At 40.6% G+C, this 48320-nt stretch carries 40 protein-coding genes and 1 pseudogene; 24 read left to right on the top strand and 17 right to left on the bottom strand.

What is annotated here, in order from left to right:
- Positions 1–222: helix-turn-helix domain-containing protein (locus FCR06_RS27610; protein ID WP_223280325.1), on the bottom strand; the 222-nt coding region annotated here is incomplete at its 3' end.
- Positions 223–466: 244 nt separating this feature from the next.
- On the bottom strand, positions 467–1633 hold the full coding sequence (locus FCR06_RS27605; RefSeq protein ID WP_138505477.1) for a cysteine desulfurase family protein: 1167 nt from the start codon (positions 1631–1633) through the stop codon (positions 467–469).
- A 296-nt stretch (positions 1634–1929) separates the two neighbouring features.
- Here FCR06_RS27605 and FCR06_RS27600 point away from each other — a divergent pair, with 296 nt between their 5' ends.
- Together FCR06_RS27600 and FCR06_RS27595 are read left to right on the top strand one after the other, a co-directional pair.
- Positions 1930–3354, top strand: coding sequence for a phospholipase D-like domain-containing protein (locus tag FCR06_RS27600; protein WP_138505475.1), 1425 nt, complete (start codon positions 1930–1932; stop codon positions 3352–3354).
- A 150-nt stretch (positions 3355–3504) separates the two neighbouring features.
- Positions 3505–3627 (top strand): histidine kinase dimerization/phospho-acceptor domain-containing protein, encoded by a 123-nt coding sequence (locus FCR06_RS27595; RefSeq protein ID WP_223280324.1) that lies wholly within the window; start codon positions 3505–3507, stop codon positions 3625–3627.
- Positions 3628–3876: 249 nt separating this feature from the next.
- On the opposite strand, the gene FCR06_RS27590 is transcribed toward FCR06_RS27595, so the two are convergent.
- Together FCR06_RS27590 and FCR06_RS27585 are read right to left on the bottom strand one after the other, a co-directional pair.
- On the bottom strand, positions 3877–4599 hold the full coding sequence (locus FCR06_RS27590) for a pentapeptide repeat-containing protein (RefSeq protein WP_138505473.1): 723 nt from the start codon (positions 4597–4599) through the stop codon (positions 3877–3879).
- Positions 4600–4740: 141 nt separating this feature from the next.
- Entirely contained in the window at positions 4741–5235 is a 495-nt protein-coding gene (locus FCR06_RS27585) for a hypothetical protein (RefSeq protein WP_138505471.1), read from the bottom strand.
- 1098 nt (positions 5236–6333) lie between these two features.
- Here FCR06_RS27585 and aroF point away from each other — a divergent pair.
- The 3 genes from aroF to FCR06_RS27565 all read left to right on the top strand — a co-directional run bounded on the left by aroF (position 6334) and on the right by FCR06_RS27565 (position 8863).
- Entirely contained in the window at positions 6334–7206 is an 873-nt protein-coding gene (gene aroF, locus FCR06_RS27575) for a 3-deoxy-7-phosphoheptulonate synthase (RefSeq protein WP_138505467.1), read from the top strand.
- Positions 7207–7433: 227 nt separating this feature from the next.
- A complete protein-coding gene (locus FCR06_RS27570; RefSeq protein WP_223280323.1) occupies positions 7434–8006 on the top strand; it encodes a hypothetical protein in 573 nt (190 codons plus the stop codon).
- A gap of 281 nt (positions 8007–8287) precedes the next feature.
- The gene (locus FCR06_RS27565) at positions 8288–8863 is read left to right on the top strand and encodes a hypothetical protein (protein WP_138505465.1); all 576 of its coding nucleotides are present in this window, start codon (positions 8288–8290) and stop codon (positions 8861–8863) included.
- A 121-nt stretch (positions 8864–8984) separates the two neighbouring features.
- Here the strand turns inward: FCR06_RS27565 and FCR06_RS27560 are convergent, their stop codons facing one another.
- The gene (locus tag FCR06_RS27560) at positions 8985–9917 is read right to left on the bottom strand and encodes a phosphoribulokinase (protein WP_138505463.1); all 933 of its coding nucleotides are present in this window, start codon (positions 9915–9917) and stop codon (positions 8985–8987) included.
- A 205-nt stretch (positions 9918–10122) separates the two neighbouring features.
- Positions 10123–10557, bottom strand: a complete 435-nt coding sequence (locus FCR06_RS27555; RefSeq protein ID WP_138505461.1) for a CoA-binding protein — start codon at positions 10555–10557, stop codon at positions 10123–10125.
- Positions 10558–10658: 101 nt separating this feature from the next.
- Between FCR06_RS27555 and FCR06_RS27550 the strand changes: the two genes are divergently transcribed.
- Together FCR06_RS27550 and FCR06_RS27545 are read left to right on the top strand one after the other, a co-directional pair.
- Positions 10659–11321, top strand: coding sequence for a class I SAM-dependent methyltransferase (locus FCR06_RS27550; protein ID WP_138505459.1), 663 nt, complete (start codon positions 10659–10661; stop codon positions 11319–11321).
- Positions 11322–12103: 782 nt separating this feature from the next.
- The gene (locus FCR06_RS27545) at positions 12104–12442 is read left to right on the top strand and encodes a hypothetical protein (protein WP_138505457.1); all 339 of its coding nucleotides are present in this window, start codon (positions 12104–12106) and stop codon (positions 12440–12442) included.
- Between the two features lie 148 nt (positions 12443–12590).
- Here the strand turns inward: FCR06_RS27545 and FCR06_RS27540 are convergent, their stop codons facing one another.
- A complete protein-coding gene (locus FCR06_RS27540) occupies positions 12591–13712 on the bottom strand; it encodes an amidohydrolase family protein (RefSeq protein ID WP_138505455.1) in 1122 nt (373 codons plus the stop codon).
- A gap of 241 nt (positions 13713–13953) precedes the next feature.
- Here FCR06_RS27540 and FCR06_RS33085 point away from each other — a divergent pair, with 241 nt between their 5' ends.
- A complete protein-coding gene (locus tag FCR06_RS33085; RefSeq protein WP_189523602.1) occupies positions 13954–14109 on the top strand; it encodes a hypothetical protein in 156 nt (51 codons plus the stop codon).
- A gap of 78 nt (positions 14110–14187) precedes the next feature.
- Here the strand turns inward: FCR06_RS33085 and FCR06_RS27535 are convergent, their stop codons facing one another.
- Both FCR06_RS27535 and FCR06_RS27530 read right to left on the bottom strand, forming a co-directional pair.
- The gene (locus FCR06_RS27535) at positions 14188–15534 is read right to left on the bottom strand and encodes a glutamine synthetase family protein (RefSeq protein ID WP_138505453.1); all 1347 of its coding nucleotides are present in this window, start codon (positions 15532–15534) and stop codon (positions 14188–14190) included.
- Between the two features lie 287 nt (positions 15535–15821).
- A complete protein-coding gene (locus FCR06_RS27530; RefSeq protein ID WP_138505451.1) occupies positions 15822–16277 on the bottom strand; it encodes a DUF4385 domain-containing protein in 456 nt (151 codons plus the stop codon).
- A gap of 151 nt (positions 16278–16428) precedes the next feature.
- Between FCR06_RS27530 and FCR06_RS27525 the strand changes: the two genes are divergently transcribed.
- Complete coding sequence (locus tag FCR06_RS27525) at positions 16429–16896, top strand: VOC family protein (RefSeq protein WP_138505449.1); 468 nt, start codon at positions 16429–16431, stop codon at positions 16894–16896.
- Positions 16897–16939: 43 nt separating this feature from the next.
- Positions 16940–17227 carry a hypothetical protein gene (locus tag FCR06_RS27520; protein ID WP_138505448.1) on the top strand — a complete coding sequence of 96 codons (288 nt, stop codon included), beginning with the start codon at positions 16940–16942 and terminating at the stop codon, positions 17225–17227.
- A 62-nt stretch (positions 17228–17289) separates the two neighbouring features.
- On the opposite strand, the gene FCR06_RS27515 is transcribed toward FCR06_RS27520, so the two are convergent.
- Both FCR06_RS27515 and FCR06_RS27510 read right to left on the bottom strand, forming a co-directional pair.
- On the bottom strand, positions 17290–17970 hold the full coding sequence (locus FCR06_RS27515) for a Uma2 family endonuclease (RefSeq protein ID WP_138505446.1): 681 nt from the start codon (positions 17968–17970) through the stop codon (positions 17290–17292).
- Positions 17971–18034: 64 nt separating this feature from the next.
- The gene (locus FCR06_RS27510; RefSeq protein ID WP_411268028.1) at positions 18035–18748 is read right to left on the bottom strand and encodes a class I SAM-dependent methyltransferase; all 714 of its coding nucleotides are present in this window, start codon (positions 18746–18748) and stop codon (positions 18035–18037) included.
- 45 nt (positions 18749–18793) lie between these two features.
- Here FCR06_RS27510 and FCR06_RS27505 point away from each other — a divergent pair, with 45 nt between their 5' ends.
- Positions 18794–19609 carry a class I SAM-dependent methyltransferase gene (locus FCR06_RS27505; protein WP_138505441.1) on the top strand — a complete coding sequence of 272 codons (816 nt, stop codon included), beginning with the start codon at positions 18794–18796 and terminating at the stop codon, positions 19607–19609.
- Positions 19610–19786: 177 nt separating this feature from the next.
- A complete protein-coding gene (locus tag FCR06_RS27500) occupies positions 19787–22048 on the top strand; it encodes a cation:proton antiporter (RefSeq protein ID WP_138505439.1) in 2262 nt (753 codons plus the stop codon).
- Positions 22049–22061: 13 nt separating this feature from the next.
- Here the strand turns inward: FCR06_RS27500 and FCR06_RS27495 are convergent, their stop codons facing one another.
- From FCR06_RS27495 to FCR06_RS27485, 3 genes are all read right to left on the bottom strand, one after another.
- On the bottom strand, positions 22062–23630 hold the full coding sequence (locus FCR06_RS27495; protein WP_138505437.1) for a metallophosphoesterase family protein: 1569 nt from the start codon (positions 23628–23630) through the stop codon (positions 22062–22064).
- Positions 23631–23793: 163 nt separating this feature from the next.
- Complete coding sequence (locus tag FCR06_RS27490; RefSeq protein ID WP_138505435.1) at positions 23794–24219, bottom strand: type II toxin-antitoxin system VapC family toxin; 426 nt, start codon at positions 24217–24219, stop codon at positions 23794–23796.
- A 7-nt stretch (positions 24220–24226) separates the two neighbouring features.
- Positions 24227–24442 carry a hypothetical protein gene (locus FCR06_RS27485; RefSeq protein WP_138505433.1) on the bottom strand — a complete coding sequence of 72 codons (216 nt, stop codon included), beginning with the start codon at positions 24440–24442 and terminating at the stop codon, positions 24227–24229.
- 580 nt (positions 24443–25022) lie between these two features.
- Between FCR06_RS27485 and hflX the strand changes: the two genes are divergently transcribed.
- The 4 genes from hflX (at position 25023) to gshB (ending at position 31884) form a co-directional block, all read left to right on the top strand.
- A complete protein-coding gene (gene hflX / locus FCR06_RS27480; protein WP_138505431.1) occupies positions 25023–26768 on the top strand; it encodes a GTPase HflX in 1746 nt (581 codons plus the stop codon).
- A 705-nt stretch (positions 26769–27473) separates the two neighbouring features.
- Positions 27474–29825: a bluetail domain-containing putative surface protein gene (locus FCR06_RS33080; protein ID WP_138505429.1), complete on the top strand. Its 2352-nt coding sequence runs from the start codon at positions 27474–27476 to the stop codon at positions 29823–29825.
- 298 nt (positions 29826–30123) lie between these two features.
- Positions 30124–30396, top strand: a complete 273-nt coding sequence (gene grxC / locus FCR06_RS27470; protein WP_138505427.1) for a glutaredoxin 3 — start codon at positions 30124–30126, stop codon at positions 30394–30396.
- 459 nt (positions 30397–30855) lie between these two features.
- Positions 30856–31884, top strand: a complete 1029-nt coding sequence (gene gshB, locus FCR06_RS27465) for a glutathione synthase (RefSeq protein ID WP_138505426.1) — start codon at positions 30856–30858, stop codon at positions 31882–31884.
- 314 nt (positions 31885–32198) lie between these two features.
- Here gshB and ftsZ read toward each other — a convergent pair whose 3' ends face one another.
- Together ftsZ and FCR06_RS27455 are read right to left on the bottom strand one after the other, a co-directional pair.
- Entirely contained in the window at positions 32199–33509 is a 1311-nt protein-coding gene (gene ftsZ, locus FCR06_RS27460; protein ID WP_138505423.1) for a cell division protein FtsZ, read from the bottom strand.
- A 1131-nt stretch (positions 33510–34640) separates the two neighbouring features.
- On the bottom strand, positions 34641–35495 hold the full coding sequence (locus FCR06_RS27455) for a cell division protein FtsQ/DivIB (RefSeq protein WP_138505421.1): 855 nt from the start codon (positions 35493–35495) through the stop codon (positions 34641–34643).
- Between the two features lie 774 nt (positions 35496–36269).
- On the opposite strand from FCR06_RS27455, the gene FCR06_RS27450 reads away from it, so the two are divergent.
- Both FCR06_RS27450 and FCR06_RS27445 read left to right on the top strand, forming a co-directional pair.
- Positions 36270–37601: a P-loop NTPase fold protein gene (locus FCR06_RS27450; RefSeq protein ID WP_138505418.1), complete on the top strand. Its 1332-nt coding sequence runs from the start codon at positions 36270–36272 to the stop codon at positions 37599–37601.
- Positions 37602–37758: 157 nt separating this feature from the next.
- On the top strand, positions 37759–42765 hold the full coding sequence (locus tag FCR06_RS27445) for a hypothetical protein (RefSeq protein WP_138505416.1): 5007 nt from the start codon (positions 37759–37761) through the stop codon (positions 42763–42765).
- 71 nt (positions 42766–42836) lie between these two features.
- Here the strand turns inward: FCR06_RS27445 and FCR06_RS27440 are convergent, their stop codons facing one another.
- On the bottom strand, positions 42837–43181 hold the full coding sequence (locus tag FCR06_RS27440; RefSeq protein WP_138505414.1) for a hypothetical protein: 345 nt from the start codon (positions 43179–43181) through the stop codon (positions 42837–42839).
- Between the two features lie 460 nt (positions 43182–43641).
- Here FCR06_RS27440 and FCR06_RS27435 point away from each other — a divergent pair, with 460 nt between their 5' ends.
- From FCR06_RS27435 to FCR06_RS27410, 6 genes and pseudogenes are all read left to right on the top strand, one after another.
- A complete protein-coding gene (locus FCR06_RS27435) occupies positions 43642–44475 on the top strand; it encodes a photosystem II manganese-stabilizing polypeptide (RefSeq protein WP_138505412.1) in 834 nt (277 codons plus the stop codon).
- Between the two features lie 702 nt (positions 44476–45177).
- Positions 45178–45954 (top strand): RNA polymerase sigma factor SigF, encoded by a 777-nt coding sequence (locus FCR06_RS27430; RefSeq protein ID WP_138505410.1) that lies wholly within the window; start codon positions 45178–45180, stop codon positions 45952–45954.
- A gap of 164 nt (positions 45955–46118) precedes the next feature.
- A complete protein-coding gene (locus tag FCR06_RS27425) occupies positions 46119–46976 on the top strand; it encodes a hypothetical protein (RefSeq protein WP_138505408.1) in 858 nt (285 codons plus the stop codon).
- 19 nt (positions 46977–46995) lie between these two features.
- Complete coding sequence (locus tag FCR06_RS27420) at positions 46996–47247, top strand: hypothetical protein (protein WP_138505406.1); 252 nt, start codon at positions 46996–46998, stop codon at positions 47245–47247.
- 197 nt (positions 47248–47444) lie between these two features.
- The gene (locus FCR06_RS27415) at positions 47445–48002 is read left to right on the top strand and encodes an IS630 family transposase (RefSeq protein ID WP_138505404.1); all 558 of its coding nucleotides are present in this window, start codon (positions 47445–47447) and stop codon (positions 48000–48002) included.
- Between the two features lie 78 nt (positions 48003–48080).
- Positions 48081–48320, top strand: a pseudogene (locus tag FCR06_RS27410) (IS701 family transposase); the annotation flags it as partial.

The raw sequence follows: 48320 nt of genomic DNA, 5'->3' as shown, positions 1-48320 counted from the left end.
CTGCTCAACTACTGGTAAATTGCTAGTCCTGATTTTAGCGATCGCGCCACCTCCATGAGGCAAAGGTGTCACTTGTCCTGTATCTCGATAGCGACGAATTAACCTTTTAATGAAGGATAAGCTCACTTTAAAGCGTTTAGCCAGTTGGCGTTGTGACCCTTGTTGGGCTTCATAAGCATCTATCACACGTTGGCGTAAATCAGTTGAGTAAGGAGCAGGCATAACTATGAGTATTTTTGCTGCCTCTCCAGTTTACTAAATTTGTGGTCTATTCAATTGAAAAACGCTGTAATTTTCATTACGAACGTTGTCAGCAGGAAAAGTAAGGGAAGCGATCAGGGAGATTTCCTTCTACATTTTCTTAGAAATGATAAATCTTCCAAAACTGGATGCTCCCCATTTGATTTTGCTACCCTTCACATGTACGGTATTTATTTAAAACTCAAATAGGATTTCTATAGATTGTTTAATATATAGCCAATAAATTTGGCGTCACCCTTTCTAAGACTTGCTTCAATACCATTACTGTCCAATCTATATCGGCTTCGGTGGTATCACGCCCCAGTGTAATGCGAATTCCGCCCAAGGCAGCTTTTTCGGAATAGCCCATTGCTAACAATATCGGGCTGGGGCTAAGTTTTCCACTATGACAAGCAGCACCAGCACTAATACCGATGCCTGCAAGATTGAGGTGTCGTACTAAGGTTTTACCGCTAAGTTTTTCGCCATCAGCATTTTTTAAACACATACTCACATGGTGAGGTAAGCGATGGTACGGATGTCCTGTGGGAATTAAACCAGGAATTTCAGCTAGTTGGGCAAAGGCGCGATCGCGTAATTGAATCAAGCGTGGTGTTTCTATAGGCAATTCTTGCGCTGCTAACTCAGCGGCTACACCAAACCCAGCAATTATCGGTACTGCTTGTGTACCAGAACGCAATCCCATTTCTTGTCCACCACCCGCGAGTAAATGCATCAATTCCACGCCAGGACGTACATACAGCGCCCCTACTCCTTGGGGTCCATATATTTTATGGCTGGATAGACTAAGTAAGTCTACAGAGAGTTCTTGTACATCTATGGGTAAACGTCCCGCAGCTTGCACCGCATCTGTATGGAATAAAGCACCATGCGATCGCGCAATCTTTCCTAGTTCTGCAATTGGTTGTACTGTCCCGACTTCACTTTGACCATAAATCACGGAAACCAAAACTGTATTATCTTGCAATGCCGCTTTTAAATCTAGAGGGTTGACTCTACCTTTGACATCTACAGCTAGGCGGGTAACTTCCCAACCCCATATTTCTAGCAATCGTACTGTTTCGGAAATTGCGGAATGCTCGATGCTGGAGATAATTAAATGTTGAGGAACAGTATATAATCTAGCCACACCCATAATTGCCAGATTATTTGCCTCAGTACCGCCAGAGGTAAAAACAATCGATTCAGCAGTGGCGGCGTTAATTAATTCAGCAACTTGGACTCTGGCTTGTTCCACAACCATTGCAGCCCGTTGTCCCCATTCGTGTAAGCTGGAAGGATTGCCCCACTGTTGAGTGAGGACTGTTTGCATAACCGCGATCGCTTCTTTTCGAGTGGGAGTAGTGGCGCTGTAATCTAGATAAATTTGCATATAACTGGTAATGATGAGAACACAAGCTGGGAGTAGACTGCTGATGTTTTTAGCATATACAGTTTAAGTGGACACCGACTAAATCTCAGTAATTCTGTATTCTAAGCGGGTTTTTGTTTTGGGTGGGAAAGCTATAGCTGATTTCAAGTTGATGAAGTACACAATCTAAGTCTGCTAGCCAAGTATAAAACCTGTTTGACTTCTGACTCCTGCTGTATTTTTCTACTTCATCTCAAAACCAAAAATTTTGGGAATGATAAATATGTCTACTCTTAATCCACTTTTAACAGATTACAGTGCAACTTTTATCTAGACAAAGGTATTTTTTATATATCTTTTTACTTATCTTTCCCCTTACTGCCTGTCAACGAGTCCAATCATCTAATCAGCGTCTAGCAGCTTTACCACAAGATCCTTTAGTTCAAGTATATTTTAATCATTCTCAGTCTGGGGAATACAAAGAACCATACCGTCAGCAAACTCGTTTGGGAGATGACTTAGAAAAACAAATTGTTGATACTATTACCCAAGCTAAATCTACAGTAGATGTGGCTGTACAAGAATTACGTTTACCTAAAGTCGCCCAAGCATTGGTTGATAGACAAAAAGCTGGAGTAAAAGTCAGGTTAATTTTAGAAAATACTTATAGCCGACCTTGGAGTAGTTTTACACCTAATGAAATAAGTAAGTTAGCTCAAAGAGAACGCCAACGCTATCAAGAATTTCGCCAATTTCTTGATGTTAACCAAGATAATCAAGTAACTTCCGCAGAAATAAATCAAAGAGATGCTTTAATAATTTTGCAAAATGCCAAAATTCAGAGGTTAGATGATCGAGCTGATGGTTCATCTGGTAGTAGTTTGATGCATCATAAGTTTGTAATTGTAGATAATCGCATTGTAATTATTACTTCGGCGAATTTTACTTTAAGTGATACTTCTGGTGATTATACAAATTCTAGCAGTTTAGGAAATGCTAATAATTTATTGCAAATTGACAGCCCAGAATTAGCATCTTTATTTACAGAAGAGTTTAACATTATGTGGGGCGACGGCCCAGGAGGTAAGCCAGATAGTCGATTTGGTCTACAAAAACCGCTGCGTTTACCTAAAAAAATTAGATTAAATCAAACCACAATTACTGTGCAGTTTTCGCCTACTTCTCCAACTCAACCTTGGAATAATAGTAGTAATGGTTTAATTGGCAAAACTTTAGATTCAGCAACAGAATCTATTGATTTGGCTTTATTCGTATTTTCTGAACAGCGTCTTGCTAATATTTTAGAAAATCGACATCAACAACATGTCCAAATTCGTGCTTTAATTGAGCCACAATTTGCTTATCGTTCTTATAGTGAGGCCTTAGATATGATGGGAGTTGCTCTCAGTAATAAATGTAAATATGAAGCTGATAATCATCCTTGGCAAAACCCAATTACGACTGTAGGCGTACCTGTATTAGCGAAAGGTGATTTATTACACCATAAATTTGCTGTTATTGATAACAAAACAGTAATTACAGGTTCTCATAATTGGTCTGATGCTGCCAATAATGGGAACGACGAGACACTTTTAGTAATTGAAAGTCCAATGGTTGCTGCTCATTATGTGCGAGAATTTGCTCGTCTATATGCCAAAGTTAAACCTGGCTTACCAGTAAACCTTCAACAAAAAATTAAACTCCAACAAACACAATGTTCCCACATAAAAACTTCTTCGTAAACTGAATTATTTGTAAAAAAACTAAGGTTGATATCCAGAACTTATTTAATAAGTAGAGCATCTTGTTAATGAAGTTTAGTTTGTATTAAAAGTTTGAGAACCAAAAATTTTCCGAAATTTCTCAGATGAACTTAATTTAATTATGATTGCTTGGATATACATTCTAAGTTTACCAACAACTTATCTCACGAATTACGTACACCTTTGAGCATGGTTTATCCATATCTGCAAAGATGCTGGCAACGTAGTCAGAACTTGACAGATACTCAATAACAAGCTCTGAAAATGGCTGTCTTGCAAGCAGAGTGTATGACTTGACTTTTGCAAACCTTATTAAATTTGGCATGGGCAAATAATAGTATATATTAGACCATCGCCTCAAGCTTATGGGCGCTGTATGATCGCAGCGCCACGTAACCGTACTTGAGATGTTCGCTTATATCCCCCGCATGGATGACGGAGGCTTTACGCGTCACAATTCGTAAAAAATTTAACTAACCCCGCGTTTTTGCATCCCCCCTATCACTGATGAATGGCACCATCAGGCATGATTGCCCCAGCTAGGTTAGCACCAATTAGTTTAACTAGAAGGCGCTCGCCAGAGCGAATCCGCGCTCCAGTTAAGTCAGCTCCTCGCAAATCGGCTCCACTAAGATCCGCACCAATTAAATTAGCAGCACGCAAATTTGCTTCCCTAAGATCCGCTAAAAGTAGGTTTGCACGAAACAAATTTGCTTCAGATAAATTCGCCCCTCTGAGGTTGACTTTGTGCATAAAAGTATCGCTGAGATTAGCACCGCTCAAGTTGGCATAACTAAGATTTCTGCCAGATAAATCTTTATTACTCAAATTTGCCCGACTATAGTCTTTACCACTCAAGTCTGGGTTCTGCTTTGATGGTGGATGACTTGATGGTGGATGACTTGATTGTGGATGACTTGATTGTGGATAACTTGATTGTGGATAACTTGATGGTGGATGACTTGTTTGAGATGGTGTTTGGTGGTGAGATGGGGGTGAGTGATGTGTGCTTTGATGTTTAGTTTTTAGAGAGCGCAATTTTTCCCGAGCTTCATTTATCGCTTTGAGCTTGTCCTGTGCTTTTTGCTGTAAACGGAGATTTTCCTTAGGAATGCGATCAGGATGCCAAACGAACACTAAATCCTTATAAGCCTGGTTCACTTCCTCAAGTGTTGCTCCAGGCTCTAATTCCAAAATTCTATAGTACCGCTCCAGATCGCTCATACGTCATTTCGGTGGACAATCAACTTAATTATGAGTGATACAGCGGTCTCTCGGCTGCATCTTTTATTATTTGCGACTGGAGATTAGGGATTAGGGGCTGGGATTGGTTATTTCTCCCCATCTCCTCACCTCCCTATCTCCTCATCTCCCCATCTCCCGATTTCTCCATCGAGCGATCGCTCTTAAATACGCTCCAAGTGGAATTTGATAAACTTCAATAAAAATCCAAACAATAATTGATAAATGTGACAAAAAAGTTAATATTGTCCAAATATATGGCATCCAGGTAATCGGTTCGTTGATATTAGGTGGAAAATAATAAGCTACTACGCCAATCAGAGTAGTAGGAAGGACTACAAAAGCAGCAGCAGCTAGTCCATAACCCCAACCTAATTCCACACCTTCTAACTGGGCTTCTGTCCAACTAAACCCATTCCACCGCCAAACTAAGGGTGGTTGCCTAGAAGGCATCTTAATTTGCTGTAGTTCTAAGTTAACTGTAAAAATCTCTTGGCAAAAGTCACAAGCCATAGCTTCCATCAATGCCATATGAGAAATCTTACCTATCCGACAGACTGGGCAGGGGTAAACTCCATGATAGTCAAAAGATTTGGCTAAGATTTTGGGAGTGGGCATAATCAAACTAGTGATTCTAAAAAGTTAATCTGGTGGATAACGGCTTGGGTAACAATGATGTATAGCATTTCTCAATTGTCTAGAATCAGCTTTCGCAAGGTAAAAACAGAAGTCAGGAAAATTAGATGTATTGATTTTGGAATCCTGCATTTTTAATTTTTGCAGGACTAAGCTGCCACCGTAAGTTTTCTCTGATTCCTTGAAATTATCTGTATTTATTGATCTGAAGTTTTAAATTTTTCACCATTGATTTTTGATTGTTTACACTATTTATTGACTTCCCACATCACAATATTTATAAAGTTATATAACTATAATAATGTTTAGCCACAAGCCGCTTTCTTCTACACAAATTAAGTAACGAAAACTGCATTAGACAAATTCTGACAAATTGAGGCTAATCAAGCTTAAAATCCAAGCATTTTGAATTTGCACAGAAGTCTGAAACTTGTTTCATGTAGGAGAAAACGCCTTCGAGGTTAGACGCGCAAAGAGCGACTTGCAGTAGCGATCAGAACACAGCACGATCAGTGAATGCGGACTACTCTATAGAAAGCAAGCTGCACCTAATTTCATAGAGAAACCTTATAGTCTTGATTCCCACAGTTGTACTGAGTCTATCGCTTTTTTAGCTGTTATGGGGGTCTTGACACCACTAGCTCTTTTTGTTAATGTTACTATACATACGTCTATATAGTTTAAGTTAAATTTACTAGCCAAAGTGGCACGCAAATGTTTAATACAAATTCCTACTTTTATTTTTGGTTTAGGGTGGTTCACCGGGGGTGAATAGAGTTTCCAGATGGAAACCGCCCGGTGAACCGCAGAGCGAACTCTGCGGTTTTTGTTTTTTAAGGAGAATTTCATTGTGACGATTGATTTTGGTAGTTGGTTTTACGGCTTCTATTTTTGGCCCAGAAATGGTTCCGGGTAGATAGCGTCATGCCAATGAGCCAGAACGCGCCCGGAACCCCTCGAAGGTTCTGGGTTTTTTTCTGAGTGGGGGAGATGGTGAGAAATAACCAATCGCCAACCCCCATTACCCCTTATCCCCAGTTCCCAATCCCCAATACTTAATTTTTCAGGACAATATAAACCATGATTAACGCTAAACTGGCCGCACAATTCCATCCCAAACACCAGACAATCGTTAAACTTTCAGAAAAAGTCGCTTTTGGCGGTGAAGAATTAGTAATTATCGGCGGCCCATGTACCGTTGAAAGCTTGGAACAAATGGAGATAGTCGCCCAAAAGCTATCTCTTGCATCAGTACAAGCCTTGCGTGGCGGTGTCTACAAACCCCGCACATCTCCTTATGCTTTCCAAGGTATGGGCGAGTCAGGATTAGAAATTTTAGCGAAGGTGCGATCGCACTACAATATGCCAGTCGTCACCGAAGTGATGTCAATTTCCCAAATTGAAGCAGTAGCTACCCATGCTGATATGCTTCAAGTTGGTAGCCGCAATATGCAAAACTTCGATTTGCTCAAAGCTTTAGGGCAAGCTGGTAAACCGATACTGCTCAAGCGCGGTTTAGCAGCGACAATTGAAGAATTCGTGATGGCAGCTGAATATATTCTCAGCCACGGTAATCCTGATGTGGTGTTGTGCGAAAGGGGTATCCGCAGTTTTGATGATTACACTCGCAACGTCCTAGATTTAGGCGCAGTAGTAGCACTCAAACAAATAACTCACTTGCCTGTGATTGTAGATCCTTCCCATGCCGTAGGTAAACGGGAACTCGTGGCACCTTTGGCCAAAGCTGCGATCGCTTGTGGAGCAGATGGGTTAATAATTGAGTGTCACCCAGAACCAGAAAAATCCGTTTCCGATGCCCGTCAAGCACTTTCTTTAGAAGATATGGTGGATTTAGTTGATAGTTTAAAGCTGATAGCAACAGCCGTTGGGCGTAGCATATCACAAACAAAAGGGGTTGGTTTAGAGACCGCCCCTTTTATTTTTGCTGCTTGAATCATTGGCAGAATTTAATTTTATTTTTTTGGCGATCGCTCATACGGAAAGCCTCAGCTATCGCCTTTTTCCATTCTCTCACTCCATAGAAATTAAAGCATAACTTGCAATTCCAACACACAATCAATTCTGCAAGAGGTCTATTTGAGAAATCTTTAATTTTGGGRAATTTTTACGGTTACTCTCATTTGTAACTTTCAAAGGGAATACTACGAATATTGTGATTTATGGCGATCGCTATGTTCGATGGTTTATTCAACAATCTCAAAGGTTTTATTGACTCTAAAATTCAAGAAGTTGGTAACGATCTGCAAAAGCGCTTCGGCATTCCCGAACCCGCAGAGCCGTTTGTGGTGATTCGTCGATTTACACCTGCCGATTCCATAGTCACAAAGGGAGGCATTGCAATTGTCAAAGAATGTTGGCAAATTGAAGCTTATGATGATAATACTCAGCCCTTCATAACTAGTGCAGATCCTTTGCGAAATGTCATCTTATTTGAAGTTGCAGAACCCGATGTCCAAGAGTGTGTTCTTGCTTGTCAATTTAACGCCAAAGTACTGAACACAGAAAAACCAATTAAAGTTAGTTTAGGTTGGCGCAGATTGGGACAGTGGGGCACATGGAGGGACTTCTGGCCAACAGAAGTTTTACTAACAGAAGATTTTCAGCCTTACGAAGCGCGTGCCTATTTTAAAAAAGAAGCGAATGCTGCCACAATTCAAATCAGTGTGCAATTTGAGAGTAGTGGCATTCTTCAGATTAAAGATATTGAATTGTTGCAAGCGCCTGTAAAGTAATAATCATAAGTAATACCTGAAATTTGAGTAATTAGTAAAGTGCTTAGTTTACCGCTGTAGGCTACGCTTTATAGTGCTAGAGATAAAAATTGGGTGTTGCTTAATTTAGGTATGAATTTATTTGACGCAGAGACGCAGCGGAAAGTCTGAGCGGAGGTTTCCTCTGTAGACGCTTTGCGGTGAGGGGGTCGCGGTCTTGGCTATAGCTATAACTTTTAAGTATGACAAAAGGCTCACTTTTAAAGGGAAGACTAAAAATAAGATGATTTAGGGCGATTGCTATGTTTGACGAGCTATTCAACAAGCTGACAAGTTTTATTGTCTCTAAAGCTGGGGAAGCTTTAAAGGAGCTAGAAAAACCCCTCGCTATTCCCGAACATGTAGAGCCATTTGTGCTGATTCGTCGATTCACACCTGCCGATTCCATCGTCACAAAGGGATGCATTGCAATTGTCAAAGAAAGTTGGCAAATAGAAGCTTATGACAATAATACTCAGCGCTTTCTAACTAATAGTACCGATCCTTTGCGAAAAGTCATCTTATTTGAAGTTGCAGAACCCGATGTCCAAGAGTGTGTTCTTGCTTGTCAATTTAATGCCAAAGCGCTAAATACAGAAAAATCTATCGCAGTGAGTTTGGGTGTAGGTAGACCAGGAGAATGGGGCGGAATGAGAACAACTTCATGGGCTAGAGGAGTTTCACCAGGCGAAAATTTTCAGCATTACAAAGTGCGTGCCTATTTTAAAAAAGAAGCGAATGCTGCCACAATTCAAATCGGCGTGCAATTTGAGAGTAGTGGTATTCTTGAGATTAGAGACATTGAATTGCTGCAAGCCCCCGTCAAGTCTGAATCATAAGTAATATCTCAAAGCTTGAGTAAGCAAAGTCCGTAGTTTACCTCCGTAGCCATCGCATAATTCAGCAGCCCTACACTACACGCGATCGCAAACCCTTTGAAGTCTTTAATTTCCCTAATTACTAATGAATTTGCGTTGCTTTGAGCATGTGGTAGGTAATTATTAACTGAGTCAGAGCTAGGGGATAACTTTGCAGTGTTTCTCCAGTTGTACCAGCAATTTTGCCAAGTTCTGGGTTGCTTTCGCGATCGCAAATATTTCTTAAATGAGGCATATCCGAACATATAATATGCTCTAGCTTATTCACCTGTTCTAAGGTGGCATGACCGTCAACTTCTAAGACATCTACAGGCTTACTCATATCCCTGTCTAGTCCCAGGCGGATAGCTGACTCGGAATTCCAGCCAGAGGTAGTAATTGTGGTGAAATCTGGATGGGGAATCGTCGGACGCAGTACTAGGCGGACATTTAGGTGTCCGTTGGTTTCATCTTGTTCGTCGGTGGGTGGGTAGAAACTAATTACAATATCAGACCATTGTCGCTGGGGACGGATGAATTCTGCTGAATCTGGTTCGCGTTTTTCTAGTTCCGCTAGCACCTGTTCGGCAGTATAGCCCCGTTTTTGGGTGTCTCGTTTGACTTTCCAATTAGCGCGTAGATCTTCAGGAGGTGCAAGGTAAACTTTCACATCATAAGAATCGCGGGCACCACGAGTAGAATAACCGAGTAATCCTTCAACAATCACAAATTTATTCGGTTTAATATACTGCGGTGGCTCGAATGTGCCTGTTTTGTGGCTGTAAACTGGCTTGAGAATCGGCTGTCCTGTGCGTAGTAGCGACAGGTGTTGCTGCATAATGTCTAAGTAGTTGCAGTCTGGGTGGAGGGCAGTGATGCCAATTTCTGTACGTTGTTGGCGATCATAACGGTGATAATCATCTGTACAAATAAGCGTGACATTTTCTGGGCCGAGTACTTGAGCGATTCCTCGTGTTAATGTTGTTTTCCCAGCAGCGCTGTCGCCTACAATACCAAGAATTATTGGACGGCTCATCCTTCCTCCGACAATAAAAGCTAATCTAGTAATAAAGTTTCCCCACAATAGTTTTAATTCTAGAGGGGTTTAGGCGAGTAGCTCAAACAATAACTTGGTATGCAATATCTCTACATATAAAATGTCTGTACGCTGGTTGCTTGGATAATAATTACAATCTGCATTGCTTTTGGCATGATTTATACGCATGATGAGGGATGCAAAATTAGACATCGCTTGTTAGATCTATTTTTAGTCGCAGATACTCAATTTTAATGCAAGCATCCATAACCACGTTGAGTCCTGCATCTAGAGCTTTTTGGGTTGATGGTTGATGGTTAATGCCTAATTGTGCCCACACAGTTTTAACGTTGACAGCAATTGCTTCATCTATAATTTCAGGCAAGTACTCACAACGGCGAAACACGTTAACAATATCCACGGGTTCTGGTACATCTTGGAGTGCAGCATAACTGGGCTTACCGTCAATTTCTTTAACTAAAGGGTTGACGGCATAAACTGTATAGCCTACCTGCCGTAAGAATTGGGCGATTTGATAGCTGATACGATCGCGTTTATCAGAATGTCCGACAACAGCAATAATTTTCGCTTGGGTCAACACCTCACGTAGGGCGTTATCATCTTCTTTAAGGTTTGGCACAATCTAAGAATATCCTCAACGATCGCTTTGCTCATATCCCAACTTGCATTTCAAATATTACACACTGATTAATGCAGTTCAAAGACTTATGCCTTAATCTCATGACAACTCAAACACTAGGACTCGAACAAAATTTATCTGATTATTTACTGTCTATTTCTCTGCGGGAACCAGAAATTTTAACTCAACTGAGGCAAGAAACAGCCCTGCATCCAGTAGGTAGAATGCAGATTGCTCCCGAACAAGGGCAGTTTCTCGCATTACTGGTGCAGTTGCTAACAGCGAAGAAAACTTTGGAAATTGGGGTATTTACAGGCTATAGTTCCCTAGTGGTGGCATTGGCGTTACCGAGTGACGGGAAGGTGGTAGCCTGTGATATTAGTGAGGAATTTACAGCGATCGCTCGACGCTATTGGCAGCAAGCAGGAGTAGCAAATAAAATTCAACTGCACATTGCCCCCGCTTTGCAGACTTTAGATCACTTGCTGGCAACAGGAGAAGCAGAAACTTTTGATTTTGCTTTTATCGATGCAGATAAAAGTAACTATGATGCCTATTATGAGCGATCGCTGCAATTAGTGCGATCAGGGGGGCTAATTGCGATCGATAATGTCCTGTGGTCGGGCAGAGTTGCTGACCCCCAAGTGCAAGATAATAGAACTAAAAGAATTCGAGCTTTTAATCAGAAGTTGCATCAAGACCAGCGAGTTAGTCTGAGTGTAATTGCGATCGCAGATGGCTTGACTCTGGCGTTAAAGAAATAATGTCTTCCGAATTAGAGCAATTGCAGTTTTAGAAATTGCTCCATTAATAATACTTTTGGCAGATTTTTTAACAGTTGATAATAACATATAAGAGATTTAACTTAAGCTCAAATCAATGCGTAGTCAGGTTTATCCTCAACTGTTTCATACCAGTATCAACTAAGTTAAACCATATCTAGGTTGCAGATATAAAATTTATATAGCGCTTGTGGAGTCTGCATCTTGCCCGCTCTAATTATCCAAGTTAAATGTGGATCTGCTTATGATTATTTTTAGTTATTGATTTAACAACTAAAAATATTTGCTCTTAATTTAGTAATTATCTAGCATATTAGTAGACAAGTTTAATTACTTAAAAAGCAGTTGAGCTTTTAATTTAAATTAGATAGTTTAAAAATCTAATTTAATTTCTTAAATATCAAAGTAATTAGTTTTGAATAATTATTTAGGTAAATATATGATAAATATCAGTAGAATTTTTACTGTTACTAAGAACAACAGTAATCCACCGCTCAACACATCTGTTAGTTTTGAAACTTTACCTAGTTATTCTAAAAATATAAATTCGCTTAAAACTTTTGATACTGCTTTTATTGCATATTACATGATGGGGTTTGGCAATTTTTAAGATTTTAATTGAGATAGTGCAATTTTAAAAGATTTGCAAATATATTCTCTATTTTGCTTAGTTTTTTCAGAAATACTTAGCAAAGACTGTTCATGATGATTTTTAGTTAAAACTGTTTCGGTATAGATAAAAAACTTGTTAAGGAGAATAAATAATGAAATTCAATAATTTAATAAATTCTGCACTGCTCATTGCTTCTATTACTTTTCTACCTGGAATTGCTAGTGCAAAAACTGTCAATAATAATAATGCTAGTTATCTCCGACCTTTCAATATTGTTTTTCTAGCTTATCAAGGTTATTTGAAAGGACAAGGTATTCCCAGTATGGGTAATTTGCTATATCAATATCAAATAGGAAAGGTAACTGCAAAAGATGTAGTTGAGGCTGGAATTAAGGCTAATAAGTTACCAGCAGAAGTTATAAATGATGAATATTACCTGAGCGCAGTCGAATTACAACTATCATCATTAGGGACTAACGATAACTTCTGAAGAGAATATCATTTTAAATTGTAAATGTGAGTGTACCTCGTCAATAAACAATTAATAATAATTACTTTTGGCTATATATTGCAATCATGTTTGTAATTATGAGAAGTAATCTTTTGCTAGTAGTTGATCTGTGATGAATATTTATTTATTAAATTACTTGCTGATACAAAGTCAGGGCATTTTCGCGTAGAATTGCAAGTGCGATCGCCTCTGCTTCACTTGCAGTAATATCTGAATCCTCAATTGCTTGTTCTAGCACTTCTGCCAACACCTGACGCCCCCATTTTGCTGCCAAATAATACAACTCTGGAATTGAGTGTGCATCAGAAGAATACATCAATTTACTGGTAGGAGTTAATTCTAATAATTGTTGTATTGTCTKCCGCATTCCAGATACACTTAAAAATGGTACTGCTAAACCAAAATCTAAATAGATTTGAGGATAAACAGAAGCGAGATATCCTGCTTCTTGCGTATAAGGATAAGAAGCGTGTAGCAGTACAATGGGTGCATTGGGATATTGGGGTGATTCTAAGAGCGATCGCAAATGCAAAGGATTCGCCAATCGCAAATCTAAATCCGGGTCACCATAACCAGTATGCAATTGTATTGGTAAGCGATATTTAGCCGCAATTAATAACGCTTGTTGCAAGAGAAAATCAATCAGCGGTTTGTTTGTAAGACGCAGGGGTTGATTTTGCAGTTGTTGTTTGAGGCGATAAAAGTTAGTAGCAGCCACTTCCACAGCAACAGGTTGAATATCTAAACCAGTACGGTAACAAACAATGCTTTTAAAAGCTACAACCCCATTTGGCGGTGGATCAAGTTGACTGTTGAATGTTTCCAGGAAAGTCTCAAAATCTTCTATCTGAGGAATCAGCTGTTCTGCTAATACTTCCAAACGCAAAATTCTTTGCACTGAAATAAATCTTTCATGCCATGATAGCGGCAAAATGTTTTCTACCTGCAATCCATCATCCAAGAAAATTGCTTGCAAATTGGCAGCCTGAAAATATAATTGTGTTAAATTTTCCAGCCCTAAGCTTTGGCGACGTGCCAAAATAGCTGCTTCCTGCGCTTCACATTCTAACAAAGTAGCAATATCTCGTACGCTGCGGCGATAAAAGAAAGTGTAACGAGCATGATAATTAATAATCTCTGAATCATACCCCTCGGTAAAGGCAGCAGCATAAGGATAACGGTCAGCTACTTCTGGTCGTAACAGATTGTGCGCGTGTTGGTCAATTAAAGGAATGTCAGCAAGATTCATTGGTATAGAAGGAGGCAGGGGGCAGGGGGCAGGAGGTAAAACTATTACTATTCCTAGCTTTCACGCTTGTCATTATGTCTTAAAGGGTGTAACTACGGACGGCTATAATACAGAGGTGTTTTGAGATGAAATACAAAGAATCTGACTCTAGCCTAGTGGACACCTCTGTGTTTTAAATTGGGATGAGGTTTTAGGGTAAGGAGAAAGCGGAAGTGAATTTTTGCAAGCTGATGCATTAACTGTGCAGGTCGATGCATTAACAGTGCAAGCCGATGCATTAACAATGCAAGCCGATGCATTAACAATGCAGGTCGATGCATTAACAATGCAAGCCGATGCTTTAACAATGCAGGTTGATGCATTAACAATGCAGGTTGATGCATTAACAATTTGTTGAAGATTTAGCTAAACAAACTCGTTTTGCTGTCTCACACAATTACAGCATTGCTTGTGAAATTAACTTTTCTTTCCTTTCTTAGTATTTTTCTAATAAAAGCTTGACTTCTGCTTCCAATTCCCAATCTTTCATTGCTTCCCACTCAGCTTGACGCACTGCTAAAAAAGCTAGCGATAACTGGGAATTTAAAGCATTTAACAAAATATTATCTTGTTTCAAGTGGTCTAAAGCTTCTCCTAAGCTTTGTGGTAAAAGGTCAATTCCATTAGCATTACGTTCTTCAATTGGTAGGTGTCCGGGGTCTTGTGCAACAGGATTTGCAGGTTTGAGACTTCGTTGCACACCGTCGAGTCCGGCTGCAATCACTGCACCTAAAGCGAGGTAAGGATTAGCTGATGCATCAACGGTTTTTAACTCAAAATGAGTAGAACCATTGAATGCAGGATTGCTTGGTACTCTGACAGCGGCTTCACGATTATCTAATCCCCAACAACGAAAGCTACCACTCCAACTGTGAGGACGAATGCGGCGGTAAGAATTAGTACTAGGAGTAGTTAACGCCATCAGTGCAGGCAGATGGTCTAGTATGCCGGCGATAAATGCTTCACCTATCTGGGAAACACCACAGATACCTTGGGGATCTGGTAAGAGATTTTGTCCGTTACGCCAAAGGCTAAGATGAATGTGGCAACCGCTACTAGCTGCATCAGCAAAAATCTTCGGTAAGAAAGAGGTTGTGAGGTTGTGTTGATGAGCGATCGCTCTGACGGTTTCTCTAAAAATAATCTGCCAGTCTGCTGCTCGTAAAGCATCAGTATATCGCATGGAGATTTCCTGTTGACCAGGGCCGGATTCTGGATAATATTGCTCTACAGGAATTCCTTGAGTAATCAATGCTTCAGCAATCTTATCGATTACTTCTCGATTTCTATCCATTCCTTGGGTAGAAGCAAAAACTGTAGAATCTGCGGGTATAACTCCCTGTGATTGCTGTAACAAATAAAATTCATTTTCAAATGCAGCGCGAATTTCCAAACCCTCACGTCTAGCCGCCTCAATCATCCGGCTTAAGAAATTACGCGGACACAACGCCCAAGGACTCCCATTAAGTACCATGTTTCCCATGACACGAGCGTGACCCTGAGCATAGGGTAAAGGAGTGAAGCTATACCAATCTGGTATTAAGCGGATTTCGCCTACAGGAGTTAAACCAGTTTCAGGAATTACAGCATCATACATTACAGGTACTCCCTGTTGCCCCGCAGAAATGCTTATACCATAGTCAAAGTAGTGGGATAACATTTCTACATGAACAGCTTTGCCGCGAATGATGTTAGCATTGTCACACCAGAGGATACGGACAAACTTGATTCCAGCTTCCCGAAGAGATTTTTTGACTTTCTTAAATGGTTTATTTGCTACCATTGTTGAAGAGAATACGAGGACTTGGTGAAATTATCCTGCTTTTGAGTTGATTTGACAATTTTCTTGCACTAATAAAGCTTTTGCATAAATAAATACAGCAAAATTAGTGAATTCAAAAGTCAGGATTCACCAATCACAATCGTCTATAGCAATCCTAAATAAACTGTATGTATATTATTCTCTTAGCTGTCATTAATCATTAATCATTAGTCCTTCGTAATTATAAATGACCAAGAACTAATCACAAAAAACGACTAAAATAATTTTTGCTTTCCGATTTAAGATTGCTAAACTTCATATTTCTGTTTGTGTATAGCCAAAAACTGGAGATATTTCTCATTTGTTTTTGCTTGTATCCATTTAATTTTAAAAATAGCTGCTGATTCAGCTTTTATCGGATCTACTTCATAGGGTAAAATCTCTTTTGGCGAATCCTTTTTATATTTTCTGCCACTTTTATGATTCGCATAACGACGAGAGCGAGTATAACCCATTTGAATAAACTTTCGTGCCATATCCGCTCCGACAAAATCATCTTGTTCGAGATAAGCAAGAAACATTTCGTAGATTTTTTCGCTCGACTCCTTAGCAATTTCGGGAGTTTTAAAGCGCCAGTGAGGAAGAATTTCTGATTTGTATGGTTCTACTAAAAGCACACCCTGCTCGCCCTTACCAACGCGATAGAGTTCGGGATGTTGGCGAAAATCGATATTTTGAAAGTCTAAAGAATAATCAAAAGGCATGATAGATTTTTATTAACATAGTAAAATTTCAGAAAAAGTTCGACTTCTATCTATGTAAGGAAATTTTGTTTAAGTTCTTACACATTGCATTTGCACAACTGATGTAGATAAATTCGTAATTAACACTCAGTTTCACTCTTTTAACTTACTTATGCTATCTAGCACCCAATCTGCGAACACCGTCCTTGCTCCAGGGAATTTGCGTAAAGTGCATCATATCGCGCTCAACGTCAAGGATATGCAAGCTTCCCGATATTTTTATGGGACTATTCTGGGTTTGCATGAACTCACAGGGGAGGAAGTACCTGCGACTCTGATAGAACTTGTTGCATCTGGGAAAGTAGCTAATTTCGTCACCCCAGATGGTACGATTTTAGATTTATTTGGCGAACCAGAATTATTACCACCAGATTCCAATCCAGAAAAGACTTTCACCAGAGCATACCATCTGGCTTTTGATATCGAACCGCAGTTATTCGATCGCGCGGTGACAGTAATCAGAGAAAATAAAATAGCGATCGCTCATGGCCCAGTCACTCGTCCTACTGGTAGAGGTGTGTACTTCTACGATCCAGATGGCTTTATGATTGAAATTCGTTGCGATCCAGAAGCTAGTTAATTTAAGGATAATAGCAAAAGTATCTCTTATAAGCGGGAAACTCATGCAAATATTTAAAGTAATTGAAGACACAATTACCAAACCACCAATTCCACACGAACCATACAAGCAATCATTAAAAGCTTGGGCAATGTATTGTCTGCGAGATAAAGGCTTTAAGGTTGTTTACGCCCAAAATGCTGATTTTGCTATTGAAACTAAAGGTGCAGAAAAACTCTATTTTAAAGTTTCAAATAGCTCTGAAGATTTAGATAATTCTATTAGCTGGATAGTTTGGGATAGTACAAAAAAAAGCGCTACTCTCATTCCTAAAAATACAGAATCATCCTAATAAATCATGAATCTTGCTAAATATTTAACTATTCTGACTCTTAAATTCTGATTTCTAAAATTTTAACCAGACAACTGTTGTACGAATAGTTGATGTTCTGGTGAATTTAACCCTGACTGCAATACAGCCAAGACTTGCTGCATGTTGCCAGCAAGTAAATTTGACATTGACAACCACAAACCAGGAAATATTTGACTTTTAATAACTCCATCTGCATCCACTTCTAAGGATACATATTCTCCTTGTTGTAGACTAAACCAATCTAATTTATTTTCAAATATTTGCCAAATAATATATTCTTTTACCCCATTCCGACAATAGGCTTCTTTCTTATCATGTAAGTCAATAGCAACGCTGCTAGCTGCTATTTCTACTACAAGTTCTGGCGCACCTTCTATATAATCATCATCGCTAAAACGAGATTGTCCTTTAGCTGTTGGTGCGATTAATAGCACCCCATCTGGTTGCGGTTCATTATTTGCATCTAAGCGGACTGTTGGCTCAATTCCCAATCTCACACCAGGAGTTGATGCTTGATAAACTCCCAACCAAGTGATTGTATGACCATGTGGTTCAGCATGACTTTCAAAACGTAATGGGGATGCCAAGTATACAACTCCTTCAATTAATTCTGCCTTTTGATTGTCGGCCATTGCTTGATAGCGTCGCTCAAATTCGTAGCGAGTCAGGCGATCGCCATTTCCTAAAAAAGGAATTCCCTGCTTGAGTCCTAACTTGACCATGATTTTCTGCTCTGTAATCAGTCTTACTTTATTATGACTTGATACCTTAATTACGAATTACGAATTACGAATTAGGTAAATAGGGTTTCTCAAATACTATTAAATGCTGTCGAGGTAACAAATTTTTCGTTTCACGCCAAACTAAACCAACAGCTTGCATTTCTTTTCGGACTTGTTTTTGAGTCATTTTGTGCAGACGTTTAATTGCAATAAAAGGATTTTCACCCCGATACTCAACTAGTACCACTTTCCCTCCGGGTTTGAGTGCTTTGACAATTTTTTGCATTACTTCTTGGGGATACTCAAGTTCATGATAAGCATCTACCATCAATGCAAAATCAATACTTTCATCTGGTAAGTTTGGGTCAGTGAGTGTTGCTAAAACAGGCTCAACATTGGTAATATTTTTTTCGTGTTTGAACAATTCAATAATCTCCAACATTTCTGGCTGAACATCTACAGCCAACACTCTACCTGTTATTAATAATGGTGCGATACGAAAACTCAAATAACCAGTTCCAGCACCAATATCTGCTACCACATCATTAGGTTTGAGGTTAAGGACGCTGACTATTTTACTTGGTTGTTCCTGTTCTTCTCGGCTTGGACGTTCTAGCCAACCAGCGCCAGTGTATCCCATGACTTTGGCAATTTCCCGCCCCATGTAATATTTGCCGATACCATCTGGACTATGGATAATACGCTGTTCGTAAACAGTGGTGGATGAAGACGCGGCTTGTGCTGTCAAGGTTGGGTTCAGCAACGAGCAACTCAACATCACAACAAGAGTTACTATAAAGTGTAGAAAATTTGACATTTGGTTATGACTTTAGATAGTTATAAGCAGCAACTAAGAGAATTTTATGGTAGTAGAACTACTTATGACCATGAGGAAGGCACTCACCATCCTCTAGAAGCCAAGCTTCTACTTGAATTTGTGCCCTTACATTCAGGACAGAAAATCCTTGATGTGGCAACTCGAAGAGGTTTAGTTGCGATAGAAGTAGCTAAAAAAGTTGGTTCAGATGGCTATGTGATTGGAATTGACATCACCCCTGGAATGTTGCATCAAGCAAGACAAAAGATTACAGCAGCAAAATTACAAAATATCGAGTTGATTGAAGCAGATGCCGAATATTTCAACTTTAGTGATAGTAGTTTTGATGTTATCTTTTGCTGTGAAGCAATTGTACTTTTTCCTGATATCCTTGCTGCTTTGCAAAAGTGGTATCGCATCCTGAAAACAGGAGGATTTGTGGCATTTACCTTTCCTCCCGAAACTGCTTATACAGCATCTCTTCAGCAGAAAATCTGCGCTAGAGTTTTGGGTATATCACTACCACATATCCTTGAACCACTTGGGACTCCAGAAAAATGTCGTAATTTGCTTAATCAAGCAGATTTTAGAGATATCGAAATTAAGATTGAGCCATCAGAACGTTACCGTCCTCTTAGAGATAACAGATTATCACAGATAGCAATTAATATAAATTTTAAAAGTAATCCAGTGTTGTTAAAATTATCACAAGAACAATTAAATCAGTTGCAAGTTGAGTACAAAGCTGAAATTGAAAAATTAGTAACCGCTCAAGGTATTCGGGAAGATACAACAAAGTTCTTTGTTCGCGCTCAAAAATAAGTTGATGAGCAAAGCTTTGCTGCTGAACTGACAGTTGGGGCGATCGCACATGATAATCTTGCTGTTAATAATGACAACGACAGCTTAATCTCTTAGACCGATGTGGAAGTAAACATTTTCAGGATTAACTTGAAGCAGCCCCTTTAAAAATTCCTTATCCCACCTTTAGACGCTTATATGCAAAACCTATCCCTAATGCTACTGCCCGTACTAGCTGCACAGAAAGGAGCAGGTGCTAGTCTGATTAAACCTCTCGGTCATCACGAACTGTTGTTGGTGCTGGTACAACTGTCGCTGTTGCTTTTAGTAGCGCGGGGATTAGGTGAGTTGATGCGCCGGATTAACCTACCGCCTGTTGTTGGAGAATTACTCGCAGGTGTGGTGCTTGGCCCTTCTTTATTCGGTTTGGTTTTTCCAGACTTACAGGCGCATATCTTTCCCAAAAGCCAAGAACAGTCCGATCTACTTTCAGTAATTTCTTGGTTAGGGGTGTTATTTTTGCTGATTGTGACCGGGTTGGAAACGGATTTAAAGCTGATTCTGCGTAAAGGTAAAACGGCTCTGCTGATTTCACTCGGTGGAATTATTGTCCCGTTTATCACCGGATTTGGACTAGGCTGGGTATTGCCAGATAGTTTTTTAAGCGACCCAGAAAAGCGACTGGTATTCAGTCTGTTCATCGCTACAGCGATGAGTATTTCAGCAGTACCAGTGATTGCTAAGGTGTTGATGGACTTGAACCTGATTCGCCGTGACATTGGTCAAGTTACCTTAGCAGCCGGCATGACCGATGACACCATTGGCTGGATTTTACTTTCTGTGGTTTCAGGTTTAGCTAGCAGCGGCAAATTTGACTTTGGGACAATTTTCCATTCTGTCAGTGCAGCGATATTGTTTCTCGGCATTGCCTTTACAATTGGGCGTACCATCGTAGACCAGATTTTGCGCTGGGTTGATGACTACGTTGGTGGCGTTGCTGCTAGTATGTCGGTTGTACTGATTCTTTCACTTTCAGCAGCCGCCCTTACCCACGCATTAGGTCTGGAGGCTGCCTTAGGTGCTTTTGTGTTGGGGATTCTGGCAGGTCAATCCCGCCGCTTTAGCAATGAAGCTGGACATATGCTAGAAGTCTTCACAGCCAGCTTTTTAGCGCCAATTTTCTTCGCAGCAGCAGGCTTGAAAGTTAATTTGCTAGCCTTGTTAGTTCCCCAGACCTTGATATTTGGTTTGATTGTGCTTGCTGTTGCCTGTATTGGGAAATTTACAGGTGCTTACATTGGTTCTCGCGTCGGCGGCTTGAGTCATTGGGAAGCCTTAGCGATGGGTTCGGGAATGAATGCACGTGGCGCGATGGAAATTGTTGTTGCCACAATTGGTTTATCTTTGGGAGTTCTCAATCCCCAAATGTACTCAATTATAGTTATGGTGGCGATTGTGACTTCTTTGATGGCTCCACCTCTTTTACGTTACACCCTGTCGAAAGTAGTTATGGGTGAAGAGGAAGCTCGACGTTTGGAACAGGAAGAACAGGCCAGCCGTAGCTTTGTCAAGCAGATTCACCGTATTTTACTTCCCACCAGTGGTGGTCCCAACATCCAACTGGCGGCGCAATTAGTTGGTCACATGGCTCACCAAAACTCGATAGAAGTCACAGCCCTATATGCCCTGAGTGATAAGCAACCTCAAAGCAAAGGACGCCGGATGGCAACCCAGGTCAAAGATACCGCTGCTGAGCAAGCTCTTGTCTCTGTTGTTGAGGAAATGCAGCTACCTACTGATACCACTCTGCAAACAAAAACAGAGTCTGGGCGCTCTAAAGTAGAAGTGATTCTAAATGAAGCAAACAAAAACTATGACTTAATTGTACTGGGAGCCTCTGAACAGATACGCCCTCAAAAAGCATTATTCAATTTGCTTGTTGACCGGGTAGTACAAGAAGCCCCTTGTGCAACGATGGTAGTGAAGTCGCACCTGCTCCAACCCAAAGGTGAGACATGCAAAATCGCCCAACAAGAGTTGAAAAACATTCTTGTGCCAACAGTGGGTACAGAATACAGCAAAAATGCCGTAGAGGTAGCAAGTACGATCGCAGCTCAGACTGGGGCACTAGTGATGATTGTGAACGTGATTAATTTACCACAGGTTGAGTATATTCTTTCCGAGCAGCGATCGCTAGCTCCAGTGAAGGAAATTGCTCACGATTTGCTCGAACAGCAAGCAGCAATTGGCCGCAATTTAGGCGCTGATGTCAAAACCTATATTCTTCAAGGAACCAGCCCAGAAAGGGAAATCCTCAAGTTTGCCCAAACCAAGCAAGTTGATTTAATTATTCTCGGGAGCAGTATCCGAATGATTACAGGTCGTGTTTTCTTCGGTCACAGAGTAGATGCAATTCTGAATAAAGCACATTGCCCAGTAGCTGTGATTACTGTGCCATAGTCTTTTTAGCCGTCTAAATCACAAAAGGTTCAAGTTCACTGTTATACCACTGTTTGCCAACACGCTCAGTAACCAGTGGTCTAACAATAAACTTTGGTGGATGACTATCTAAAACATCAATCCGCACGCATGAGTAAGGCAGTCGCTTTTGAAAATTGTAGTCATGCCGACCAACAAAAAGCAATGAATCAGCAACTTTACGAGTGGGTTTATCTGGAATTTCAGCAAAAGTCTCCATCAATTCAGTCCCCCCTCGCCGTTGATAGCGAGGACGATGACCACTACCACCAGAAATAATGCAGTTGATGTGAGAATCAGCAAATCCGGTATCAGTTGTGCGGAGATATTCCAAACAGTGAGCGTGACCGTTTAAAATTAAATCGACTATCGGACGCTCTTTAGTTAAACAACCAACAGTTTCGGCTACTTGTTCAAACACCCAGCGCAAGCGGTGGCGAACTGCCAAGGTTTGCGCCTGATGCCATTTTGTAGCCTCTGTCACATAAGGTGGATGGTGGAAAAAGATGATACGTCCGCGCACCTCGGAAGTATTCCAAGATTCGATGAGTCTGCTTCGTAACCATTCAAGTTGTTCAAAATCGATCGCAGGCATTTTCTCAGATGTTAACTGTTTTTCAATATCGATTTTAATTTCATCAATTTGGTCTAATTTAGCACTCAGTTCATCGAGTTTTTCCGCTTCGGTGGGTTTAGCTGGGTTTAGTCCATCGGATATTTTTAAAATCTGCAATTCTTCTTTATTTATCTCATCGCGACCCTTTTGCAATTGGCGACGGTAAATTTCTCCTTCTTGAGTTCCAGGTAAAGGTGATGGTGTATTAAAGGTATTAGAATCGAGTGCAAAAAAGTCAATCCCCCCGTAACGAAACGTATAATAGCGATTGGGTAAGCGGGTAAACTCTCCAGGTTGGTAACGCAAACAGCGTCCCCTGTCAGTTTTAGCAGTATAGTGCCGAGCTAAATGACTTTCTAACTTTTGGGAAGACATTGCCGCTGTATAATCCATAAACGCCCGTGCATAGGCATTACCTTGATACGAACCATGCCAGCCAATCTCGATATCTTTGTAGCCTAACAGCCAACGTAGTGATGATGTTGTTCCAGTAACTAAACGGTACATTAACGGCACATCATAGTAATCATGATTACCAAGTACAGGCAGGAACGGCAAATTAAAGACCATACGGTCATAGGAAATCTTTTTCGGGTTCTCGCCACCTACAAGAAATTCTCGGTAAGGTTCAATAAAGTTTGTTGAGTAATACTCTTGAGAACCCACGACATAGATTACATCTCCGGTATGCAACACAAAACTGCAATCCTCGCGGTGAGCAAGCATCAGTTCGGCAACTTTTCGTTGGGGGTGGTATGGAGAATGGGATTTAGTACCAGAATCACCGATAACCATAAAGGAAAATTCTGGATTATCATTTTTGCGATCGTCAATAACTATGCTAGTTTGGTCAATTCCCCGTTGCACAAAACTCGGATGCATCCACCGCACCCGTTCCTTCATCTTTTGAATTTTCACAGGAATCGGTGGGTCGGAAATCAAATTCATGGCTAGATAACTCGTGAATGCCTAACGCATAAGCCGATTGTAACGAAATAATAAGGACTGGGAAAGATGAGGGAGATGAGGCAGTGGGTAATAGTGAATCAATAATGGGTAAACTGCTCAATACCCAGTCCCCATTACCTAATCCCCAATCTCCAGTCCCCAGTTACGGCAAATTTTCTCGCAATAATGCTCGAAATCCGGCTTGTTGAAAATGCTCGTCAGCAGTTAAGGCTTCAGTGATTCCACTATATTCCATTACGATAAAAGACACGCAATCGACAAATCCCCATTCTTTCTCAGTTCGTTCGCAATAAAGCTGAAAAGCGCGTTCGTAGAGTTCCTGGGAAAGGGGGACAATCTCTACTTTAGAATCTGCTACCAAAGAATTTAATAATACGATCGCTGCTTGACGATAAGGTAGTTGAGATAAGGCATTGCCAATCTCCAACATAATAGCCTGTGTTGTCACTAAACGGGTTTCTGCCGCTTGTAACATTTTAGCCAGATGTAAAGCTCGGTAATGCAAGCGATCGCTTGGTGCAGATAAGGCAATAGCAAATGATGTATCAAGAAAGACTTCGGAGTGCATGAAAAGTTTATTTAGCGTACAAATATTTATCTATATTGGTAGACCAATCAGGCGAGCCTTCGAGGCTGAGCGATCGCGCCGTTTGCAAGAATGATACTGTTTGATGTTCAATAGGCGGTAAAATTTCAATACTGATTTGCACACGGGTATTAGTTGGCAGTGCGATCGGTTCAGATGGATAGAACACTTTGCCATTAAACACAGCTATGATTTTTTCTATCATTTGACTCAAAAAATTCTTTTAGTCTATCCTAAGCTGGTTGTAGTCATACGGGTAGATTAAACGACGCAATCACTAGTGAAGAGTGCTGAATTAAAAGGTTGCTTTTAAAGGACTGTTTCATTTGGTCAAACAGGTAAAGCTAAAATTGCGAATTTAATACCAATTTTAAAAATGATTGCAACAGATGAATTGCTACAAGCGATTACCACTAACTCTTTGGTAAGCGAAAGTCTGTCTTGGAAAGTTCCGCTCACCGACTTTTAGCGCTCAGACTTGCTGCAAAATTCAAAATAGTGTCATAGTCTCCAAATTAAGCCTCTACAGACATTAGGGACTTCCAATTAAAAAAATATTCCATCCCTGCGGGACGCTACGCGAACGCCTTGAGGGCAGGGGAGCAGCGAGCAGGGAGCAGGGGGAGAGAAAGTCGTTTTGATGGGCATGAAATTGGATAATTTATTTTCTGGAAGTCCCTTAATTGAAATCCCATCCCTCAGAGGAGAGAGTTAGCAGCCTGAAGCCTGTTGTAAAATAGACATAAGTAAGATTTGGGGGGCCATTTAACTGGCCAGAAACGCCTATAGAGACTATTTTTGGAAATCTCCAAGGTCTAAAGACCAGCCAGCTGAAACAACTACAGCGGCTTTATCACCAACGCATACCAGGCGTTAGCATCACCACGCCTGAGTTTTCCCAGCGTTTGGCAGCAATTAGCACAGAACTCAATCAACCTGTGTGTGCCTACCTCAACCGTCGCGGACAAGTGATTCGTGTGGGGGTAGGTACACCGCGTCAAACGCAAATCCCACCACTGGAACTGCCCCGTTACGGTGCAGAACGACTGTGCGGTATTCGTTGTATCGCCACTCATCTCAAGCCAGAACCGCCGAATGAAGCGGCACTGACGGCTATGGCGCTCCAACGATTAGATGCTTTGGTTGTGCTAAACATTACTAAAACAGGATTTACACGACGGGGAGGTGGCGCTACTGGGTACGTTAAAGAAGCTTATTTGGCTCATTTAACGCCCCAAGACTCTCGCACTTTGATTACTACTCCTGCTGACTTGAAGGTAGACCAGAAGCAAGTTCAATCTCCGAGTTGGAGTATATCGCCACCTTTAGAATTGGATGAACTGGCGCAGCAAGATTTGCTCGACTTAGTGGAAAATCTGGAAGCCGAATTCCAACGGGAATTTATCGCCCAGGAAGTAGACGCTGACCATGATCGCGTGTTAATTGTTGGGTTAATGACCGATGAAATGACCCCCCAACAATTCCAAGACACCCTCGCAGAATTAGCACGTTTAGTTGATACTGCTGGCGGAGATGTATTGCAGACAATACAACAAAAGCGATCGCGGATTCATCCCCAGACAGTAGTGGGTGAAGGTAAGGTGCAAGAAATCGCCCTCACAGCCCAAACACTAGGAGTCAATCTCGTCGTCTTTGACCGCGACTTATCTCCATCCCAAGTCCGCAATCTAGAAGCACAAATCGGTGTCCGTGTAGTTGACCGCACCGAAGTAATTTTGGATATTTTCGCCCAACGCGCTCAGTCCCGGGCTGGTAAATTACAAGTAGAACTAGCACAGTTAGAATATATGCAGCCACGACTGGCTGGTAGAGGTCGCACCATGTCCCGATTGGGTGGTGGTATTGGTACTCGCGGTCCTGGTGAAACTAAACTGGAAACTGAACGACGTGCCATTGGGCAGCGGATTTCCCGACTACAAAAACAAGTCAACCAGTTACAAGCGCATCGTTCGCGCTTACGACAGCGACGACAGCATCAAGAAGTTCCCTCAGTTGCTTTGGTTGGGTACACTAACGCTGGTAAGTCTACTCTATTAAATGCTCTGACTAACGCAGAAGTTTATACAGCCGACCAGCTATTTGCCACTCTTGATCCTACTACTCGCCGCTTAGTAATTCCTCATGGCGAAACTGATGAACCTCAAGAAATTCTGGTTACAGATACGGTAGGATTTATACACGAACTGCCAACATCGTTAATGGATGCCTTCCGCGCTACGTTGGAGGAAGTCACGGAAGCTGATGCGCTAGTGCATTTGGTAGATTTGTCTCATCCAGCTTGGTTGCGTCATATTCGTTCAGTCAGGGAAATCTTGGCGCAAATGCCAATCACTCCTGGGCCAGCGCTGGTTGTTTTCAACAAGATAGATCGAGCTACTAGTGAGACACTAGCTCTAGCCAGAGAAGAATTTCCCCTGGCGGTATTTATTTCTGCGAGTCAGCGGTTGGGATTAGAAACCCTACGCCAGCGCCTTGCCCAGCTGATTGAATATGCCGTTGACTGTGGATAAATATTGAAATATAATAACTTTTTTAATTATATTGAAACTCAGTATTAATACTGAGTTTTTTATTGTATGAGATCAAAATAAGAAAGTATTTTTGAACGTGAGGCTTGTATTATAAATAACCTTTACTTGAGTATATAGAGTGCTAAAAGGCTTTCCCTGGGTGCATCTGATTTGACATCGATAGCAAGCAGCAAATTCTCATCATTAACAACTAAGGGACTTCCAATTAAAAAAATATTCCATCCCTGCGGGACACTACGCGAACGCCTTGAGGGCAGGGGAGCAGGGAGCAGGGAGCACAGGGAGCAGGGGGAGAGAAAGTCGTTTTGATGGGCATGAAATTGGATAATTTATTTTCTGGAAGTCCCTAAGTTTTACCATTTTGTTGTACAAGCATTAATTAACATCAAATATTTATCTCGCAGATAGGGGATGCGGAGAATTTTAAGCTCTGCAAAGTTGAATTGATAGACTATTGTTTCATTTAACACATACCTATTTTAAAATTTCTCTGTGAAAGGGATTTTATTAGTGTTTTTAGCGATCGCTTGAATCTATAACTAGCAACTAAGTTGCTAGCACAAAAATTGTTGTTAATCGGGTTGAGCCGTTATACCATATTTATTGGCAGACCTCAAGCTCTGGTACGCTGCGTAAATTATATAAATATAAGTTATACAAATATTTATTCAGGAGCATAAGTTTATGACCTCAACCACAACTTATACTTACGATGCTGCTGGCAAACTGATATCTGAAAGCATAGATAATAACAGTGATGGGACAATAGACTCAGTTATTACCTACGGTTATAAACTGACATTCTCCACTAGCTCCTTCAACGGCAACACCAACAATTATGTTGCAACCTATACCTATGACGCCAACGGCAACCAAACATCTCTAAGCGAAGACAACGACGGCGACGGCATCGCGGATAGAGTCACAATCTCTACTTATAATGCTAATGGCAATAAGACATCCGAGAGCTATGTTCAAGATGGCATAACTGATGAAGTTTATACCGCTACTTATGATGCCAACGGCAATCTAATATCCTCATATTCTAGCTACGAATATACTGGTCCTCAATCCTATAACGCTACTTATGATGCCAACGGCAGACTGACATCCTATAGCTTTACAGCCAGCAGCGACAGTGGGGGCATAATTGATGAAGTGGTTACTTATACTTATGATATCAACGGCAATGTGATATCCGAAAAAGTTGACAACCGCTATGACGCTGATTATGTCAGAACCTACGCTTATGATGCCAACGGCAACAAGACACTCTCATCCTATAGCTATGATGACAACGGCGACGGCATCGCTGATGGTATATATACTTATACTTATGATGCCAACGGCAAGGTGACATCCTCTAGCTATGACTTCAATGGCGACGGGGTAACTGATAGTGTCACAACCTATACTTATGATGCTAATGGCAACAAGACATTTGAAAGAGTTGACGAAAACGGCGACGGCACAGTTGACGCAACAGTCTATACGGCTACTTATGATGCTAATGGCAACAAGACATTTGAAAGCAGAAACTACAGCGTCAACGGCATAGCTTACGTAGATGTATATACAGCTACTTACGATGCCAATGGCAGACTGACATCCGAAAGCGAAGACGACGACGGCGACGGCAAAGTTGATCGTATCAGAACCTATACTTATGACGTCAATGGCAATGTAATATTTTATAACCGTGATGACAACGGTGATGGCAAAGTTGATTCTATCAGTACTTATACTTATGATGTCAATGGCAATGAGACATCATATAGCGAAGACAACAACAGTGACGGCAAAGTTGACAGAGTCATACTTTATACTTATGATGCCAATGGCAATGAGACATCCTATAGCGAAGACAACGACGGGGACGGCAAAGTTGATTATGTCACTACCTCTATTTATGATGCTAATGGCAGAAAAATATCTTATAGCCGTGACGACAATGGCGACGGGATAGCTGATTATGTCAGTACCTCTACTTATGATGCTAATGGCAATGAAATATCTTCTAGTAATGACTATAATGTCGCAAGCTATACTTATGGACGCACAACCGCCAGCTATGACAAAAATAATGATGGTGTAATTGATGCGGTTGGCACTTACAGCTATGATTTTAGCGGCAAGCTGGAATCACTGAAGATTGACAATAATAAAGATGGCATTGTTGATGAAGTCACTGCTTATAAATATGATGCTAAGGGCAAACTAACTGCACAGAAAATTGACAATAATCGTGATGGCATCATTGATGAAGTCACTGTTTACAGTTACAACGCTAAAGATAAATTAACTGCACAAATAGTAGACAAGAATAATGTTGGCATCGCTAACGAGATTACAACTTACAACTACAATACCAATGGCACACTGACCTCCACAGATATTGACAACAATGCCGATGGCATAACTGATGCAGTTGCCAGTTATCTGTATGATGGCAATGGTCAACTCATCAGGCAGACCACCACACAAGGAACTGTCCAAGGTAAAACCTTATGTGGTGGCAACTCTAAAGATACACTCATTGGTGGGGCTGGCAATGACAAAATTTCTGGCAAAAACGGCAACGATAAACTCCTTGGATTAGCCGGAAATGATAAATTAGTTGGTGGCAAAGGTTGTGACCTGCTTAATGGCGGCGCTGGTAGCGATATTCTCACAGGTGGTGCTGGCAGTGATACATTTGTATTTAGCAGCCTAAGTGATTCGCTGCTGTCCAGTTTTGATGTGATTACTGACCTTAACATTTATCAAGATAAAATTGATGGCATCAATACTGTTTCAGCTGCTAATGTGGTTCAACTGGGTACTGTTGATAGTCTGAAGTTGTCAAATGTACAACAAATATTGAGTGCAACTGCTTTTGTAGCTAAAGGTGCGGCTACTTTTACCCTGGGTGCAGGCAATGAACAACGGACTTTTCTAGCACTCAATAATAATACTAATGGATTCTCTGCTCTCACAGATGCCGTAATTGAAATTACTGGATACAAAGGCAACTTAACTCATTTAGCGATCGTCTAATCTAAGTTACTTAAAAATAATTAAGTATTTTCATCCTAATTCTAAGTGAAGATGGGCTGGCAGCAGTAGTTCACAGGAATTGAGTCATTAACACGCAACTTTCTTACTCGGTCGAGGCGACGATCGGCTGAATCTATAACTAACAACTTGAGTTATTAGATTTAATATTCTGTTAACTAATTTTTACTTTTCAAACCCAGTTAGGCATGTTTGAGAATAAAGTGAAAACTGCATAGAGCAGCTATAGCCAGTGGCAAAGTTCTAAAATTAAGAAGTATTAAATCAATTTGAGGACTTTATGGCTGGAAAAGTAGAAATTTATACTTGGAGGACTTGCCCATTTTGCATCCGTGCCAAAAATTTGCTGAAAGATAAGGGAGTTGAATTTATCGAATACAGCATTGATGGAGATGAAGCAGCCAGAAATAAAATGGCTCAAAGAGCAAATGGACGCCGTTCTTTACCGCAAATTTTTATTAATGATGTTCATATAGGTGGTTGTGATGATATCCACGCTTTAGACACTCAAGGTAAGCTGGATAAACTACTAGCTTCTAGCAATAGCGTTTAGATTCACAAGGGATTGCAAACCCTGGCTACAAGTCGCTAGATACACATGGCAGTCGCTAAAACTCTCGAAAAGCAAAGCGCTGCCTTATTTACTGAGTTTTATCTACAAAAGCAGTGTTTATCAAAATATTAGCTTCTTCTAATTTATATGACTTAGGGACTTCCTCTGTAAAAAATATCTCACTGTTCACACTCAACGATCAACACTCATCAGCGATCACTCAGCAACTTTAAACGGGATAATTTATTTTTTGGGGTTTTCTTACATTTAATTTTTGAACTTACTCCTAAAGGCAGGCAATAGGAAAAATTAATTGTCTGTTGCCTTAAAATGTCCGGTATTTTTTCATGCCATCAAATCGAATTTCTATATGCTTAACGCGTATACGTCAATTGGTGAGAACATCAAGAGATAATAATTAAATAAGCATATAATTTTCTGGTGATTGAGGTAGAAAGGGTGAAACTGGCTTTTATCATTGATCCTATCCATCAGCTTGACCCTTGTCATGATACCAGCGTTGCCCTAATGGAAGCAGCGCAAATCTTGGGGCACGAAGTTTGGGTGACTCAGGTAAATCTACTGAGTGTGGTGGAGGGGAAAGCTTGGGCAGTCTTACAGCGAGTAGAACTTGTACCAATACATTTGGTGGAGGGACGCTGGGTAGCAGCGAATCCTTGGTATCAGTTGAGCGATCGCTTTTTCGCTTCCTTAGAAACAATGGATGCCGTATTCATGCGGACAGATCCACCAGTCAATGATTCCTACCTTTATGCCACCTATATTCTGGATTACATTGACCAAAATAAAACTTTGGTGGTTAACAATCCCAATGGTATCCGAGGGGCAAATGAAAAAATGTACGCCCTCCAATTTACCAAAGCAATTCCAGAGACGATTGTTAGCGCTGATAAGCAGTTTATCCAGCAATTTGTGGAAGCAAAGGGAGCTGCGGTTCTCAAACCATTGGGTAACAAAGCTGGGGAAGGAATTTTGATTTTGCAATCGGGCGATCGCAATTTCAACTCGATTATCGAACTCAGTACTCTCCAAGGTAAAGTACCAGTAATGGTGCAGACCTATTTACCCCAAGCAAAACAAGGAGATAAGCGAATTATCTTACTCAATGGCGAACCGATTGGTGCCCTCAATCGCCTTTCTAACGGCATTGATTTTCGCAATAATATGGCAACTGGTGGTACAGTCGCTCAAACCGAAATTACTCCAACAGAGTACGAAATCTGCACCCAAATAGCTAAACGTTTACGCCAAGATGGGTTAATTTTTGTGGGTATTGACGTTATTGGTGGCTACTTAACTGAAGTTAACGTCACCAGTCCCACCGGAATTCGTGAGATTGACCGCCTAGATGGTACTCGTTTGGGTCATCAGGTTATTCAATGGATTGAACAAACTTTGAACAAGAATACAGAATTCAGAGTAGAGAATTCACAATCAATTACCGGGGAATTGGGACTTGCCACCTAATTTAAATAAATATATCTACTAAGTTAAATGGATCACAGGGGTAGATGTAGCGATCGCATCGCATCCTAAATCGAGCAAGTCTTGCGGTTTTTTTTGACAAAAACACAGTTAGACACGGGAATCAGCGGACTCCTGCCCAAGTTTATTTTGTAAGTAACGTTGGGAAATTTCTTTACCAATTAGCAAAATTAGGAATGGCAACATAATTGCTTACCCCTGCCCTTGGTAAAACCCTGAAACTAGCTTCCTTTTATACAGCACTCAGTTTTACGTAAGAATACAAAGTGAATCTCAAATCTCAAATCCAAAATTGATTAATTTCGTGGTGTACGTCGGTTTCTCAGAAAATCGGGGATATCCAATCCAGGTTTTTCTTTTGGCTCTGGAATTGAGGTTGGAGTTGGGGTTGGAGTTGGGGTTGGAGGATTAACTGTGGGTTGCTGTGTTGTTGGTCGCTTGGGAGTATTAGGTGCTACCCGAACGTTGGCCACGCTTTGTTGTGGTGCTGTTTGTACTTCGCCTGTAAACCCGGTAGCAATTACAGTAATTCTGACCTCACCTTGGAGCCTGTCATCAATGACAGCACCAAAAATAATATTTGCGTTGGGATCGACTACTTCATAGATTGCTTCTGCGGCAGCATTCACTTCATGCAAAGTCAGGTCAGTACCACCAGTAATATTAAAGACAACACCTCTGGCACCTTCGATGGAACATTCTAGTAAAGGCGAAGAAATAGCGGCGATCGCCGCTTCTCTGGCTCTAGATTTTCCAGAGCTAACGCCAATTCCCATCAATGCCGATCCTGCATCCGCCATTACAGCTCGAACATCAGCAAAGTCAACGTTTACCAAACCTGGGATCGTAATGATATCAGAAATTCCTTGCACCCCTTGACGCAGGACATCATCTGCATAGCGAAAAGCTTCTTGCACGGGGGTTTGTTCCGGGATCACTTCCAGCAGTTTGTTATTGGGGATAATAATCAGCGTATCTACCCTACTTTTTAGTCCTTCAATACCTTGTTCTGCTTGGCTAGTGCGGCGGCGTCCCTCAAAAACAAATGGACGTGTAACCACACCAACAGTTAGAGCGCCCATTTCTTTGGCTACTTCTGCGACAATCGGGGCTGCACCTGTTCCAGTACCGCCGCCCATACCAGCAGTGATAAATACTAAATCTGCACCCTCTAAAGCCGTGGCAATTTCGTCTCGTGATTCCTCAGCCGCCTTTTGACCAATGGCAGGATTTCCACCTGCTCCTAAACCCCGCGTTAGCTTCTGTCCGATTTGCAATCGACTCGGAGCGCCAGCTAAGGTCAGAGCTTGGGCATCAGTGTTAATTGACCAAAACTCTACACCAGAGACATCAGACTCTATCATGCGGTTAACAGCATTGCCGCCACCGCCACCGACACCAATCACTTTAATGTTGGCAACGCGACCGGGGACAATCTCACCAATTCTGTTATTTTCCGGAGAAATCTTCTTATTTTCGTGATTTTGTCCAAAGTTTAGTCCAGAGTTATTAAAAGGATTGGTCGAGTTAACCGACACAGAGAAGCCAGGTTGTCCGGTAGACTGGGAATCTTTATAGGTAAGTCCTTGGTTATTATCAAGTGTCATTGGATTTGTCAGAGGTAGATAAACGACTTTTTGGGGGTGTTATTCAACTAGGAGTCAACTATAGTTTGACACTGCCATAACATTGTGGCAGTGTTTTTTATTGTTTTCACTACTGCCAAGCCTAACAGAATTCGCTGTGCGAAAATTTACTTTGGGATAAGCTTTTAACGCAGGCGATCGCATAGCGAATTGTACAGAAGTATAATTCGCTCTTACGTAGTCAAATCTAGCCAGACTACTACACATATGTTTGAGCAATACTAATTTCTGGATAATTACCTTGAATATATTTAAATACCTACATGTATCTAAAAGTCTTCTGTATAACTTTAACCAGACATTAATCTCTTCACTTTCCTCGGGGGATGGCATGACTTGTAAAGACACGCCACAGAGGATTTTATCTGCCCTAATAATATTGTTAATAGATTTCACCATTAGGATAATTGCAGCTTAAGACACAAAATTTACCTGATACTTACTTATGGTAGAGATGGAAGTAAAGAATAATTTGCTTGTCAGACTATACCTGATTAATTTGTTATTTGGCGAGTTTTAATGGACACTTTGTTGCAGCAATAGTTTATTGCAAAAGACTCCATGAGTTGCACTTTGCAATGTCCAATGACACCAGTTGCTTGTGTTGTCGAAGACGCTAGGCCCAGCTTTGCTTTTTTGTAGAAGTAACAAGTCAAACATTGCCGCAAAGGCGCAGTGGCTCCCCAATGCCTAATTCCAAGGTGTCCTTGACAAACCAAAGCTAGAGTGTTTTTAGCTCTGCACTTGGATGTTGGCGTCAACCGTTGCCATCAGTATCCTTTGCTCCTGAGTCAGATTTTAATGAAAAACTCAAACATTTTTCTCCTTTGTGCACTCGGTTCAGTCGAAGAATGTATGGGCAAACATAGACCATTATTAGATTGTCCAGTATCTTGCACCCCACCAGATAGATGTTAGGGTGATAATTGGGGGTCTTTTACTCCCAAGGGAGATTTTATGTTCGATCTTCTTATTTTAATTAGAAGTTAATGCCGATTTTCCTAGGATTTGCCAGAAAACTAAAAAATAATAAATATATTTATCAGCACAAAGCTTCTTAATTTACTAGCAGCGCTCAATAGATGAAACAGCTTAAATATTTCGAGGAATTTTAGGAGTTAATTTGGGATTTACTTGGATCATTTGTACTAATGGAAATTCCGGATTTTTCAAATCAATATACTCTATTTGGCTAGAATTGAGTTTTGCGGTTAAATGGCGCATTTGGGCTAGTACCTTGATTTGTTCAGGTAACTGGGGGCCTGGAGTGCCAAGATGCACATTTCCTAGTTCTGTTTTCAAAATTAAATTTGTTGGATTTTGGCAATCAATTTCCATTACTTTTACTGGACTTTGGCTAACAGCTTGATGAAGTTGACTCCAATAGAGGCAGTATTGTTTTGGCAATCCAATCACTCTTAGGTTGGGTAACTTTATGGTGGGATTGAGTGATGTGTATTTTTCTAAGGGTATCCAAACTCCACTTGCATCTAGTAAGCCGATAGTTACTTTTTTGCTATTAGTGCCTTGATTTTGCACTGTTGGTGTTTGAGTCACCGCTACAGGTACTCGTTCTTGGATGTCAATGATTAAACCAGGAGGAAATAGGCGGCGTCTAACGATCGCATTGGCAATAGTTGGTTGTTTCTTCAAAGAGTTGGCGATCGCCGACGGTTCAATTCGCCACAAAGACTGAGGATAAGATAGCACCAACAGCGATCGAGTTGTCTCATCAGACAGTAATTTATTCCCTGATTTCATCACTATTTGTTTAGGAGCTTTTAGTACCCACACTGGTTGGACTGCCACCCATAACAATCCACTTGCCAAACTAGTAATGGCAAAGGTTCGCCAAAAAGCCTGAATAATTCTCATCTGCCGTTGCCGACGCAATTTTTTACGACGCTGGGCTAGATCGGTGCGGGAAATTGATATTATGCCACCCATTCAAACCTCTTTTTCCTTGCAGTCCAAATTCCTTGATGTATTTGTATCATTATTAATTTAAGTAAACACTGTTGGCATCTATTAGCTACTCTCCTCAAGACTTTTTTTATTTTTAGTAACACTTTACAGTAACTACACAAAAACGGTAGCGCTAATCATTGTTGTAATTAAAGTTTTCGGTGTTCATTTTTAACTGAATGTAGTCTTTTTGACAAGTTTTCATCAATCTTTTTTGCCTAATAATTACAAAATATTAATCTAGATATTCATAATTTTGTTTGATTGACAAACGCAATGTGAAATGATAAGCAAATATTACCTAATCTCTGTGTAGCTTGCTATAATTCATACCAGTCCTACCTCATCAGCTATACAACTGAGAATCATCTGCTCTAGTATTTTTTTTACTTACCAACTTAGACAGAAAGATTCGTGCCAAATTAACGAGCAGGACAAACAGACAAGGGAAAAACTCTTACCCAACTCATACCTTGTTCTGGGCTTGTCTTCTTCTGGTCAAGCAAAAGCTAGAGATTGTCAAAACCTCACTAGCAGGTGTAAAAAGGACAGATATGATTAATGTTATTAGGGTCAATTAAATCTCTACCACATACTGATAGATACTCGTAGCGATTCTGCAACGAGTGTTATCCCTTGCAAGACACTACCAACTTGCAAATCAAGCGTGTGCGTAAATGTCGGCTAGAGATTATTTGTATAAAAAATATAAATAAAATTGCATCTACATACACATCTACATACACCTCAACATACATGAAAACGACATTGAATTTGTCACGTTTTTATAAAGCATGTAATCCAAGCTACACATTAAATGTAAATAATGTGTTAGATCGGCAGTATTACATAGATTTTGCTGATGTACGTGGTTGCAAGATTGTTGAAGAATTGCAACGGACAATCTGCCGTATTTCTCCGGATGAACCAACGTGCCAGTTATTTACAGGGCACATTGGCTGCGGTAAATCCACGGAATTACAACGCCTGAAAACAGAACTAGAATTGGCGGGATTTCATGTCGTTTATTTTGAGTCCAGTCAAGACTTAGACATGGCGGATATTGATGTCAGCGATATTTTGCTGAGTGTAGCCCGTCAAGTCAGTGTTAGTTTAGAAGCAATTGGTATCAAACTTAAGCCTGGTTACTTTAACAATTTGTTTAAAGAAGTAGGCGATTTTTTGCAAAGTCCCATAGAGATTTCAGCAGAAGCAGAGTTGTCCTTAGGGATTGCTAAAATTACTGCCAAAACCAAAGATAGCAACCAGTTGCGTAATCAACTGAGGCAATATCTGGAACCACGCACCAACAGTATTTTGCAAGCAATTAACGAAGAAATTTTAGAAAAAGCTGTTAATCAGCTAAAGCTACGGGGTCAAAAAGGGTTGGTAGTGATTGTAGATAACTTGGATCGAGTTGATATGCGTCCCTTAGCATCTGGGCGATCGCAACCAGAGTACCTGTTCATCGACCGAGGCGAACAGTTACGCCGACTCAAATGCCACCTAGTTTACACAATTCCTCTGGCATTAATTTTTTCTAATGAGTACGAAACACTGAAAAATCGGTTGGGGGGAGGGATTGCACCTAAGGTACTGCCGATGGTGCTGGTGCGGCAAAGAGATGGTAGCGACTACGAACCAGGAATGTCACTAGTGCGCCAGTTAGTCTTAGCAAGAGCTTTTCCAGACGTTCCTTTGAATGCAAGACTCTCACTAATTAGAGAATTATTCGATAATTCCCAAACCTTGGATCGTTTATGTCGCGTTAGTGGCGGTCACATTCGTAACTTATTGGGTTTACTTTATAGCTGCCTGCAACGGGAAGATCCACCTTTTTCTAGCGACTGCTTAGAAGCTGTGATTAAAGACTACCGCGACGATCTGCTATTAGCTATTGACGAATCCCAATGGGAATTATTGTTTGAAGTAGTGCAACAACAGAGAGTTAAAGGCGAGTCTGACTACCAAAGTTTACTACGAAGCATGTATCTGTTTGAATATCGCGATCCTGTAGGGCGATGGTTTGGCATCAGTCCAGCCTTAGCAGAAACAGAAAAAGTTTTGGCTTGGCAACAAAACAAATAACTGTGTTGGGTAAGTTAATTGTGATTAGTCATTAGTCATTAGTCATTGGTCATTGGGAGTACTGACTGTTGACTGTTGACTGAGGAGTTATTCTGCTTGTCCCCTTGTCTTTCCATCTCCTCATTCCCCATGCTCAATGCCCCATACCTAATGCCAAATGACCAAAGAAAATCAGCATACTTTGCAAAGACTGATTAGAGCGATCGCCCTTTCGGAAAGTCAATTTGCCCTTATTTTAGTCCGGTGTAATTATGGGCAATTAAGGGAGCAAATGTTAGAAAATATTCGCTCCATCACCAAAGACATCAATATCAAAGAAATCGTTCTTAATCCCTCAACTACTTCTTTACATAACACAATAGTTTCAGAATTATTTCTAGATAATCCTGTTGTTGTCACAGACTCTTTACTATCAGCTGTTATGGTTTTCGGGATTGAGTCAATTAGCGACCTGGAAAACTTACTTACAGGTATTAACCAAGCACGAGATATCTATGCTGCAACTTTTCCATTTCCAGTAGTATTATGGCTACAAGATGAAGTAGCATCATTGCTTTCTAAATTAGCCCCTGATTTCAAAAGCTGGGCTGCAACTACTATTAAATTTGAGATGGCAAAAACAGATTTAATTGCTTTGATACATCAAGAAGCAGAATCTTTATTTGCCAAAGTTTTAGAAGCAGGTGCCGAAACATTTTTATCTAATGCTTCTCTCGATTTAGATCCCAAATCTCAACACCGCCACGAAATAGAATCAGCACGTAATGATTTGCTGCGTTTGTATGGGATTAAATTAACACCAGGATTAGAAGCAAGTTTAGAGTTTGTATTAGGGCGAGACAAATACGCTAACGATCAAATTAATGGTGCTTTAGCTAACTATCAAAAAAGCCTAGCATTGTGGCAACAGGAAACAAGAAGAGTAGCAGATTTGGAAAGTGGAAAAGTGGGAAAAATCAGTGAACAATTACACTTGTCCCCCTCATGCCCATCATCTCCCTCATCTTTACTCAAGCAAGCAATAGTACTATTTCACCTGGGGCTATGTTATCGCCGGATGGCAGATTTAAACCACAATGCTAATAGTAGCTATTGTGAACATGCTCTTTTATGGTTTAAACAATGCTTGGAAATCTTGGAAGAGGTAGAAAGAGAAGATTTAGTTGCTAAATTTATTTCACCTGTTTGTGAAATACTGCAACGTTTACAAGCTTGGGATGAATTGAAACAATTAGCTCAAAAGTCATTAGAGCTATATAAAACTTATGGAACTCCAGCACAAATTGCTCGAAATTATGGTTTTTTAGCAAATGTAGCGGCTTCTGAGTCGAATTGGGTACTGGCTCACGAATTAGTGAATACAGCACTTTCTATTTGTGAAGCAGCAACAGAAGTTTGCCGAAGACAAGAAAGTTGGTATCTTCTCTTACTAGCACGTACACAGCGGCATTTAGGTGAGTGGGAAGAAGCAATCAATAGCTTGGAATGGGCGAGGGTAGTCTGTGAGCTACAACATCAGCCATCACTTTATTTAGAGATTTTAGAAGAATTGCGATCGCTTTACTTTTTTGAGCGTCATAACTATACAGAAGCCTTTAAGCTCAAACAAGAAAAAATTCAAATAGAACATCAGTATGGCTTTCGTGCTTTTATTGGCGCCAGTCAATTACAGCCCCAACGCTCCAAAATTAACTCAGTATTAGAACCTGAAAAAATACCGTTTATTCCTGAGGAAGTTGCCCAAGAAATATCTGCTTCTGGACGACAACAAGATGTCAATCGCTTAATTGAAAGAATTAGTCGTGCTGACTACAAACTTACAGTAATTTATGGACAATCAGGTGTAGGAAAGAGTTCAATTCTGAAAGCTGGTTTAGTACCAGCTTTAAAGGGAAAAGCTATCGGCGATCGCATTCCTATACCTATTGTTTTGTCTGTTTACACTGATTGGCTAACAGTTTTGGTAAGCAGTATCAACCAAGCGTTGGCACACACAGGAATATTAGTTAATCTTAACTCTACACCTACTCTACTGCTCGACCACATTCGATTAGCAACTGAACGCAATCATACAATAATTCTAATCCTAGACCAGTTTGAAGAGTTTTTCTTTGTTAGTAACCCTGGTAGACAAAGAATAGAGTTTTATAAATTTTTTAGTGAATGTCTGAATATCCCGTTTGTCAAAATTATTCTTTCATTGCGAGAAGACTATTTACATTATTTATTAGAATTTGAACGGTTGAGTCAGAAAAATATTAGTAATATATATAATTTAGGAGTGATTAATCAAAATATTCTGGATAAGGACATTCGTTATTATTTAGGAAAATTTTCTAGCCAGGATGCCAAAGCGATAATTCATAGTCTGACTCAACGTTCACATTATGAACTAAGTGATGAATTAATTAATCGATTAGTCCAGGATTTGACAGGAGAACTAGAGGAAGTACATCCAATTGAATTACAAATAGTCGGCGCTCAACTGGAAATAGAAAATATTACCACACTCGGACAATATAAGCTTTGTGGTGGCTGGACAAAATTGGTAGAACGCTGGCTTGGAGAAGTTATCAAAGACTGCGGTCAGGAAAACGAAAAATTAAGTTGGAAATTATTATTTGAGTTAACCGATGAAAAAGGCACGCGACCATTAAAAACTAAAACTGATTTAGCTGCTGCATTAGTTAATAATCATGATATCGAGACAATATCAGGTTTTGAAATAGTTGAGGAACTAATTTTAGAAATATTGGTAGGTTCGGGGTTGGTGTTACGAGTCAGAGAAGAGTTAGGTGACCGCTACCAATTAGTTCACGATTATTTAGTCGAACCAATTCGGCAAAAGAACAACTATGGTATTATCGCCGAACTAGAAAAAATCAAACTGGAAAAAACTAAAGCAGAAGTAGCTCAAAAACTTAGTCAACAGCAACTCAATTTAGTTTTAAAAAAGCGGTTAAGAGAAGCACGTATAGCAGGCGTAGTGCTAGCAATCATGGGAGGAACAATAGCAGCATTATGGTGGCAAGCTGACTTACAGAAAAGAGCAGCAATTAGTCAAACTTTACGAGCTGAACGCAGTGAAACTAACTTAAAAATTAGTGCGATCGCCGCTGCTAGCGAAGCTTTATTTGCCTCTAATAAAGAATTTGATGCCTTATTAGAAAGTTTACGGGCTTGGAGACGACTTAAACACGCAAAGGTCGTCCAGCCAGACACCCGAATGCGGGTAGTGACAGCCCTCCAACAAGCAGTTTATGGAGTAACCGAGGTCAACCGCTTAGAAGGACACACTGATATTGTTTGGGGAGTAACTTTCAGCCCAGATGGTCAATTGCTAGCATCAGGGAGTCGAGATCGGACAGTGAAACTTTGGCGTCCTGACGGTACTTTACTCCAAACTCTTAAAGGTCATACTGACGCGGTAACCGCCGTCAGCTTCAGCCCAGATGGTCGAACCCTAGCCTCCGCTAGTCTCGATAAAACAGTGCTAATCTGGCGGCAAAACCCGATTACAGGTGAATTTTACCCTCAGCCAGATAAAAGCTTAAAAGGACATGGAGATTGGGTTTATAGCGTTAATTTCAGTCCTGATGGCCAATTATTAGCTACCGGCAGTAAAGATGCAACCATAAAACTCTGGCGCCAAGACGGTAGCTTAGTAAAAATACTTAGAGGGCATCGCGGCTGGGTTAACTGGGTAAGCTTCAGTCCTGATGGTCAGTTCATCGCTTCCGCAAGTGATGATAAAACAGTAAAAATCTGGAGACGGGATGGCAGCTTGGTTACAACTTTGCACGGACATCAGCAGGGTGTAACTGTAGTGACTTTCAGCCCTGACGGTAAACTGTTAGCATCCGCAGGTCGAGACAAAATAGTGAAACTTTGGCGGCGCGAAGAAAACACCAATAAAAATGGTTTTGACTTTCTTCCTTACAAAACTTTACAGCAGCATACCAGCACAGTGTGGAGTTTAAGCTTTAGTTTCGACGGGAAAAAATTAGCTTCCGGAAGTGAAGATAACACCATAAACCTCTGGAGTATTACTGGCAGCTTACTGAAAACCTTCAAAGGACACAATGATGCTGTTGCCAGCGTAGCTTTCAGTCCTAACAATAAATTGCTGGCTTCGGGGAGTTTTGACAAAAACGTGAAATTGTGGAGTTTAGATGCCCCAAGGCCATCTATTCTTCAAGGACATCAGGATCGAGTTTTGAGCGTTGCTTGGAGTCCTCATGGCCAGATGCTAGCTTCTGGTAGTAGCGATCGCACCGTCAAACTCTGGCAAAGAGACACTAGTGGTGGCGAGGTGAAAACCAAACTCTACAAAACCTTAGTGGGGCATACAGATAAAGTTCCTAGTGTCAGTTTTGACCCCAAAGGTGAAATGCTAGCTTCAGGAAGTTATGACAAAACTGTGAAACTTTGGCGGCTTGACGGTACTTTGATCGTGACTCTTCACGGACATAGCGATAGCGTGATGAGCGTAAATTTCAGCCCAGATGGCGAGTTTTTGGCATCAGCTAGCAAAGATAAAACGGTAAAACTCTGGAATCGTCAAGGTAAGTTGCTCAAAACCTTGGTGGGGCATAAAGGTTGGGTAAATAGCGTGAATTTCAGCCCTGATAATCAGGTTTTAGCTTCTGCTAGTGACGATCAAACAGTCAAACTGTGGCGGCGAGACGGTACTTTGCTCAAAACATTTTCGCCTCATGACAGCTGGGTATTGGGTGTCAGCTTTAGTCCTACTGACGAGTTGTTGGCTTCTGCTAGCTGGGACAACACTGTTAGACTTTGGCGACGGGATGGTACATTACTAAAAACCTTGTTAAAGGGGTACAGCGATAGCGTCAATGCCGTAACTTTCAGTCCCAATGGGAAATTACTCGCTGCTGCCAGTTGGGACGGTACAGTGAAACTCTGGAGCCGTGAAGGCAAATTAATTAAAAGTCTCAATGGGCATCGCGCCCCAGTATTAAGCGTCAGCTTTAGCCCAGATGGTCAAACACTAGCATCAGCTAGTGATGACAACACAATAATTCTTTGGAATTTAGACCTTGATGATTTAGTTGTTCGTGGTTGCCAGTGGGTACATGATTACCTCAAGCACAATCACAATCTTGAACAACGCGATCGCCATCTTTGTGACGGCATACTCTAGGCAGAGAACACAGGGAAAAATAATTAATCACTGACTAATGAGTTTCGATTTAGCAACTGATTTGGACTCGATTAACCAAAAGAGCGATTGTTCTCCAAAAGTTCAGGGTTATTTTCTTGAGTGTCTTCTTGTGGCAAATTCGCTAAAAAAGCTTGTAATTTCATCCGCTCAATATAAGGCCAGCCTCCTTCAGATTCAATATCTTTAAGCAGTGAGTAGAGTTGGCGACGGTTGACAGGCAAACTTTGTTGAAATACCCCATCTCGGATTTCTCGGTGTAACTGCTCTAATTCTCGTAGCAAAGACAACAGAGCTACAGTATTGCCTTGACAACTTTCAACTGTATCATGTACCACAGTTGCGATCGCTTGCAATTTTGAGGACAACTTCTCTGATTCAATAGTTTTATTGTTCATTCCACCGTTTGCGTGTAAATCAACTCAACTCAAATTTACCGGAGATTTTTAATTTTCCCTAGTTTGCCACTAGTGATTCAATAGCTGTCACTTTACCCAACCAAACGAAACTGATGTAGAGTTTTCTAGAGATTTTTCCTCAATTCACCGTATCACCGTGTCCCCTAGTCTCGGTTCCCCAGTCAGGGCTGAGTATAACTAGATTTGTATCTTTATGAAAAGCAATTGCGATCGCTTCTAAAACAGCGTAGTACGCTTTAGCATAGCCTTCACAGGAGCTAGAGATAATAGAAACATTTTTGGTTGAGCCTAGAGTACTTTGATTTTGAGTTAAAAAAAATCGTATGATCTGGCTGATTTACCCATCAAACCATAGGCTGTATGTAGTGGCGTCACATACATAACACAGTTCGATGCAGTTTTACAACTTAGATATTAATTTTTGAGATTGAGGTTGACCATGAGGTATCGCGCTTTAATTGTCGCATTCTTGGCTTTGTGCCTGGGGCTGATAACAGCTTGTAGTGATGCTCCTGCCACTAGTAGTGGTAGGGATGTACTCACTTACGAACAAATTCGAGGCACTGGCTTGGCTAATAAATGCCCTCAACTAACAGAAACAAGCCGTGGTTCTATTCCCCTTGATTCTAGCCAGTCCTATACCATCAAAGAACTTTGCTTGGAACCAACTAGTTTTTTCATCAAAGAAGAACCTGCTAATAAACGGCAAGAAGCAGAATTTGTTGCTGGTAAATTGTTGACTAGATATACTTCCAGCATTGACCAGGTACAAGGTGACTTGAAATTCAACTCAGATAATAGTCTAACTTTTGTGGAAACTGATGGTCTTGACTTCCAAGCCATCACTGTACAACTCCCTGGTGGTGAGCGAGTACCTTTCTTGTTCACGATCAAAAATTTAGTTGCTCAAACCCAACCCAATTTGACCAGCATTAATACTTCCACCGACTTTGAAGGCTCTTTCAAAGTTCCTTCCTATCGTGGTGCTGCCTTCCTAGATCCCAAAGGTCGTGGTGTCGTTAGTGGGTATGATAACGCCGTGGCTCTGCCTGCTCAAGCGGATGATGAAGAACTTACCCGTACTAACGTCAAGCGTGCTGAAAATCTCAATGGTAAGATTTCTCTGCAAATAGCTAAGGTAGATAGCGGTAGTGGTGAAATTGCTGGTACTTTCCTCAGCGAACAGCCATCTGATACTGATTTAGGTGCTGGCGAACCTAAAGAAGTTAAGATTCGCGGTATATTTTACGCTCGGGTTGAATCAAAATCATAGCTAAATCTTCTTGAGTTAGGTAACTGACTAGCATTCAGAACTAGAATTCTGTCAGCATCAGCTTCGGCCGCAAGAGTTAATCCCTTACTCCCTTTTATTTAGGGGGTAAGTGGGTTTTTACAAAATCGCTATAAATTAACTACAGCAAAGGGCATTTTGCCCTTTTTTTATTACTTGCGTAAATATACATACTAAGTTTTAACTTTTATTTAGTAATTTTTGAATACTAAATGAATTTTTTAAGTTTATATGTAATTTTACTGGAAATTCAGTTTTGATTTATCTAATAAAATTCTCACTATTATCGTTTTGTTTCTAGAAGCGAATTTGGGTATTAATCAATAAAATTAAGTACAATCTCGGTTTGATATTTAGTAATTAATTATATATTTTATTTCTATGTAGTTTTTGTTTAAACCAAATTAATTGAATAATGATCCAGAAGTCAAAATTTTTGAGCGTCTTTGGCTCACCTTTTGACTCTTGAATTATTTGTGGCTCAAAAACTAAATAAGGACAGATTTTACCCATTAAAATATTGCTCGATTGTCAAGTAACCTATGAAAAATTTAGAGAAAAATTTTTATTTTCCATAGATTTACTAGGGCATATAGCACAATATTTTATTTCATATTGTGTGCGAGCAGATCTGAGTTTAAACGCCAGTTATTAATTCTTTATTTGCTCAATAAACCCGGTGCTATGCCTACCACAGTCACCAATGAACTAAAACACGAAATTTGGCAGTTGTTACGAGAATATCAGCAATGTCGCTCTGAAAGTATTCGCAATCAACTGGTAAAACTCAATTTTGGACTCGTGAGAAAAGAAGCTCACTACTGGACAAATCAATGTCATGAAACCTATGATGATCTACTCCAGGTTGGATGTTTGGGTTTAATTAGAGCTATTGAAAGATTTGAACTTTCCAAAGGACATGCTTTTAGTTCCTATGCTCTTCCCTATATTCGAGGCGAAATTCAACACTATTTGCGAGATAAAGGCGTCACCGTGCGAATTCCTCGGAGATGGTTAGCACTACAACAGCAAGCAATAGGAGTTTCACGTTCTTGGCGTGAAACACATAATCGCCAACCAACAGATTCAGAATTAGCAGTAGCGCTGAAAATTTCTGCAACTGAATGGCAAGAAATTAAATTAGCATGGGTGAATCGCGCTCCCTTGAGTTTAGATGTGCCAGTTCAAGATGGAGAAGAAGGCTCTACTTGTTTGGGAGAATTAGTTCCCGATCCTCACTACCGCAGCTTTCAACTAGCACAAGAAGACCAACTTCGCTTGCAACAAGCATTGGTTCAGGTAGAAAAACGTACCCGCGATGTATTGGAATGTGTATTTTTGCAAGATTTGACACAAAAACAAGTTGCAGAACATCTGGGCATCAGCGTAGTAACCGTTTCCCGTAGAGTTAAGAAAGGACTGGATTTAATGAAACAGCTGATGGGTGTGGCAGAGGATTAAATGGCAATAAGTAAATCCGCAGTTATGCTGGGTTAATGGTGTGAAAAATAACCCTTAAAAAACTAAAAATTAGGTTATAACGGGAACAGACTTTGCCTGCAATAGAAATTTTAGGCATATTGATTTCCAGTTTTCAATTCTCCAATGGCTTTTAAGAAAGACTCATGGGTAGAAATTCAATAATTACAATTGCAGCTATTTTAAGCTTGGCGATTGCTGGATGTGCTTCTGAAGATACAACACCGCAAGCCAGCAATCCGGCGCCAATTCCTCAAATAGCAAAATCACAACCAGCGGCTCAATCTTTTAAGAATCCAGTCGTACCTGCTAAACAGGTTTCACAAGTTTCTTCTGCAAGTCTTAACTTAATTCAATCTACTAATCCTACAGAACGGGCAAAAGTAGTTATGGTATCAAAAAACCGCACTGACCCGTTTGCTGAAATTTTTGGACAGACAGTTGTTGGAGTGCCTAAAATATCAGGAAGACCTGTTCCCGTGTTACCTAAGCTACCTACTGCATCAACGGCAGTGCGAAAACTGCCAACAAGTACCATAGCTTTCAATCAAAAGAAAAATAACATCGCTACTGTACCAAAAAAAGTCAATACTAGTTTGACTAAGGTCAACACTACTTTAACTTCAGTCTTGCCTAGAGTTTTGCCTCAAGTTGTGCCCAACCCAACTTTAGTATCTGTATTGCCACCAGCCCGACAACCCGATTTAGCAAGAGCAGTGGTTGTGAGCGGTGTAGTTCTCATTAGTAAGCAACCACAGGCAATTATCAAAGTACCAGATGAGCCGACGAGTCGCTATGTGGAGGCGGGACAGCGATTAGCCAACGGTGTACTGATTAAACGCATTGAAATGAATGGAGGCTCCAATCCGATTGTAATTTTGGAACAATATGGTATCGAAGTTGCCAAAATGGTAGGGGAAGGGTCTGTCAACTCAACGCCATCAGCGGCATCTGCTACTGGCAATCCTATATTAGGGACAACACCCCCCCCAAAATCCAGTTAATGTGGGAGCTTCATAAAAGATGGAGACTAAGGAAAAAATCGAATTCCCTGGTTTGCCTTTAGCAGTTTATCGAGAAATCGCAGCGCATTTACGTCAAGTCGAAGGAGTAGAAGTAGATTTAATTCCCCAGTCGTCCCAACAGTTTGATTACAATCAAAGTCAAATTGGTGGCTTAAGGCTTTCGTGGAGAGCAAACTCTACTTTAGAAAGTCAGCAACGAGTTAACCAGATTTTGGCTTATTATCAAAATCGCTATATGAATTCTATTTGATTTGTGAATATCTTAAACCTCAGACTCCCGACTTCTTAGAGAAGTCGGGAGTATTGTTATTTGATTTGAGATGGCTATGGTGTACAACGAGTTTAGTTAATAGGACTTAAATATTTTTGAGGAAAAAACAAGCCTCAAACCCTTGCAGGGCAGCGAAAATACCGCAAATGCTCAAAAATGACTGAAACCTACAAAATTTGCTGGGTAACGGTAAGCGATTGCATTACTTATGCCAAGATGAAACTCGAATTGGTCTGAAAACCGAAACAGGGCGAGTGATTACGCCTGGCGGTGTGAAACCGAAAGTATCAGTGCAATGGCCACGTGAAGCATTCTGGCTATATGGAGTAGTTGAGCCATTTGTCGGTTGGCAGTTTTATCAGGAGTATGATCATCTTAATAGTGAGACTTTTCAGAAGTTTTTAGATGCCCTCTCATTAGAACTGGGCAAGGATATGGCACTGATTCAAATGGAGCAGGCTTGTGCCCATCAAGCGTTAGCATTAATCTGGCCTGACAATCTTATACCAATATTTCAGCCTGCTCATAGCCCTCAACTCAATCCTATTGAACGATTGTGGCAACATATTAAACGTCAATGGAAAGGTGAAAATTTTTCTTCTTTGCAGCAGCTACGTCAGCGAGTTCAATTGGAATTGGCTCAAATGTCTTCTCAATTGATCTCCTCTTTGACAAGTTATGATTTCATCCTCGAAGCTCTATTTCATGAAGCTTTATTCTATGCAGCTTCTTAGAGAACTGGTATTACCCCTCTTTTGTTACTACGGGGAAAGTATAATCAGGAAGAAAACCAGAAACAGTAAGTAATAAAGATGGTTACGCCGCGTAGACAGGCAGTAAGCACAGTTGCCTTCATAGATAACTATTGTCAACACTATTATTCATTATTTGAGGATGTGAGACATTTTGAAGCATTCAAGTTTTTACACTTGGGAATGCTATCAAAAATGCCACAGAAATCTCTGCCGGAGATAGCCAAAATAGTAGGACTCAAAGACGGTCAGTCACTACATCATTTTTTGAGAGATGCACAGTGGGATGTCTTGGTCTTG

This window comes from Nostoc sp. PA-18-2419 (assembly GCF_005869855.1).
Lineage (GTDB): Bacteria > Cyanobacteriota > Cyanobacteriia > Cyanobacteriales > Nostocaceae > Nostoc.
The sequence above is the reverse complement of the archived record's forward strand: the minus strand, read 5'-3'. Positions and strand labels throughout refer to the sequence as shown.

Excerpts from the sequence above, each read along its gene's own strand:
- FCR06_RS27455 (WP_138505421.1), bottom strand. The coding sequence starts at position 35,495 with ATGGGTGGCATAATATCAATTTCCCGCACCGATCTAGCCCAGCGTCGT.
- FCR06_RS27515 (WP_138505446.1), bottom strand. The coding sequence starts at position 17,970 with ATGGTCAAGTTAGGACTCAAGCAGGGAATTCCTTTTTTAGGAAATGGC.
- FCR06_RS27495 (WP_138505437.1), bottom strand. The coding sequence starts at position 23,630 with ATGAATTTGATTTCCGACCCACCGATTCCTGTGAAAATTCAAAAGATG.
- FCR06_RS27430 (WP_138505410.1), top strand. The coding sequence starts at position 45,178 with ATGCCTACCACAGTCACCAATGAACTAAAACACGAAATTTGGCAGTTG.
- FCR06_RS27585 (WP_138505471.1), bottom strand. The coding sequence starts at position 5,235 with ATGCCCACTCCCAAAATCTTAGCCAAATCTTTTGACTATCATGGAGTT.
- grxC (WP_138505427.1), top strand. The coding sequence starts at position 30,124 with ATGGCTGGAAAAGTAGAAATTTATACTTGGAGGACTTGCCCATTTTGC.
- FCR06_RS27440 (WP_138505414.1), bottom strand. The coding sequence starts at position 43,181 with ATGAACAATAAAACTATTGAATCAGAGAAGTTGTCCTCAAAATTGCAA.
- ftsZ (WP_138505423.1), bottom strand. The coding sequence starts at position 33,509 with ATGACACTTGATAATAACCAAGGACTTACCTATAAAGATTCCCAGTCT.
- FCR06_RS27510 (WP_411268028.1), bottom strand. The coding sequence starts at position 18,748 with ATGTTGAGTTGCTCGTTGCTGAACCCAACCTTGACAGCACAAGCCGCG.
- FCR06_RS27520 (WP_138505448.1), top strand. The coding sequence starts at position 16,940 with ATGCAAATATTTAAAGTAATTGAAGACACAATTACCAAACCACCAATT.
- FCR06_RS27490 (WP_138505435.1), bottom strand. The coding sequence starts at position 24,219 with ATGCACTCCGAAGTCTTTCTTGATACATCATTTGCTATTGCCTTATCT.
- FCR06_RS27535 (WP_138505453.1), bottom strand. The coding sequence starts at position 15,534 with ATGGTAGCAAATAAACCATTTAAGAAAGTCAAAAAATCTCTTCGGGAA.
- FCR06_RS27500 (WP_138505439.1), top strand. The coding sequence starts at position 19,787 with ATGCAAAACCTATCCCTAATGCTACTGCCCGTACTAGCTGCACAGAAA.
- FCR06_RS27505 (WP_138505441.1), top strand. The coding sequence starts at position 18,794 with ATGACTTTAGATAGTTATAAGCAGCAACTAAGAGAATTTTATGGTAGT.
- FCR06_RS27420 (WP_138505406.1), top strand. The coding sequence starts at position 46,996 with ATGGAGACTAAGGAAAAAATCGAATTCCCTGGTTTGCCTTTAGCAGTT.
- FCR06_RS27525 (WP_138505449.1), top strand. The coding sequence starts at position 16,429 with ATGCTATCTAGCACCCAATCTGCGAACACCGTCCTTGCTCCAGGGAAT.
- FCR06_RS27435 (WP_138505412.1), top strand. The coding sequence starts at position 43,642 with ATGAGGTATCGCGCTTTAATTGTCGCATTCTTGGCTTTGTGCCTGGGG.
- FCR06_RS27560 (WP_138505463.1), bottom strand. The coding sequence starts at position 9,917 with ATGAGCCGTCCAATAATTCTTGGTATTGTAGGCGACAGCGCTGCTGGG.
- FCR06_RS33080 (WP_138505429.1), top strand. The coding sequence starts at position 27,474 with ATGACCTCAACCACAACTTATACTTACGATGCTGCTGGCAAACTGATA.
- FCR06_RS27485 (WP_138505433.1), bottom strand. The coding sequence starts at position 24,442 with ATGATAGAAAAAATCATAGCTGTGTTTAATGGCAAAGTGTTCTATCCA.
- FCR06_RS27570 (WP_223280323.1), top strand. The coding sequence starts at position 7,434 with ATGGCGATCGCTATGTTCGATGGTTTATTCAACAATCTCAAAGGTTTT.
- FCR06_RS27450 (WP_138505418.1), top strand. The coding sequence starts at position 36,270 with ATGAAAACGACATTGAATTTGTCACGTTTTTATAAAGCATGTAATCCA.
- FCR06_RS27545 (WP_138505457.1), top strand. The coding sequence starts at position 12,104 with ATGAAATTCAATAATTTAATAAATTCTGCACTGCTCATTGCTTCTATT.
- FCR06_RS27530 (WP_138505451.1), bottom strand. The coding sequence starts at position 16,277 with ATGCCTTTTGATTATTCTTTAGACTTTCAAAATATCGATTTTCGCCAA.
- FCR06_RS27605 (WP_138505477.1), bottom strand. The coding sequence starts at position 1,633 with ATGCAAATTTATCTAGATTACAGCGCCACTACTCCCACTCGAAAAGAA.
- FCR06_RS27550 (WP_138505459.1), top strand. The coding sequence starts at position 10,659 with ATGACAACTCAAACACTAGGACTCGAACAAAATTTATCTGATTATTTA.
- FCR06_RS27425 (WP_138505408.1), top strand. The coding sequence starts at position 46,119 with ATGGGTAGAAATTCAATAATTACAATTGCAGCTATTTTAAGCTTGGCG.
- FCR06_RS27590 (WP_138505473.1), bottom strand. The coding sequence starts at position 4,599 with ATGAGCGATCTGGAGCGGTACTATAGAATTTTGGAATTAGAGCCTGGA.
- FCR06_RS27445 (WP_138505416.1), top strand. The coding sequence starts at position 37,759 with ATGACCAAAGAAAATCAGCATACTTTGCAAAGACTGATTAGAGCGATC.
- FCR06_RS27565 (WP_138505465.1), top strand. The coding sequence starts at position 8,288 with ATGTTTGACGAGCTATTCAACAAGCTGACAAGTTTTATTGTCTCTAAA.
- aroF (WP_138505467.1), top strand. The coding sequence starts at position 6,334 with ATGATTAACGCTAAACTGGCCGCACAATTCCATCCCAAACACCAGACA.